We start from the raw sequence: 56712 nt of genomic DNA on the forward strand, positions 1-56712 counted from the left end.
GTACCCGATAAAGCTGGACGCGTAACATATTCATATTTTAATATGTCTGATGAGCAATTAAGTAAAGATCACGACTGGGATCGCAGTAAATATCCAGCGGCAACTACAAGTTACTTTAATGAATTAACAAACAAAATAAAAGCGGGTAGTTCAAAAACTGCTGCGTATGAACAAATGTTAAAAGAAACAAATTTAAAATATTTGTCTGCACAATACGGGGCAGATAATTATAGTGAATTTAAGAAAAAATTACAGCAACAATTCGCTTCTAAGCCAGAAAAGGTAGAAGTACGATATAAGCAATCGATGGATGGAACAATGCAAGATATAAAGAAAGTGTTAAATGAAATAAATTGGCCAAAAGGTGCAAAACGTGTATCTTATGAAGTAGCACCATATAGTGCGATGGCAGATTATTCATTAGCGACAATTACATTTACTTATTAATTAAAAAGAGCATCTGTAAAAGGTGCTCTTTTTATTATGTATCACTTTAAAAAACAGAATTGTGTGATAAAATATAAAAAGGAAAGATGTGGGATTTGAATGAATTTGTTCGAAAGTAATATTTTTACATTGATATATACTTGTTTAGTAATCGGACTTATCGTTTTGTTTTTCCTATCATTTACTTTGTTCCTTAGAAAATTATTGCAAAACAGCGCTGCAAAAAAACAACATGTAATTAATATGAATAATAAGCTAGATCGAATGATTGAATTGCTTGAAAAAGATAAGAAATAATGATAGAAGATGTATGAAAAGGGGAAGAGGATGGCTAATTATATAAAAGAATTACGTGAAAAAGTAGGTCACGACTGTGTTCTCATAAACTTTGCGGGTGGTTGTGTGTTGAATGAGCATGGAGAAGTATTACTGCAAAAAAGAGGTGATTTTAACGCTTGGGGATTTCCTGGCGGTGCAATGGAAATTGGAGAATCTGCCGCAGAAACCGCGATTCGAGAAATAAAAGAAGAAACAGGTTATGACGTGGAAATAAATGAACTTATCGGGGTGTATACAAAATATTTTCAAGCATATCCAAATGGAGATAATGCCCAGTCAATTTTAATATTCTTTTCATGCTCAATTGCCGGTGGAGAGCAAAAAGTAGACGGTGATGAAACGTTGGAATTGAAGTTTTTCCCGCTAAACAAAATGCCACCATTGTTTAATCAACAACATGAGGATTGTTTACAGGACTTACTAGAGAAAAGAGTAGGGGTGTATCGTTAACATAAAAAAGAAGCTAATGAGATTAGCTTCTTTTTTATGTTTTATTTATTTCCACCAATCATCAAACATTGATGCTGGAACTTGTCTTTTATGTTCGCTCACTGTGTAACGTTTTTCAATTTTTTCTGCAACGTCAGTTGGAACTGCTTTACCTTCTAAATAATCATCTAGTTGATCATACGAAATACCTAACTCCGTTTCATCAGCTTGACCTGGTTTTTCATCCAATAAATCAGCAGTTGGCATTTTTAAGTAAAGTCGCTCATCCGCACCTAATTCTTGTAAAAGAGCACGTCCTTGACGTTTCGTTAAACCCGTTAATGGTAATAGGTCTGCACCACCATCTCCGAATTTTGTAAAGAATCCTGTAACAGCTTCTGCCGCGTGATCAGTTCCGATAACAAGTAGACCTTTTTGTCCTCCAATTGCATATTGTGTAACCATACGGATACGTGCTTTCACGTTACCTTTATTGAAATCTGTTAATGATTCACCTAATAAGTTTTCGTATTGGTTTGAGAAAGAGTCAACTGTTGAAGCGATATCAAATGCAACAGATTGATCAGCTTGAATAAATTGTAATGCTAATTGTGCATCATCTTCGTCTTTTTGCACTTTATAAGGAAGACGCACGGCGATAAACGTTGCGTTACCACCTTCATTACGAATTTCCTCCACTGCAAGCTGAGCTAAACGTCCAGCTAATGTAGAGTCTTGTCCGCCACTAATGCCAAGTACAAATCCTTTTGCACCTGTTTTTTTCACATAATCTTTTAAGAAATCAACACGTTTACGGATTTCTGCTTTCGGATCAATTACAGGCTGAACATGTAATGCTTTCATAATCTGTTCTTGTAATGTCATTATGTTTCCTCCTATTCATATTAAAGCGGTAAATAAGTTTATATGTATATTGGTACATACTTCTATCCTTTATTATTTCGCAAAACTAACGAATATACAATAGGATGCGTGTATGAATATGAATGTAGTCATTATAATGAAACTCTTTCGTTTAAGCAATTTTTTTTAAACCTTTCAATAATGTAAGGTTTTTGTCATTTGAATCGATGGAAGGTATTTCCGGACTTTACTAATATAAGAACATAGTTAGTAGAAGGGCGGAGAAGGAATATGAACATTAGAGAACTCGCATATCGAAATGTAACACGAAATAGACGAACATACTCAGCATATTTTTTAAGTAGTGCATTTGCCATTATGGCCTTTTTTGTTTATTCATTTTTTGCGTTTCATCCCGCATTAAGTGCTGGAGAATTGGGACGATACGTATTCGTAAGTATGTCTTTTGCACAGTCCATTATTTACTTATTTACGTTTTTCTTTATTTTATATTCGATGGGAATGTTTTTAAAAACGAGAAAGCGTGAATTAGGAATTTTAATGATGTTAGGTATGACGAAATATCAATTAAAGCGTCTTATCTTCTTTGAAAATATTATGATTGGGATAGGGGCTATTATTTTTGGAATACTTGCAGGAATGCTATTTTCCGGAATGTTAATATTTGTAGCTCCGATGATATTAAAATTAGATATTTCCTTAGCTTATTACATACCAATGAAAGCCATTGTTGTAACGAGCATTATGTTTTTCGTATTATTTATGATCATTTCATTGTTTAGTGCAGGAATGATTCGGAAAAATAAAATTATGAAATTGTTTAGAGGATCAGCAGAAGCGAAGCCGGAACCGAAAGCTTCCATTATTTCTTCTATATTAGCGGTCATATTGCTTAGTGCGGGATATGCGGGAGCGCTTATGTCACACGGTGCAATGGTATTTGTCATGATGATTCCTGTTACAACGGTAGTCATTATTGGTACATATTTGCTGTACAAGCAGTTGAGTGTCTTTATTATTAGACTATGTAAAAAAAGTAAACGTTTCTATTGGACACAGACAAATATTGTTACGTTATCAGATTTAGCTTACCGTATGAGAGACAACGCCAGAATGTTCTTTATTGTAACTATTATTTCAACTGTAGCATTTTCAGCAATAGGTACATTAGTAGGTTTCACGTCCATGACGAAAGGGATTATGGAGAGACCAATTGCGTTTCAGTATCATTCTAAGCAAGGAAATAGTAATGAATCACAGCATTTGAAGATGATTGATGAAGGATTAAAGAAACATAGTATAACAGCTTCTAAAGCTACTATTTCAACGAAAAGGGCGGAGGAGCAGTCGTTAAGAAGTGCTATTTTCATAAAAGAATCAGATTATAAGGAATATGCGAAGTTAACAGGAGAACCATTTCAAACTGTAGCAAATAAAGAAGCTTTATTTTTATCAGTCGATATACCAGGCCCACCGATGAAAGAAAGAAAAGAAATTACTTTACCACATTTGAATGAATCTTTAAAAGTGAAAAAAGTTAATACTTCTTCATTAAGTAAAATACTAAGAGGTAACGTTTATGTAATCTCTAAAAATCAATATGATGCATTACAAGATGGATTTAAAGAGGAAAAAGATTATGTGTACAAAACAGAAGGAACGAAAGATGAAATAGAGGTTGGTAAAGAGCTTACTCATCAAATGAAGACTTATGAAGAACATGCAACGTTTAGTGCGGAAGAGTACGAACAAAACCAAAGTTTACAAATAGCAGGACCAATTTTATTTGTAGGTTTCTTTATTGGTATAGTATTTTTCGTATGTGCAGGAAGCTTCCTTTACTTCCGTTTGTTTTCTGATTTAGAGGATGATACTCGTTTGTTTGAAATGATTAGAAAAGTAGGTTTAACGAGCGGAGAATTATCGAAAGTAGTTACAATTCGATTAGCACTATTATTCTTCGTTCCAATAGGTGTTGCAACATTACACGGGGCAGTAGCGTTAACTGCATTGGGACAGATGTTTGAGTACTCATTATTTAAAGAAAATGCGATTGTATTAAGTGTTTTCGTAGGAATTCAAGTTGTATATTTCTTATTGATACGATCTCGTTATTTAAAACAATTGAAAGAGAGATTACGTATTAGTTAAATGTGTATTTTTAACTTGAGTACAAAATTTTCTAAAAAGATACAAGTATTACCAAAAAGTGATAAAATGGAAAGAGCGAGATGGAAAAATTAATAGAAAGTAAGGGGGGAGTAATATGAAAGCAACAGGAATTATTCGAAAAGTAGACGAATTAGGACGAATTGTTATTCCTAAAGAGTTACGAGAAGTATTAGGAATACAAATCAAATCACCACTTGAAATTTTCGTAGAAGAAGATAAAGTCATTTTACAAAAATATCAACCTTACAATGCTTGTCAAATAACAGGTGATGTTTCAAATCAAAACATATCATTAGCAAATGGAAACATTACTGTTAGTATAGATGGAGCGAAACATTTAATAAAAGAAATAGAGAAGTTTTTAAATAAGAGTGAGGCTTAGTCTTAATTTATTTTATTTTTAAAATTTCATATCATTCTTTAAAAACTATGAAAGGACCATTAAATTGGTCCTTTTATTTTGGTTATTGGTTGTACCAATCGAATTTTTGGTGAATAAAAATTACGAGATAAATAAAAAGAGTAGTATAGAATTAGTAAGCTATATTGAGAAATATTTTTAAGGAAGGAAAACGAAACGAATAAAACGAATGTTACATTTAAACCTTTTCAAAAGTGGTCTGAAATGAAAATAATATATTTTCAGGAGGGATTACGATGAATAGTAGTACAGCGAATAAACAAAAAGGTATACAATTGATTCCTTTTACAGTAGATAAGGTGGTTGAACAAGTAAATGAAATTCCACCAGGTGTACAACTCATTCATGCTCCACAAGTATGGGAGAAGAGTGCGAAAGGAAATGATATTGTTGTTGCCGTATTAGATACAGGTTGTGATGTGAATCATATAGATTTAAAGGATCGCATTATCGGTGGAAGAAATTTCACGAAAGATTACGAAGGGGATCCAAATATTTATCTTGATAATAACGGACACGGTACTCATGTAGCGGGGACAATTGCAGCGACTGAAAATGGTGTCGGTGTTTTAGGAGTTGCACCACTTGCTAAAATGTTAGTGTTAAAGGTTTTAGCGGGAGATGGTTCTGGAAGTTATGAGCAAATTATTGAGGCGATTCATTATGCTGTAAATTGGAGAGGGCCTAATAAAGAAAGAGTTAGAGTTATTTCAATGTCACTTGGTGGCCCGCAGGACGTTCCAGAATTACATGAAGCGATTCAAAATGCAGTAAAGCAAGATGTTCTCGTCGTATGTGCTGCTGGGAATAATGGAGATTGTAATGATAATACAGAGGAACTAGATTTCCCAGGTGCTTATTCCGAAGTAATTGAAGTCGGCGCTGTCAATTTAGAACGGAAAATCGCATGTTTTAGTAATTCGAATCAAGAAATTGATTTAGTGGCGCCAGGTGATGAAATATTATCTACGTATCCTGAAGGGAAATATGCGGTATTAAGTGGAACTTCTATGGCGACACCGCATGTCGCTGGAGCGCTGGCATTGCTCATTAAGCAGTGTGAGAGAGAATATGGTAGAAGGTTATCAGAGCCAGAAATATATGCACAACTTATTAAAAGAACTGTACCTTTAGGGTATGAACGTACATCTGAAGGGAATGGATTAATAGATTTATTAAAAGAATAGCAAATACAAAAAACATCTCATAATTTTATGAGATGTTTTTTGTATGGCTTTGTCGAATATATCGTGGAATCTAGTATTTATTTCTTTTTCATGAAATGTTTATTAGGGTGGTGGTTATCCCATAGATCTGTTCATAAAATGATAAAAGGTACATAGAACTGGCATCGTAACAACGAAAACCGCTATAAGGTTAGAGGAGGTATATACTGATGATATATCAAGCTATCCAGCAGTTAATTGATCGTGCTATTGAAGTTCAATTAACTGAAAAAGAAGATGAAATATATACAAGGAATCAAATCCTTTCCTTACTTCGTTTAGATGACTTTGTAGTGGAAGCGTCAGCGCCCGCACCCGCAAAGAGAGCAATTTCGGAGTTATTGAAAGAGTTAATTGAATATGCTTGTATGCATAAAGTCATTGAGGCAGTAATGGACGAGAAGGAGATTTTAGCAAGTGCAATTATGGATGTTTTTATGTCCAAACCGTCCGTTATCAATTCTCTATTTTATGAAAAATACGAACAAAATCCGAAGGCTGCGACAAATTACTTCTATGAGTTAAGTAAAAACAGCAACTATATCCAAATGAAGCAAATTGCCAAAAATATAAATTATAAAGTAAATACGGAATATGGACCCATTGATATAACGATTAACTTATCAAAACCGGAAAAAGACCCGAAACAAATTGCTAGAGAGAGAGTATTGGAAAGTACAAATTATCCAAAATGTTTACTCTGTATTGAGAATGAAGGATATAGAGGCAGAATTGGACATCCAGCACGCTCGAATCATCGTATGATTCGTATGAATCTTACAGATGAAAGCTGGTTTCTACAGTATTCTCCGTATATATATTTCAATGAACACTGTATTGTATTGTCTTCAGAACACCGTGATATGAAAATTGACCGTCAAACATTTTTACGTTTGTTAAAATTTGTAGAAAAATTCCCGCATTATTTCCTTGGTTCTAATGCTGATTTGCCTATTGTAGGAGGATCTATTCTAACACATGACCATTATCAAGGTGGAAACTATGAATTTGCTATGGCAAATGCATCAAACGACCTAATTTTTGAACTAACTAACTTTCCAGAAATGCAATGTTCTATTATTAAATGGCCTATGTCAGTTATTCGCTTAAGAAGTAAAGACATAGAACAAACAGTAAATGCAGGGGAGTACATATTAGAGAGGTGGAAGGGATATAGTGATCCATCTGTTAATATATTTGCATTTACGAATGATATTCCACATAATACGATAACTCCGATTGCTCGTTACCGGAATAGTATGTACGAATTGGATCTTGTTTTGCGGAACAATCGTACAAGTGAAGAACATTCGTTAGGTATTTTCCACCCTCATGCGGAAATACAGCATATTAAAAAGGAAAATATCGGTCTAATTGAAGTAATGGGGTTAGCAGTACTTCCGGCGCGTTTAAAAACAGAACTTCAGGAAGTGGAAAAATTCTTACTTAACATTCCAAGTGATATTCCAACGCTTCATATACGATGGGCTGAACAATTAAAAATCAAATATTACCATCGGATACATGAACAAAATGTACAGGAGATAGTAAGAGCAGAATTAGGACAGAAATTTATACAGGCGCTTGAAGATGCTGGCGTTTTTAAACGAGATGACGAAGGGATATCGGCATTTAAACGTTTTATTCAGAGGTTAAATAAGGAATGAACTTAGTAGTGATGGTGATTACAAAATGACCTAATTATATGATAAGGGAGGTAATAATATGGAGGAGTGTGAGCATAAGCAACTACAGGAATTGAAACAGATAGGCGGCCCTATATTAATGATGTGTATAAAATGTAATCAAATAATTAAAGTGTCCAAAGGATCCAGTACAAAAATAAAGTGGAAAAGAATGAAGCGTATATATTTCTAGTGTGTGATGAACAAAGTTCCTTCTGATTAAAGTTGCATTTTATTAAAAGAATAGAACCATACTAAAAAACATCTCATATGAATATGAGATGTTTTTAGTATGGTTCTGTCGCATGTAATACGACGTCTAATAAACCAGGGAATCTAGCATGTAAGTCATCTTCACGAATTGAAATGAAACGTTGTGTTCCTTCAATGCGTGTATACATAACACCGGATTCACGTAAAACCTTGAAATGGTGAGATAAAGTTGATTTCGCAATTGGAATGTTTAACGCACCACAAGATTGTTCATTTTTCTCTAATAGCATTGTTACAATTTGTAAACGAATTTGATCGCTAAGTGCGTATAAGACTGAAGAGAATTGAATTTCTTCTTGGTTTGGATGATAAAGAGTACGCATTTTTTTCACCTACTTGTATCAGTTAATATAGTTTGCACTATAACATATAAAGTGGTATATTTCTATTGTTCGAATATGTTCGAACAATAGAAATATAGGGGGAGAAAAAATGAAATATACCAAATTGCAAAAGGCAGGACTACATATTTCGAAGTTAGGGCTAGGAACAAATGCTGTAGGGGGGCATAATTTATATGCTAATGTGAACGAAGAAGAAGGAAAACGATTAATAGAAGAAGCTATCCAGCGAGGGGTTACATTTTTTGATACAGCGGATTCATACGGTCTCGGTAGATCAGAGGAATTGGTAGGAGAAGTATTGAAAGGAAAACGTCAAGAAGTTGTACTTGCTACAAAAGGTGGAATACAGCCGTTATTAAATGGAGAAGTTTATATTAATAATGAACGAAGCTATTTAAGAAATGCTGTGGAAAATAGCTTAAGAAGATTACAAACTGATTATATTGATTTATATTATTTACATTTTACAAATCCAGAAACAAGTTACATAGATTCAATTGGAGAGCTTGCTCGTCTAAAAGAAGAAGGTAAAATTCGTGCAATTGGAATATCTAACGTAAACGTAGAGCAATTAAAAGCAGCGAATCAGCACGAACAAATAGATGTTGTACAATCACCGTATAATATGTTGGATCGTACTGCTGGAGAAGAACTTTTGCCGTATTGTATAGAATCAGGTATTTCATTTATACCATACGGGCCTCTTGCTTTTGGGATACTAGGTGGAAAATATACAGAAGATTTTAAATTAAACGAAGGCGATTGGCGTCAAAGTGTAAATCTATTTGAAGAAAATACATATAAGAGTAACTTTAAAAAAGTTGAGAAGTTAAAAGGTTTAGCTAAAGAAATGAATCTTGAAGTATCACATTTAGCTTTAGCATGGCTATTAAATAAAAAAGGCATTGATACTGTTATTCCTGGTGGGAAACGAGCGGAGCAAATAAGAGAAAGTGTAAGAGCGGTGGAAGTTTCATTGAATGAAAAGGTTATGGAAGAAATTAAATCTATTTTAGAAGATTAGTTGAGAAGAGGGGGACTTCCCTCTTTTATATAAAAGGAGAAGAAATACATAAAGGAGTTTTTGAGTGCAGAGATTAAAGAAAATAGACAAATAGTATAAAGGTATCGTAATAAAGTTATGAGGAATCCAAAAATAAAAAATCCCTATAAAAATAGGGATTTATATATCGGCATATAGTTCCTTGGAAAAGGATATACTTAGTTTAGCATATAGGACTACTTATATTTGTGAAAAAGATGTGAAATAGATGTGAAAAAATCCCGTAATAAAAAGCACTGTTTTAGCTAATGTAACTAAAACAGTGCTTTTCTCTTTGATTGAACTGTTGCTGCATTTTCATCATGTATGCCTGCATCTTTAATAATTCGTTGTTTTGCTTTATTTAATAGATGGTCTACTGCTTCACCAAAATAATTAGCTTCGCTTTTTGTGCGGGCTTCTCGTAAACATTTATAGTTTTCTAGCAGTTCCTCTTTTTCAGTGTTTGTTAAGAAATCTTCTATTTTCTTTTTTGTCATACGAAACACCCTTTCTTCTGACAAACGACGCAATAGAAAATATTTATTGTTTATTATAGCAATAATTTTTAAAGAAAGTATAGACTAACGTCGTAATAATTTGTCAATTTCTTGAATCTTCTCATCAGCTTTCCCAATTTGTTTATTTTTAGCCTGCTCACCACCAAGCGCTTGGTGCAGTAAGAAAGTCTGACCGGAAATAGCAGTCACAATGGATACTTTAATAATTTCTTTTATTAAGGTAACATCGAATAAAACGAGTCCAAGAAGTGCAGCTAGACTACCAGTGAAAATATCAGTCAAAAACCCAAAGTGAAAAAAAGTTTTCAAACGGCGTGGAAGCAATAACTTACCTTGGTTATTGATTAGATGGGAAACGAAACCGGTAATGCCACCAACGAGTATAGCGGTTAGCCATTGATACATTTCCATCGAATCCACTCCTTTTAGTGAATAAGATTCGATTCTTTTATATTGATTCCTTTTAATATTTCATAGAAGCATATTGAGAAAGTTTGTTTGGGTTTATTACGTATTCAATTTAATTATAACAGAAAAATCTGACATATTTCAGTCTATTATATGAAGCGGTTATTCCTTAATATGAATGTAGAAAGGGGTGCGTGAGATGAATATAGATTATCGAATAAGAAGTATGGATGGTTATACAAAAAATATAGGGGAATTAGTAAGCATGCTGGAGCATACGAGGGCTGTAACATTACAGGAAATAAACGATCTATCAGTTGAGCAAGTAGATTTCATTATGACGAGTGGAGGGAATTCCATCGGAGCGTTACTAAAGCATATAGCAGCTATAGAAAAAGCCCATCAACTTATTTCATTTCAAGAGCGCGACTTTACAAAAGAAGAATTAGAAATATGGGAAGACGCACTGTATTTAGGGAAAGCGGGGAGAACAATCCGTGGTAATGAAATACAGTATTATATACAAATTCTACAAAGTGTTCGAGAAGAATCTCTGAAGTATTTGAATGAACAAGATGATGAATGGCTTATGTCAGAAAGAAAGTGGCCTAACGGTGTAGCGTATAACCAGCACTATCTGTGGTTTCATGTGCTAGAAGATGAGATTAGTCATCGTGGACAAATTAGAATGATGAAAAATAAAATGTTTGAAAATTGCGTTAAATAAGGTAGCTTTTTAAATAAATATTCCATATAATGAGAGTAATTAAAATGAGAACGGGGTGATGTATTATGGTGAAAATAACGTATATGAATCATAAACCAAATACAAAGGTGGATGGAAAGGGCGAGACTGTATAAGTGAGCGCACGATCCTTCCGCTTAGCTTAAACTAGGGAGGATATCAATTTGAATCAAAATATTTTAGAATCATTCGGCTGGGATTCTTTTTTTGAAGAACAAGCTGTAGAGAACTTTGAAGTAGGGCGTATTTTACTAGAGCATAAACATATATATCGAATTATTTGTAATGATGGTGAATATATGGCAGAGCTGTCTGGAAAGTTTCGGCATGAAGCAGTAACGAAGGGAGATTATCCAGCGGTTGGTGATTGGGTGTATATAAAGAAAATAGAGAATGAAAAGAAAGCAATTATTCATCGTATTTTTCAAAGAAGAAGCTCTTTTTCTAGACAAGAGGCTGGTAATCGAACGGAAGAACAAGTAATAGCAGCAAATGTAGATTATCTATTTTTAGTAAATGCACTTAACCATGATTTTAACGTAAGAAGAATAGAACGTTATTTACTATTAGCGTATGAAAGTGGTGCAATGCCTGTTATTGTTTTAACAAAGAGTAGCTTATGTGAAGACGTGGAACAGAAAATTGTTGAAACGGAAGCTGTGGCAATTGGTGTTCCGATCTTCGTCGTTGATAGTTTAAAGCATACTGGTATTGAATCGCTGCAGCAATTTGTTTCTTCAGGAAAAACAATTGCTTTAGTCGGGTCATCGGGGGTTGGAAAATCCACTTTGTTAAATGCACTCATAGGACTTGAAGTAGCAAAAACGGGAGATATTCGTGAGGAAGATAGTAAAGGAAGGCATACGACAACTCATCGTGAATTGTTCCGATTACCGAGTGGTGGTTTAGTTATTGATACTCCGGGTATGAGGGAGCTACAGCTTTGGGAAGGAAGCGATGCAATTCAAACAACATTTTCTGATATTGAAGAATTAGCAAAAACGTGCCGTTTTAGGGATTGTAAACATGAAAATGAGCCAGGGTGCGCAGTGCATAGTGCAATTGATAACGGAATTATTACGATAAATCGTTTGCAAAGCTATAAAAAATTACAAAGAGAACTGGCGTATTTTATGAGAAAACAAGATGCTATTCTTGCGAGAGCAGAGCGTGATAAGTGGAAAAAGATTTCTAAACAGCATAAAAAAATATGAAAAGCCAAAGGGTGGTTCCCTTTGGCTTTTTTTGTATTTGTAAATTTTATAATAATATTATTCAAATATATAGACAAAGGGAATTTAATTGTTTAAACTTTACAAAGTATTCATCGTAATAGATTATGAAAATAATAATTTAGGGATGGGAAATGTTTACAACTCGCTAGATTTAACTATTGAAATTGAAAAGCAGGAGGTTTGTAATGGGTAGACTATTAAATTGGTTTCGTGATATGAAAGTAGCAAAAAAACTACTAATTTCGTTTTTTGTCATTTTAATTGCGGCTGTCTCTATTATTGGAGGCATGTCTTATCAAACGGCTAAAAAGAATTTTGAATCACAAATTACGAGCAGTGCTCACGACAATATAAAAATATTAGATAATTTAATCAATCAAATGATTGAGGCGAAATTTAATGATGTAAATAATTTTGCACGGGTGATTCAAGGTAATATGTATCAAGGGGATAATCAAGATGAATTAAGAAAAATGTTATCTCAATATATTAATTTGAATAAAGATGTTGAACAAGTATACGTTGGTGGGAATGATAAGAAATTTGTGCAAGAACCAAATATACAAATGGCAGCAGACTATGATCCAACAGAACGTTCTTGGTATAAAGATGCAGTGGCAAAACAAGGTGGTATTGTCGTTACTGAGCCGTATAAGGCGCAAGGAAATGGACATATTGTCGTAACGATTGCAAAACAAGCAGAAGATAAAAACGGTGTTGTAGCAATAGATTTAAGTTTAGATAATTTATTAAAAACAACAAAGTTAATCAATATCGGTAAAAAGGGATATGCTTTCATTTTAGATGGAAAACAAAAAATAATTGCACATCCTCAAGAAAAATCAGGAGAAAAAGCAGCTGATTCTTGGGCGAAGAAAATTTATGAAGATAACCATGGTGCTTTTTCATATATGTATGATGGCAGCGAAAAACAAATGGTATTTGCTACAAATGTAAAAACAGGTTGGAAAATCGGTGGAACGATGTACTCAAATGAAATAATTGAAGCTGCGCAGCCTGTATTTTATAATATGTTAATTGTTATGTTCATTTCATTAGTTATAGGCGGAGCACTTATTTATTTTGTGACACTTTCTATAACGAAACCATTAAAAAGATTAGTTGCCACTTCTAAAGAAATAAGTGAGGGAGATTTAACGCAAACAATCGAGATTCATTCTAATGATGAAATTGGCCAACTTGCAAAAGGATTCAATGAGATGACAGATGCATTGCGAACGTTAATTGGAAGAATTAATACTTCGGCTGGACATGTTGCAGCAGCATCAGAAGAGCTAACGGCAAGTGTAAGACAAGCGAGTGAAGCAACTGAGCAAATTACAATGGCAATGGATGAAATATCGAGCGGGGCAACAACGCAAACAACGAGCGTAGAAAATGGTGCAATGTTATTATTTGATGTAACAGAAGGAATTCAGCATGTAGCAAAAAGTTCATCATCAATTAATACAGCTTCTGCTCATACTCGTGAAAAGGCAGAAGATGGCGGGAAACTAGTAGGAAAAACAGTAAATCAAATGCAGTCTATTGCAGAATCTGTTTCACAATCAGATGAAGTTATACAGTTGCTAAATAATAAATCAAAACAAATTGGTGACATACTAGAAGTCATTCAAAATATTGCAGATCAAACGAATCTTCTAGCTTTGAATGCGGCAATTGAAGCTGCAAGAGCAGGAGAGCACGGAAGAGGATTTGCGATTGTTGCAGATGAAGTACGTAAATTGGCGGAGAAGTCTAGTGTATCTTCTAGTGAAATTAGTAAATTAATATGTGAAATACAAGATGACATGAGTAAGACGGTAAAATCTATGGGGCATGTAAATGAAGAAGTTCAATCTGGACTTGTTATTGCGAATGAAACGAAGCAAAACTTTACTGAGATTTTACTATCTACAAATGAAATTGCAGATCAAATTAAAACGATGGTTGAAACGGCTAACGGGATGTCAAAAGGTGCAAATGAAGTGTCTATTTCAGTAGGTCAAATTGCAATGACAGCACAGAACAATGCGACGAGTACTCAAAACGTTGCAGCATCAGCAGAAGAACAACTAGCGTCCATTGAGGAGATTAGTTCGGCGGCTGGTACATTATCTCAAATGGCTGAAGAGTTACAAGGGTTAATTGAAAGATTTAAAGTTTAACAGAGGACAGACTATCTCCAAAATAGCAGTATGCTATTGGAGTAGTCTGTTTTTATTATGTAAAATGAAATGAGATTGAGAGTATCTTTATAATATTTAAAGGTATATTTTGTATGATATTTGTCGAAAAATAGAGGTATTTGTTTGCTTTGTGTATAATTATAATCGTATAAAATGCAAATAAAGGAGATTACTATGGGAGTTTATTGGGGTACCAAAAGAAATTCTTGGCTTAGTTATGTCTCATTTTGGTTAAGTATTTCATTTTTTATTGTCTTTCTAATTGAAGTGTTTATTTTAAAAACACTTTCGAATAGTTCGGTGCAAATTGTTAAATATTTTTATTTTATACTTGTACCAGTAAACATCTTTCTTAGTTTAAAGTTACTCTTTAAGAAGAATGAAAAGAAAGCATTACCTATTTTTAGTTTCATCGTATCATTATTATTTACAATTTTAATACTAGTATTAGCGTTAGTAGCTACGGGGAAATTCTTTTAAGGGGAGTGATAAAAGTCACTCTTCTTTTTTGTGATTGTAAGGAAATACTAAGCGGAGGATGGACAAAGAGTGTATTTACTTATGTTTGATATGATTGGAAAGCGTTAGAAGCATATTAAGAAATATAATGAGAGACAATTCATATAATAATGAAGAAAATCAGGTGTTTTACATGCAATTATGAAGCAAATGAATACGGTAAAAACGACGATATATGGTACAATACATATGGATAGTGATAGAGATAAAGGGTATATAAAATACTCATCGTTTTTTAGTAAGAGAGGGGTTATCTTATGCTATACGAGGATTTGATGACATTATTTCAAGCAGCTCCGAAAGAAGAAGGTAGAGGCGGCTGGAAATATATAATCCAGGAACGAAATGATAAATATGAAATTGTTGATGAACTGTTGAAAAATCAAATGAGTGTTGAATTGTATTTTAATGAATATGATGAGGTGAAAATCACTTTATATAAAGATGGAATGCCTATTTCTACTATGCAAAGAATTGCGATTTCAAAAGTTGAATTAGACGAAGAGGAAGAAGGAATTCAATTCGTTTTAGAACGTATGCCTAGTCGGATGATTCGGTTGCAATTAAAGCCATATTTAGCACTCGAAATGGGGCCGTACTGGGAAGTATGCGATGATTGTGAATGAACATAAAAGAAGCATCCAATAACATGGATGCTTCTTTTATGTTTTTTGAAGTTGTTTAAAAGCAATAATTGGCAGTAAAATGATGCTGACCCATCCAATTATAGGATATAGAATGTGGAGTAATTCACTGTAACCAATGTAACTAAAGCAATAACTAATTAGTAAAATGAAGAAAATAATATTGTTACTTTTCCATCTGGTGATGGATTGAATTTGTTTTGTCATTCCGAACACATTACCAACTAAAGTTGTGAACACTTCACCGAAAATGATAAGAACAAAGAAAAAGTGAAAAGTTGCATTGAATTTTCTTATGACTTCAGCCATTGGGATATTATATTGATAAAATTGATCGACTGATAAAATAGCTAAATGGCTACATAATAAAATTAAAGAAAGTCCTGCACCGCCTAAAATACCGCCCCATAAAATGGCCTTTCGATCTTTTACTTCACTGGCTAACGGGACGAGAACGCTTTGGGCGAGAGAAAGATTTAAGGCGACATATGTAATAGGACTAGTAATCCACTTCATATTCCAGCTTTCTGCAGGAATAGTGTCACTAATAGGAGTTGTACCGTGAAAAAAAGTTGTAATAGCAAGTCCGATAATAAAAATCATCATAATAGGTACGACAAGTGTATTAACTTCAAAAACCCCTTGTAATCCGCGACTACCTATAATGAGACAGGCGATCAATATAATGAAAATACCAAGTTGTCTTGGTAAACGAAGTTGCTCTTCAAATACCGCCCCAGCTCCTGATAACATAACGCTCGTTACACCAAATAATACGAGTAATAATAGTGTGTTTACAACATTGCCAACTACATCCCCAAATAAATATTTGTTAAATTCTTGCGCTGAAAATGCACCGATTTGTGATGAAAGTAACATCATCTTTGTGCCAAGCCAAATAAAAAAAAATCCACTTACACATATGCCAATTGTTCCATATAATCCGTTCACTGTAAAAAATTCAACGATTTCTCGTCCAGTAGCAAATCCAGCTCCAACGACTGTTCCAATATAAGTAGCAGCGACCTTCTTTGCTACTTGCCATTGTTGATTGTCCATGTTATCCCTCTTTCTACTACGATGAGCTTGATTTACTATTATGCATATGTATGAGCTTGGACAATTAGACGTATGAAGTGTTTGAAAACATACATGAATTAAAAGATATTAGGGAAGTATTAAAGGTGTTAAAACTTTGTTACATATGAGCCAATCGTTCGAAAGGATAGGAAATGTATGGTAAAATGTAACTAGGTTATTAAAAGATAAACATTATGAAATGATAAGAGGAGTGGATTGTATGAGTACGAAAACAAATGTTGTTGAAGTATTAAACAAGCAGGTAGCAAACTGGAATGTGTTATATGTGAAACTACATAATTATCACTGGTATGTGACAGGACCACACTTCTTTACGTTACATGAGAAATTTGAAGAGTTTTACAATGAAGCTGGAACAAATATTGATGAATTAGCAGAACGTATTTTAGCGTTGGAAGGTAAACCGCTAGCGACAATGAAAGAATATCTTGCAACATCTAGTGTGAGTGAAGGGACAAGCAAGGAATCTGCAGAAGAAATGGTGCAAACATTAGTGAATGATTACTCTGCACTTATTCAAGAATTAAAAGAAGGTATGGAAGTTGCTGGCGAAGCTGGCGATGAAACATCAGCAGACATGTTGTTAGCGATTCATACAACATTAGAACAACATGTATGGATGCTAAGTGCGTTCTTAAAATAAATATAAGTATATAAAGAAAAAAGTCATTGAAAAATTCTTTCAATGGCTTTTTTTGTCATTTTTCAGTTTTCTTTTATGCTATAATATAGTAAAAAGGAGGCGATGCAATGTTTCGCTTTTTCAGAACTGGAAAAGAAGAGCGTGAAATTACGAAAGATGAATTAGAACAAGCGATGGCTAAGTTTCTAGAAACGAATGCTAATATTGTTTATACAGTATTAGTAAATGATGATTATACAGTAAATTATGATTTGTTAAAGCCGTATTTACTTGCATTTCCAACAAATAGTTTTCTTATTACGAAGGAAACGCTTGAGGTATTTGAACATACAGAAGAAAATCTAAACCTAGTTAAAGAAATTGATATCGTACAAAAAGCAGTAGATCAATACGTAACAGAAAAAGAAATGTTTCCAATTGTTGAAGGTAGTGAAGATCGCCTTATATGCGGGATGAAATTAGGGCCGTATTTAAATCGTATATTAAAAAGAGACTTATATATTTCAGAAAAACACTATTTAGTTTCAAGTAAACCAGACAGAAAAAAACAAAAGAGTGGGTAGATGTATTGAAAACAACAATAAATATATTGTTGTCTTTTTTTGTTTAGTAAAATATTGATTTTTCAGTTTATTAAATTTTATACTAAACTTATTGGACGAAGAGAAGTAATGATTAAGTATTGTTAGCGTGAGTTATATACAGTGATTACAGAATGGTATAAAGGTTTGAGAAATAAATATTATAAAAGATTACGGGGGAATGGATGTATGAAAAATAGTATGACTTACATTCAATTATTAAATGAAACGTTACATTGTTACGCAAATAAAGGGAGTTTGGAAGCGTACACTTATATAATGGAGCATGCTAAAGGTGTAGTGGGGAATAAAGCGCAAATATATAATTTTAAATATGCGCTAGCGAGTGCAGCGGGGCTTGAAGAAGAAGCGTTACAGATAATGAAGGAAGCTATTATAGACAATGGATTTTGGTACGGAAATGAGTATTTAATTTCGGACGATGATTTAACGCCACTACATAAATTTGAAGAGTTTCATAAAATGGTTCAATTATGTAAAGAAAGAGAAGAATTAGCAAAGAAAACAGAACGAGCAGACGTGAAATATTTAGACAGCAATAAAGAAGGAAAACTATTTATTGCAATGCACGGGGATCAAGAAAATATAGAAATAATAGAACCATATTGGAAATCTGTTTTGACACAAGATTATACGTTAGCTTTACCACAATCTTCGCAAATTCAGTTTTCAGATGGATTTGTTTGGGATGATAAACATAGAGGGAAAGAGGAATTAAAAGAGCATTACGTTACGTTTATAGAAAATCATACAGTAGAAAGTGTAATAATTGGTGGTTTTTCTGCTGGCGCAAGAGTAGCTTTGTATACAATTTTACAAAAAGATATAGATGTAGATGGTTTTATTTTTGTGGCGCCGTGGCTTCCAGAGATTGAAGAATGGAATGAGTTGGTGGGAGTGTTACAGAATAAAAATATAAAGGGATATATAGTGTGTGGGGATCAAGATGAAGATTGTTTCGAATGTACACAGCAATTTGTACAATTATTAAGAGATAAGAATATAGAACATGAGTTTAAAGTTATACCCAATTTAAATCATGATTATCCTAAGGATTTTGATGAACTATTAAAAGAAGCTATTGAATATATAGACGACAAAAATAATAAGTAGTAAAAAAGGGAGATGCATCATAATTGATGTATCTCCCTTTTGTCATTATAAATGAAAAGCATTTGCTAGTAAGCGATAAGAATTCAATTTATCTTCAAATCGATGAGTAATTGTGACAATCATAAATTCATCAGTATTGTACGCTTTGCTTAAGTTTACGATTTGTTCTTTCACAGAAGATGGATCACCGACGATCATACGTTGACGATTTTCTTTTATACGGAATAAATCATAAGCGCTGTATGGATAATTTTGTGCAGTTTCGATAGAAGGAGTACCAGTTGTACGCTTTCCTTGTTCTAGTAATAAGATTGATAAATCTAAACTAGAAGCAATTTTTTCCGCCTCTTCATTCGTTTCTCCGCAAATAACAAAAATAGAGACGATTGATTTTGGTTTATCTCCTAAATAAGAAGGTTGGAACTGTTCTTGATAAGCATTCATTACTTCAGGGCCACCGTATCCGTTAATGAACTGTGCGAATGCAAAAGAAGCACCTTGTTTTGCGGCAATCATTGCACTCTCTCCGCTAGAACCAAGCATCCACATCTCGGGAGATGTTGGAATGACAGGAGTAGCCTTTAAATTTGCATAATGATGGTTTTCTGGTACTTGATCATGTAAGTACATTGCAACATCTGCAATTTGTTCTGGGTATTGATCAAGTGAGACCATTTTGCCTTCTTGAAGTGCGCGAGTTGCAATTGGCATACCACCAGGTGCTCTGCCGACACCAAGATCAATACGATTTGGATAAAGCGCTTCTAAAACACGGAAATTCTCAGCAACTTTATATGGGCTATAGTGTGGCAACATAACACCACCTGAACCCACTCTCATACGATCTGTTTTTGCTGCAATATGTGAAATAAGTATTTCAGGACTTGAACCAGCAAGGCTGACAGAGTTGTGATGCTCCGATACCCAAAAGCGTGTATATCCGAGTTTTTCAACTTCTTGCGCAAGTGTAACTGTATGTGAAAAAGCTTGGGCTGCTGTACTACCATCTGAAATAGGTGATTGGTCTAATACGCTTAATTTGATCATAGAATATACCTCTCAATCTTAATGTACATCCTATTATATATTTACTTACGAAAAATGCGTAATAAAATGCTCAAAATAAAAAATGGATAAATTCTATATTTACTTTTAACGAGAAAATCCTCGTTCATAATGATTCATTTCGGCTAAATTTAATATATATTCGTAGTTATCAATCTCAAGTTTTAGTTGTTCACGCTCTTTTTTAGATAGATGCTTACAACTAAGTTTGTTGCATAGTTGTTGTTTCTTTTCTTCTAAATACTTCTTTGTAGCGTGGTAGTCGTAAGTTTGTTTCATTTTTAACCACTCCTTCTTTGCTGTTGCTATATTATACGAAGCGTGAAGAGGTGTGAAAGCTAACTCTTATGTACTTTTAGTGAATATTCCTCTTTCTATGTTGTTATGTTTATAGGAATTTATGAATAAAATGCACTAAACCACTAATGCCCATTTTATCCCGCATTAACGGGCAGTAAAACTCCCACCTCAAAATTCGGCTGGAGCAAAGAAGTTAGGTGGGAGATTAACTGCCCATAAAAGCCCGATTGGTTCAACTAATAATCAGTAGGGGAAGACCCCCCACTGATTATAGTTTCACTTTATGAAGTAAGGGGTGGAATTGTGCAGAAAGATATAATGTATAACACTGAGATGGATGAAACGTTAAAAGTTATAAATAAAGGCTTAAAGAAGACGACTCGTCCGAAGCGAATTATAGTAGTAGGGGCCGGTATGGCTGGGTTGGTTTCGGCATCTTTATTAAAAGCTGCAGGACATGATGTAAAGATTTTTGAAGCAAACAACCGGGTAGGTGGCCGCATAGAGACGGTTAGAATGGAAGATACCGGATTATATTTAGATGTTGGGGCAATGAGAATTCCGTATTCGCACACATTAACGATGGCATATATAAGAAAATTCGGGCTACAGGTAAGCCCTTTTATTAATAGGAATGAGACAGATATCGTTTACGTAAATGGCCGAAAAACGACATTAAAACAATACGAAAAAGATCCAAGTATATTAAAGTATCCTGTGGAAATGAATGAAGTTGGGAAAACGTCTGAGGAGCTATTAATGTTAGCGGTGCAGCCCATTATAAATTTTATAAAAAAGAACCCAGAGAAAAATTGGGATATTGTAGTAAAGGATTTTGGGAGATACTCTACAGGACAATTTTTAAAGTATTACCCTTATCAATATAATACTTACTTTTCACCAGTAACAATAGAGATGATTGGTGTTTTATTAGATTTAGAAGGTTTTTTGGAAAGGTCATTTGTTGAGACGTTACGCTTTTTATATATTATGCAAGTGGAGAGTGGATTTTGTGAAATAGTAGGCGGGAATGATAGATTACCAAAGTCCTTTTTACCACAATTAGAAGAAAATATTATATATAATCAAAAATTAATGAAGCTACAACAACATGATAATGGTGTGACAGCTTTCTATCGAAACGAGGAAACTTTTGAATATAGTAGTATTAATGGGGATTTAGTTATTATTACAATCCCATTCTCGACAATGCGTTTTGTGGAAGTAGATCCATTTAATTCTATATCTCATGAAAAATGGAAAGCAATTCGCGAATTGCATTATATGCCAGCGACGAAAATAGGAATTCAATTTAAAAGTCGATTTTGGGAAGAACAAGGACAATTAGGTGGCAGGATTATAACGGATTTGCCAATTCGTTACGCCTATTATCCAAGTCACGGAATTGGAGAAAAAGGACCTGCTATGATGTTAGGAAGCTATACATGGTCTTATGATGCGTTGTTATGGGATGGGTTATCAAAAGGTGATCGTATTTATTACACACTACAAAATTTAGCGACAATATTAGGCGATCAAGTATATGATGAGTTCATGTCTGGCATATCCAAAAGTTGGACATTGGATCCATATGCACTGGGAGGGTTTGCACTATTTCAGGCAGGGCAAGAATCTGAGCTACAACCAGCGATTATAAAACCAGAGGGGAGATTATACTTTGCAGGTGATCATACAACGTTATATCACGGATGGATACAAGGTGCAATTGAATCTGGAGTTCGTGTAGCGGTAGAGGTAAATGATTAAAATGTGTAAAATTCAGAAATTTCTTTACTGTATAGTTTGAGATGGATATTATTATATATAAAAGAATTAAAAGGAGTGTTGAAAGTGAATCCGTTATTATTTGATTTTCCTTCTGAATTTTATACTGATAGGCTATTTATTCGAATGCCGAAACCAGGTGACGGTAAAGCTGTATACGATGCAATTCAAGCTTCTATGAAAGAATTAAAACCATGGATGGTTTTTGCACAAAAAGAGCAAACAGAGGAAGAAGTAGAGGTGAGCATTAGAAAATCACATATTCAATTTTTGCAGCGTGAGGATTTAAGATTACTAGTTTTTTCGAAAGAAACAGGTGAATTTATTGCATCAGCTGGATTGCATCGTATTAATTGGGATATACCTCAATTTGAAATTGGGTATTGGATTGATTCAAGGTTTAGTGGAAAGGGTTATATGGTAGAGGCTGCAAAGGGTATAACGGATTATGCTTTTTCTGAGCTGAAAGCAAACCGCGTAGAAATTCGATGTGATTCTTTAAATAAGAAGAGTAGAGCGATACCTGAGAAATTAGGATTTAAGTTAGAAGGTACATTGGAAAGTGCGAGTGTAGCGGTAGATGGAAATGGATTAAGGGATATGTGTGTATTTGCCATGACTAGAAATACATATGAAAAAGAAGAGCTGTAAAGAAACAGCTCTTCTTTTTGTGTATTATGGTACAGGATGTCCATTAGAGCTTTCGAAAATTGTAAACCATTGTTGACGATCTAAATTAACTTTTGTAGCAAGGGCGGCTGTTTTAACACGATCTAATTTACCAGATCCAACGATTGGCATCATGTTAGCTGGATGAGCAAGCAGCCATGCATACATAACTGTATCGATGCTAGTAACATCTAGTTCAGTAGCAACCTTCTGTAAAGTTTCACGTAAACGTACAGCACGTTCTGATTGACCAGTAAAGATTTCTCCGCCAGCAAGAGGCGACCAAATCATAGGATTGATTCGCTTTTCTTGGCATAAATCAATTGTCCCTTTTTCGAAATGTTCAAGCTGCATCGCAGATACTTCAATTTGATTTGTAATGAGCGGGAAATTTAAATAAGAACTTAACATATTAAACTGTGAAGGTAAAAAGTTAGATACACCGAAGTGACGGACTTTTCCTTCTTGCTTTAAGCGTGAGAACGCTTCTGCTACTTCATTTGGATCCATAAATGGATCAGGGCGATGAATGAGCAGTACATCAATATAATCTGTATGTAAGTTTTGTAATGAGTCTTCCGCGCTTTTTATTATATGTTCAGCACTCGTATTGTAGTGCGCAACATATCTCTCTGGAAATTTTGGTGATGGGGGAGCGATTCCACATTTTGTGATAATTTGCATGTCTTCGCGTAAGGAAGGCTTGAGTTGTAACGCTTCTCCAAATAATCCTTCACACGTATATCCGCCATAAATATCAGCATGATCGAAAGTAGTAATTCCCATATCCATACAAGCTTCCATAAAAGAAAGTAACTCTTGCTTTGGCATATTCCATTCTGCTAAACGCCAAAAACCTTGAATAATACGAGAAAATTCTAGTGTTTCGGCCATTTGAACTCTTTCCATTATAAGTACCTCCTTGATGAATGAATCATTTTTTGAAAAGGCTTTCTTGCTACATATTATTATATAGTTACAGTGTCGTACATACAATAAATATGTTTTGCTACAAAAACGATTTTCTCTATATGCTATAATGTAAAAACATATAGCTATAAGGAGATGTACGAAATGATTCCAGTAACAATATTAACTGGTTTTCTTGGATCAGGGAAAACGACATTATTAAATCGCATTTTATCAGAAAATCACGGTTATAAATTAGCAGTGATTGTAAATGAAATAGGACAAATTGGTATTGATAATCAGCTGATTATGAATGTCGAAGAAGAGATTATGGAGATGACGAATGGATGTTTATGTTGTACTGTACGTGAAGATTTACTAGTCGCTTTAAAACAATTACTGGACGTAAAAGCAGAAGGTAAAATGGAATTTGATGGATTAGTAATTGAAACGACTGGTCTTGCAAATCCAGGTCCGATTATTCAAACATTCTTTTTAGATCCTGTGATTCAATCTGCATACCAAATTAACGGCGTTGTAACAGTAGTAGATAGTTATCATATACATAAACATTTTGAAAAAGGACTAGAAGCAAAGGAACAAATTGCATTTGCTGATGTCGTTTTAGTAAATAAATTAGATTTAGTGGATGAAAGTGAAAAGGAAAATCTATTGCAGGAACTGCAAGGTATTAACCCAACTACAAAGTTAATCGAGGCGACTAACTGTGATGTAGATATTCCATCGTTACTACAAATTCAAACGTTTAAAACGAAAGATACGTTACAAATTTATCCTCATAAAGAGCATAATCATCTAGAAGGGGTAAAGTCGTTTGTACTACGCGAAGAGCGACCGTTAGATTTACAAAAACTAAATGAGTGGATGTCAGCTGTCGTTCAAGAGCTAGGGGAGTATTTATATCGCTACAAAGGAATTTTATCGATTGATGGAGTAGATAAACGTATCGTTTTCCAAGGTGTGCATACACTGTTTGCTGCATCATATGATAGAGAGTGGCAAGAGGGCGAAGAACGAGTAAGTGAAGTTGTGTTTATCGGAAAAGATATTAATAAAGAATGGTTCCAAGAACATTTCGGGGAGTGTGTGAAATAAGTCTGCATATATTGCAGGCTTATTTTTTTTACTTAACTAAGTATTTTGTAGAAAAATGCTAGATTGCAAAAAACGAAGGGTAATAAAAAGCCTGTTTTCACAGGCTTGTATGTTCATCTAATAGTAACTCCATTACAACACCTACAACTGGACCTTCGTCATCAATATCACCATTTAAACGGAAACCAAATGACTCGTATAATCCCATTGCGAGTTTGTTGTCTGGATGTAAACTTAAATAAATTATTTTACATTCAAATTTATCTTGTAAGAATTGAATGAGTATGCGAAGGAAACGTTTTGCGTATCCTTTTCCTTGATATTGCTCGTCAATCATAAAGCGATCTAACCACACACTTTTACGTTTTTCCCAATACCATCCATACATTGCGTATCCTACAAGTGTTTCTCCATCATATAAACCTACTGACGTTCCGTTTCCCTCATATAATGATTCTGCTAGAGAAAACGCATTGCTTTCAATAAATTGCTGCTGGTCTTTTGCGACGTTTAAAGCAGCTACCGAACGCCAATTTTTTGCTGTAACTTCACAAATGTGAAGAGTCATAATTCCAACTCACCTTCTAAATTAATATAGCTTAAAAGCTAATATGGATAATTTTACTTGTTATTTTGGTCAAGTCAAGTAAGAACAAATAAAAAAGAAGCTGAATGACATATTCAGCTTCTTTTAAAAATTTGATTAGTTAGTAGCTTCTTTTAATGTATTTACGTTTTCTTCCATTAAAGTGAAGTAATCTTTATTGCTCTTCGCATCATCTTCAGAAATAGTAGCAAGATGATTTAAGCGTAAAATTTTTGTGCCCGTTTCTTTTTGAATGACAGATGCTACTTTTGGAGTAGAGAATGTTTCAAATAAAATATATTTTAGATTATGTTCTTTTACTGTTTTTGTAATGTCAGCAAGCTGTTTTTGAGATGGTTCATCAGAAGCTGAAATACCAGCGATAGCAATTTGTTTCAGGCCATAGCGTTGTTCCCAGTATCCATAAGCCGCATGAGAAACTAAAATATCTTTCGTTTTTGCATTCGCAATAGCTGCTTTAAATTGATCATCTAAATCAGTAAATTTTGTTTGAAGTGCTGCAAAGTTTTTTTCGAACTCTTGTTTATGGTCAGGTTGTAATTCTACAAGTGCATTTTTAATTTTTTCAGCCTGTTTCATTGCTAGAGTAGGGTCTAACCAAATGTGTGGGTCTTTATCGTGATGATGTTCCTCTTCTTTATGGTCGTCTCCGTGATCATGATGCTCTTCTTCAGTAGAAGTACGCAGTTCAATACCTTTTGAAGCATTTACAATTTTAACATTTTCTTTTTGTAATGCTTTTTCCATTTTTTCAGCAAATGGTTCTAATTCAGCCCCGTTATAAACGAATAAATCGGCTTTTGCAACTTTTACTGTTTGTTTTTGACTTGGTTCAAATGTATGAGAATCTGCACCAGGTGGATAAATTGCTTCAACCGTTACATAGTCGCCACCAATTTTTTTTGCGAAATCTGCAAGAGGAAAAATAGTTGTATAAACAGTTAGCTTTCCATCTTTCTTGGCATTACCTTCTTTTTTATTTGAGCAGCCAGTAAAAATTAAAGTGAAAATAAGTAAGAATGAAAATATAGTCAATCTTTTAGGCATGAAGTTCTCCTCATTTCTTTTTTTACGGATATATTTTCCCCAATTATAGAAGAAAAATATCATTTTAATACAAAACGGAATAATTACGTTTTAGTTTGCGAACTTAGTATAATACATCTTTTATAAAGTTGCAATAAATAATAATCATTCCGATTTGTTTTTGTTATAAAGTTGTCAAATTTGGATGTATTATTTTTAGGAATGCATGCATATGTGACAACGCTACGTTCATATATTTGAAAGGAGGGTGTAGAGGGGGATGAGTGTTTGGGTTACTTAATGGAAGCTATTTTATTGATATTAGCGGTAGTATTACCATTAGCATTAGTCTTAATTTTTTTAAGAAGATTAATAAGTAATTTAGGAGATGCATCAACAGTAACAAAATTGCGAGAGAAAGATGAGAAAAAAGAGTGAGTAAAGCACTATGCGTACGCATAGTGCTTTACTTGTGGTAAAATGAGAGCAGGAAACTCCTAAAAGTTGTATTTTACTGAAGGAGAGAAAAGTAAAATAAGAGGTATATGCATATATGAATAAGCGAACAGCGTTAGTACTTGGTGCAAGTGGTTTAGTTGGACAAGAGATAACGCGTCTATTACTTGAATCAGATTACTACGATTCGGTTACTATTTTTGTAAGGGAACCAATGCAATGGCAACATGAAAAGTTACAGCAAAAGCAAATAGATTTTTCGATGTTAGAGGAATATAAAGAGTTTTTTGCTGTAGATGACGTATTTAGTTGTCTAGGAACAACAATCAAAAAAGCAAAAACAAAGGCAAATTTCAAAAAGGTAGATTATGAATATACGTTACGAGCTGCTTGTTTAGCTGAAAAACAAGGGGTACAAAATTTCCTTGTTGTGTCTTCAATGGGAGCAAAACCTAAATCGTTTTTCTTTTATTCGCAAGTTAAAGGGAGAATGGAAGAGGAATTACAAAAGTTAGTCATTGGTGGTATTCACATTTTTAGGCCATCTTTATTAGTAGGAAATCGACAAGAATTTCGTTTCGGTGAACGAATGGCTGAAAAGTTATCTCGTATCATTCCTTTTATATTTAAAGGGGCTTTCAAAAAGTATAAACCAATTTCAGCGAAAGATGTGGCGAAAGGGATGTATATAACTGCATTGCGAGAAGAAACGGGTATTTATATTTATAACTCAAATGAAATTACAACGATAGAATAAAAAACGAAAAGAATGACATGTATTTAAAAAAAGTTTGATTCTTGAATGAATAGTAAATACATGTAGTTTAGCAATTATAAGAAAGTAAAAAAGGAGTGGGGAGCCCACTCTTTTTTTACGATAATTTATTATGCAAATCGCATTTTTATCCCGCTATTTGTGGACAGCAAAACCCCCGCGGATTAAAGTTTCACTTTATACATCTCCAACACTCTTGATCTTGTACGACAAGTGATCTCGTTTATTGCAATGCTATTTTTAGAGTCGTATTATACTAACTGATGATTTCGTGTTATAAGAATGTTTCACCTCATTTGAAAATATACTACTATCATATATCCATTGCTTGTAATGCCAATAAATCAAATAGAATATACTTTCTATTTGGAAATAATCTGTTTTTATATCTGTTTGAGTAAAATCTGAAGGGAATTGGGTTCCGAAGATATAAAAGTCCCATATGTACTACTCCGTATTTTTTGGAGATTTGCAAAAGGAGGATATAAGAATGAGTAAAAAAGAAATGTTGCAAAATGGAATTAAGCAAGTGTTTTACGAAGAAGAATGGTATCCACCTTTATCAGACGCGTTAAAGGACCTTACTGCTGCACAAGCATGTTGGCAACCAGAAGGAGAGGCTAGTAATACGATTTGGGAAAATGTAAACCATTTACTTATCTTTAAAGAACGCTTACTTGCCCGCTTGCATCAAGATGAAACATTTGTGGCGCCACAAAATAATGATGAAACGTTTGTCCAAGGTGGACGTAATGATGAGGATGCTTGGCAACAAACAGTGTTGCGAACAATTCAAGTGCATGATGCCTTACAATCTGCATTAATATCCCTTCAAGAAGCAGAACTAAATCAATTAACTTCTTCTCTACCAATTTGGCAACAATATATGAACATCCTTTTGCACGATGCTTATCATACCGGGCAAATTGTGCAACTTCGCAAGCTTCAAGGTTCATGGCCAGCGCATCGTTCTTATTGGTAAATGATACTTAAAATTGTTGGAGTTATAAACGAAACAAACGAATTAATATGTAGAATACTACTATATGAAAAAACAATTTCTCACTTAATCTGAGGAATTGTTTTTTTTCGTAATCATGATTGTGGAATTCGATTTTTAACCCTGTCACATATTCAGAAAGGGAGATAAATACATAAAAAAATAGGTGTATCAAGCAAAATGTTGATCCACCTTAAAACGATATTATGAAATAACATACGTTATCTTATAGTATACTTTTTATTCCTCTAGATTCAGTAGTACATATTATTCTCGGTTTTATTTATTTGTATGGAGTTTCCCCGGTGCTCGTTTGTATTGATACGGTTCTTCTAACTCAAAACTAAGTTCATTGGCGGCTATTCTTGGAAAGTAAGGATTGCGAAGTAACTCACGTCCGATAAAAATTAAATCTGCTTCGTTATTATTTAAAATTTGTTCTGCCTGTACTCCATTCGTAATCAAACCAACAGCCCCAGTTGCAATGTTAGCATGTTCTTTAATATGTTTAGCATATTGCACTTGATACCCGGGATATACATCGATGTGTGCCGGAACAACAGCTCCAGAACTACAATCAATTAAATCTACTCCTTGTTCTTTCATCCAGTTTGTATATGGAACGTAATCTTGAACCGTTAAACCGTCAGGATGATAATCGTTTGCTGAAATACGAACAAATAACGGTCCGTTCCAAACTTCATTTATTGAGTCAATGATTTCACGTAAGAAACGATAGCGATTTTCAGGTGAACCTCCATATTCATCGGTCCGTTTATTAGAAAGTGGAGAAAGAAATTCATTAATAAGATAACCGTGAGCGCCGTGTATTTCAATAACGTCAAATCCAGCTTGTTTGGATCGTATTGCAGCCTCTTGAAAAGCTAATATGGTCTTTTTTATTTGCTGTATACTCATTTCTACTGGGATTTTCATAGTTTCATTAAACGGAATTGCGGATGGAGCGAGAGCATCCGTTTCTAATTCAGCTTTTCTTCCGGCGTGAGCAAGTTGAATGGCGGCTTTTGCGCCGTTATCATGTATAAAAGTTGTCGTTTTATGTAAGCCTTCAATTAGGCTATCATCCCATATACCTAGGTCTTTATTAGAAATTCTTCCTTCAGGTAACACGGCTGTTGCTTCGATCATAACTAAACCAACTTGACCAGCAGCTCTTGTTCCGTAATGAACGTGATGGAAATTAGTTACTTGGCCATCCTCGTTTTCTGATGAATACATGCACATAGGTGACATAACGATACGGTTTTTTAATGTAACGTCCTTAATTGTATAAGGTGAAAAAAGTTCAGAATTCATCCAATAGCCTCCTAGATTGAATTTTCTTACATTGTATCATTCTTGTTTTTGTTTCCCTAATAAAACGCTTATACGAAAAATTTTGTCTATTCGTGTTACAATAATTAATATGAATTGAATTGGAGGATGACATATGTACCAGGCTTATTATGAAAGTGAATTAGGCTTGCTGGAAATTACAGCGAACGATAAAGGAATTACGTCTGTTATATTTGTTGATGAGAGACAAGAAGAACATAAAAATGAAATAATAGATCAATGTATAAATGAGCTAGATGAATATTTTAAGGGGAAAAGAAAAGAGTTCACAGTCCCGCTATCTGCTGAGGGAACAGTATTTCAAAAAAATGTATGGGATGCGCTTTATACTATCCCTTATGGCGTAAGTGCTTCATATTTAGATATTGCAGAGAAGGTTGGAAATACGAAAGCTGTACGGGCGATAGGAGGGGCAAATAGTCGGAATCCAATTTCAATAATCGTTCCATGTCACCGTGTAATAGGAAAGAGTGGAAAGCTTGTTGGATATGCTGGTGGTTTATGGAGGAAAGAGTGGTTATTAAAACACGAAGGTATTATGAAATGACGTATGGATGGGAAGAGGGATTGTTTTGAAATGTATAAATTGTGGGCAACCTTGCGAGGAGGAACAGTTAAATTGTGCAAGTTGTCAGCGAAAGTTGGATAATGAACAAGGTGAAAGTAGCTCGTTAATAGATAAAGAACTAGAAGTATATGTAGGGAGACAATATCCGTATTACAAAAGGAAATGGGAGCTTGAGAATAAGCGGATTGCTAGGTGGAGCTGGAATGGTTGGGCAACTATTTTCAATATAGGTTGGCTTGGATATCGTAAGTACTATTTACCGGCAGCATTATTTGTATTGTTATTAGTAGCGTGTGATGCGTTTTCTTATTATATGGGTTTCAATGTAGCACTGCCAATCATTAATATGGGGCCTCTTACGTTTTTATTACTCATTTTTATTCTGTTTGGAATGGGGATTTTTGCAAATGGATTATACTATCAATTTGCGGAAAGACGTATATACCGAATAAAAGCAAGAGAAATAAAAGATAAATCAGTTGAAAACTATCTTATCCATGATAGCGGCGGAACGAGCAAAATGGGAGCGACAATTGTTACTATTTTAGCAGTTGCTAGCATATTTTTTAGTCATTTCTTTTTTCCGACTGATCGAGACGTTATACAAAAGGTTCGTACAAGCTCGCTTTATGAATATCCTTTCTTTTCAATAGGTGAATCTTTCGAAAATTATTTTCAAAATTCAGATTGGATATATTATCGTGGAACGGAAGGGTTAGAATTAGTAGAATTCCAAGGATATAACGCGGGAGCACCAAAACAAAAGGTGACGATTCAATTTGTTGTCGATTATAAATTGGGTGAAGTGGAACCGTACTCGCTTACGGTTAATGGTGAATCTAAAAATGAAGAAGAGTTTTTGAAGATGATGGACGAAATATTTAAGGTTCAAAATCCATTTGATATAGAGGATGGATTACAAGTAAATGCGATTCAAAAAAGCGGCTGGAAAGAAACTTCCGACCGCTTTTTTCTATGTTTGTTAAAATAAATATTTAAAATAATCAGAATCTTTTGTATAATGAAATATATTATACGAGATTTAACTTATACATATAGATTGGGGGAAGGAAGAATGAAGAGAAAGACAACAACAATTGCTGCACTTGCGTTAACGACGAGTGTATTGGTTGCAGGATGTGGGAATGGTGAGAAGGCTTCGACAACGAAGAAAGAATCGAATAAGGAAATGGCAGATAAACAAGTTTTAAATTTGCTAGAAACAGCTGAAATTCCTTCAATGGATACATCTAAATCAACGGATTCTGTATCTTTCCGTGTATTTGTAAATGCAATGGAAGGTTTATATCGTCTAGATAAAGATAATAAACCAACACCAGGCATGGCAAAAGATGTGAAGATTAGTGAAGATAAAAAGACATATACATTTGAATTACGTGATGCGAAATGGTCAAATGGTGATCCAGTTCGAGCACAAGATTTTGTATATGCATGGCAACGTACATTAGATAAAGCAATAGCGGCAGAATATGCATTCATTTTATTTGATGTGAAAAATGCACAGAAAGTAAATAAAGGAGAATTACCATCAGATCAATTGGGTGTTAAAGCGAAGGATGATAAAACGTTGGTAGTAGAATTAGAGCAACCAGCACCTTATTTTCTTGAGCTTACGTCGTTCCCTACATTTTTCCCATTAAATGAAAAATATGTGAAAGAGCAAGGAGATAAATACGGATTAGAAGCAGATAAATTATTATATAATGGACCATTTACAATGAGTCAATGGAAACATGAACAAAATTATCAGTTAAAGAAAAATCCTAATTATTGGGATAAAGATACTGTAAAGTTAGACGAAATTAATGTAAGTATTGTGAAGGAAACAAGCACTGGAGTAAATTTATATGATAGTGATCAAGCAGATCGAGTTATTTTAACTTCTGAATTTGTTGATAAATATAAAAAGAATAAGCCAGATGAATTTAAAACGAAGTTAGATCCACGTATGTATTTCTTGCGTTTTAACCAAAAAAATGCAACATTTAAAAACCAAAAAGTACGTGAAGCGATTGATTTAGCATACGATAAAAAAGGAATTGCTGATGTCATTTTAAATGACGGTTCTTTGCCAGCATATTTCTTAGTACCTGAAAAATTCACGACAGGTCCGGATGGAAAAGACTTCCGCTCTGTAAATAAAAACTTCCGTGATAGTAAAGATAACGCAGCGAAAGCAAAAAAATTATGGGAAGAAGCGAAGAAAGAGCTTGGTCAAGATACAATTACGGTTGAATTACTAAATGATGATAATGGTAGCCGTAAAAAAGTAGGCGACTTTATTAAAGAAGAATTAGAGAAAAACTTACCTGGTATTAAAGTGAATTTGAAACAGCAACCATACAAGCAGAAGCTAGATTTAGAAAAGAAATTCGAATATGAATTCTCATTATCTGCATGGAGCCCTGACTATCCAGATCCAATGACTTATATTGATATGTTTGTTACTGGAAGCTCATTTAATGAAATGGATTATTCTAATCCGAAGTATGATGATTTAGTAGCGAAATCAAAAGGAGAGCTATTAAAAGATGATAAAGCACGCTGGAATGCACTTGCGGAAGCTGAAAAAATCTTAATTGGTCAAGATGCAGCAATTTCTCCTACGTATCAACAAAGCACAGCTTATTTAGAGAAGCCGTTTGTAAAAGGTATTGCTAATCATACGTTTGGCGGGGACTTCAGTTATAAATGGGCATATATTACAAAAAAATAGTACAATAAAAGGTGAGTGAATTTTCGCTCATCTTTTTTGTATAAGGAGGAATTATAGTTGTTAAGGGGAATCAATCATCTTTGTTTTTCAGTGTCTAATTTAGAAAACTCTATTATGTTTTATGAAAAAGTATTAGGGGGAGAATTATTAGTTAAAGGGAGAAAATTGGCGTATTTTAACATATGTGGAGTATGGATAGCACTTAATGAAGAGAAACATATTCCGAGAAATGAGATTCATCAATCTTATACGCACATTGCATTTTCTGTTGAACAAGAAGACTTTGAACGTCTAATACAGCGATTAGAAGAAAATGATGTTCATATTTTACAAGGAAGAGAACGGGATGTAAGAGATTGTGAGTCTATATATTTTGTTGATCCTGATGGACATAAGTTTGAGTTTCATTCAGGGACATTGCAAGACCGAATTAATTATTATAGGGAAGATAAACCTCATATGACATTTTACTAAGGGGGGAAGAAGTTGCATGCGTTAGTAATTGGTGGAACGGGAATGCTAAAGAGGGTGTCTATGTGGCTTTGTGAGCAAGGGTTTCATGTTTCTATTATTGGAAGAGATGAAGTGAAATTAGAAAATGTTAAACGGGAGAGCACCACACTTGAAAGTATCACATGCCTTCCGTTAGATTATCATCATGATGACGATGTAAAGTTAGCTATTAAAAACACAATTGAGAGGAATGGCCCAATAACATTGGTTGTCGCATGGATACACGCAAGTGCAAAGGATGCATTATCACTCATTTGTAGAGAATTAGACTTGTCGTCTGAAACATACAACGTTTTTCATATTTTAGGCAGTAAAGCGTCGAGAATAGCCTCACAAAAAATAGGCGGTACGCGATATAGCTATCATAGAATAATATTAGGTTTTATATTAGAAGATACATACGGAAGATGGCTTACTCATGAAGAAATATCGGATGGAGTAATAAAAGGAATTGAAAGTAAATGTGATGAATGGATTGTAGGACGAGTAGAACCGTGGGAATTGCGGCTGACATGGTAAGGGGGAATTGAAGTGAAGACAACAGTATATGTAACAAGGCATGGTGAAACGGAATGGAATGTAGAGAAACGAATGCAAGGCAGGAAAAATTCTGCTTTAACTGAAAATGGTATGTTACAAGCTAAGCAATTAGGAGATCGAATGAAAGATTTATCTATCGATGCGATCTATAGTAGTCCGAGTGAAAGAACCCTTCATACTGCAGAGTTAATAAAGGGCGAACGTGATATACCGATAATCGCGGATGAGCATTTCTATGAAATTAACATGGGTATATGGGAAGGACAGACAGTCGATGATATAGAAAGGCAGTACCCAGACGAAATACAGTTGTTTTGGTATGAGCCACATCTTTTCCAGTCAACATCGGGAGAAAATTTTGCGGCTGTTCATAAAAGGGTAATGGATGGGATACAGCTTCTTTTAGAAAAGCATAAAGGAGAAAGTATATTAATTGTTTCCCATGCGGCAGCGGCAAAACTACTTGTAGGACATTTTGCGGGTATTGAAATAGAAAATGTATGGGATGATCCATTTATGCATAGTGCTAGTCTAAGTATAATAGAATTTGAAGAAGGGAAAGGTGAAGTGAAGCAATTTGCAGATATAAGTCACTTTCAATAAACGTAAAAAAGGCCGCAAAACGGCCTTTTTTTGTAGGCATAAAAACTAGCAATTACGTTTTTTATACCAGAAGTGATCGAATTTCTTGTTTTTGCAAGATGGGAATTTATGTCCGCTATCTTTGCAATCGTTCCATTTCTTTCCGTCATCACACGAATCGTCGCAAGAGTGACCGTGTCTGTTAGGGAAGAATTCGCATTTTTTACAGAAACTTCGTTTTGTCCAGAAAAATTTCTTTTCAAAGCGTATACATTTTGTAACAAAAGTACAATGTTTTCTGCGAGTACGTTTTGTAACTAAAACGCATTCTTTTCTACGCGTTACTTTCGTAACAAATGTCCATTTTTGAACACGTACACGAGTACATTTCGTAACAAATGTCCATTTTTTTACATGCGTACATTTTGTAACGAAAGTACAATGTTTCACGCGAGTACATCTTGTTCTTGGACATTTACCCCCAGTTGTACATTTACATCCAGTTGTACAATTATGATGAGTGAATTTATCATCATCGCATTCAAAAGTACTTGGATCTTGGTGTAAGAAATCCTCCATCCCAGCACTTTTGATTTCTTCAACCGCTTTTCTAATATCACGTTTCATAGAAATCCTCCTTATCATGTATTAAGTTGAAAAGGTATTCTTTTTCCTTAACATGATATGAGATATGACGTCTTTCTGAACAGGACAAGAGTGTAATTTTATATAAATAGATGATAGCGGATGTATGGACAAGGCAAGGTGCATACATTGAATGAAGAGAACTGAGAAGGGATGGGGAAATATGCTACCTTCATATGATTTTTTTATTCATCCAATGAACTTAGTGGAATTGAAAAAAGACATTTGGTCAGATAGTCCAGTGCCAGCAAAATTAACTTATGGAAAAAAGAAGTATGACATTGATATCGTATACCGAGGCGCTCATATTCGTGAATTTGAGAAAAAGTCTTATCATGTTATGTTTTATAAACCGAAAAAATTTCAAGGTGCGAAAGAGATTCATTTAAATTCTGAGTTTATGGATCCGTCTCTCATACGAAATAAATTATCTTTAGACTTTTTTCATGATATTGGTGTACTTTCACCAAAATCACAACATGTATTTATAAAAATTAATGGTCAAATTCAAGGTGTATATTTACAGTTAGAATCAGTTGATGAAAACTTTTTGAAAAATAGAGGATTACCGAGTGGTTCTATTTATTATGCGATAGATGATGATGCGAATTTTTCTTTAATGAGTGAGAGAGATAAAGATGTTAAGACTGAGCTCTTTGCGGGTTATGAATTTAAATATTCGAATAAAAATAGTGAAGAACAGCTGAGTGAATTTGTATTTCAAGCGAATGCTTTGTCGAGGGAAGCTTATGAAAAAGAAATTGGAAAGTTTTTGCATGTTGATAAATATTTACGATGGTTAGCTGGCGTTATTTTTACACAAAACTTTGATGGTTTCGTTCATAACTATGCACTATATCATAACGATGAAACAAATTTATTTGAAGTGATACCGTGGGATTATGATGCGACTTGGGGGAGAGATGTACAAGGGAGACCACTTAATCATGAGTATATTCGTATCCAAGGTTATAACACGTTAAGTGCAAGATTGTTAGATATACCTGTATTTAGAAAACAATACCGAAGCATTTTGGAAGAAATATTAGAAGAACAATTTACCGTTTCATTTATGATGCCGAAAGTAGAAGGTTTGTGTGAATCGATTCGCCCATATTTACTACAAGATCCATATATGAAAGAAAAATTAGAAACATTTGATCAAGAAGCTGATATGATTGATGAATATATAAATAAAAGAAGAAAGTATATACAAGACCACTTACATGAATTGGATTAATTTTGAAAGAGATTGGAACATTATCAATCTCTTTTTTTGTATAATAAAGATGTATCAATTGAATTGAAGTAATATTTACTTAATAAAGAATGGAGATGTGGAAACATGACAGTTAAGTGGGTTGATTGGGTAAAACAAATACAATCTATAGCTCAAGCGGGTTTAACGTATTCTAAAGATGTGTATGATATAGAGCGTTTCCAACAATTACGGGATATTTCCATTTCAATGATGTCACATTATACAAAGACAGATTGGGAAATAGTAGAGAAGTTATTTGCAAGTGAGACAGGCTATCAAACACCTAAAGTTGATATAAGAGCAGTCATTTTTCAAAATGAAAAACTATTATTTGTGAAAGAAAAAAGTGATGGGAAATGGGCATTGCCAGGTGGATGGGCTGATATCGGTTATACGCCGACAGAAGTAGCAGCAAAAGAAGTTTTAGAGGAGACGGGTTATGAAGTAGATGATTTTAAGCTACTCGCTATATTTGATAAAGAAAAACATCAACCATCGCCTTCAGCAACACATGTATATAAAATTTTTATTGGCTGTAAGATTGTTGGTGGTGAAAAGAAAATTAGTATTGAAACAGAAGATGTGGAGTTTTTTGGTGAGAATGAATTGCCTAATTTATCGATTGCTAGAAATACAGAAGAGCAAATTAAAGAAATGTTTGCCTACATGAAAGAACCTCAAAAAGAAACATTAATAGATTAATAATGCTTATGCCGATGATATTGTTGAAATGAAGATATTGGCAGAATGCAACCTTTATGTAATAATGGGATGGTATGTGAAGAAAAAAGGAGATAGAAAATAAAATGTTAGCAAGCATAATAGATCAGTTATTGCAATTTTTTGCAAGCTTAGGTTACTTTGGAGTAGCACTAGCTTTAATGATTGAAATTATCCCGAGTGAAATTGTACTTTCGTATGCTGGATTTTTAGTAGCGGATGGTAAAATTAGTTTTGTCGGTGCAGTTATCGCCGGAACTATTGGTGGTACTTTAGCCCAAATCTTTTTATACTGGCTTGGATATTACGGAGGGCGTCCGGTTGTAGAGAAATATGGGAAATATCTACTTATAAATAAACACCATTTAGACATAGCGGAAGGTTGGTTTAAGCGTTACGGAGCAGGAGTAATCTTTTCTGCACGCTTTATCCCAGTCGTACGTCATGCAATCTCTATTCCAGCAGGATTAGCTAAAATGCCGTTAAAACTATTTACACTATATACAGTAGTTGCGATTATTCCATGGTCAATACTATTTATATACTTAGGTGAAAAGCTTGGTGGAAATTGGCGACACATTAAAGAGTATGCATCTGATTACACACATTACATAATTATAGGAGCTGTTCTCTTTGTTGCTCTATACTTCGGTTTAAAGTATTTAAAAAAGAAAAAAGTAGCGCGTTAAAGTCAATGATTTTTCATTGGCTTTTTTATTTGTTTCGGTTCTAAACAAAAGGAGTTGTCCATAATGTGTAATAATAAAGCGTAGCGGAGGAATGTGATGAAAGGGTCACCGTTTATACGTGGAACGATATTTTTAACGATGGCAACGATGATATCTAAAATGTTAGGATTTATATATGTTATACCGTTTACAGCAATGGTCGGTACGAGTGGGTACGTTTTATACACGTATGCTTATCGCCCATATACAATTATGCTCAGCATTGCAACGATGGGACTACCACTTGCCGTTTCAAAAATGGTATCAAAATATGATCAACTGAATGATTATCATACGGTTAAGAGAGTGCTAAAGAGCGGTATCTTTTTTATGTTAATAATGGGGGTAATCTCATGTTTTACGCTATATATATTAGCTCCACATTTAGCTAAACTTGTAATCGATGGAAATGATCAAACAGGGAATAGTGTAGCAGCGGTCACTACTAATATCCAAATTGTAAGTTTTGCGTTAATACTTGTACCGGTAATGAGTTTATTAAGGGGATTCTTTCAAGGGTTTCAATCGATGGGGCCTTCTGCTTTAAGTGTAGTTGTTGAGCAGTTTTTTCGGGTCTTAACCATTTTAATAGGAAGCTTTGTCGTTTTATATATTTTAAAAGCTTCTGTCTCGCTAGCTGTTGGTATTTCAACGTTCGGTGCTTTTATGGGAGCGATAGGTGGACTGACTGTTTTAAGTGCGTATTACATAAGGAGGAGAAAGCACTTAAAGAAAAAAGAGATGGCAAGTATACCGCAAACAACGAAATCTTTCTTCTCACTGTATAAGGAGCTCTTTACATATTCAATACCGTTTGTTGTGGTTGGTTTAGCAATTCCGTTGTATCAGACGATTGATACATTTACAATTAATAAACTACTTATACAAATAGGGTATATGCAAGGAGAAGCGGAGAAGATAAATGCAATAATTGGTCTTGTTCAGATGGTTGTACTCATCCCAGTTTCCGTTGCGACTGCTTTTAGTATGTCTCTCGTACCTGAGATGACAAAAGCCTATACAGCAGGGAATGTGAAGTTACTGTACAAACATTTTACGAGAACGAATGTATTAGTAGTAGGTATTACGGTACCAGCGGCGATTGGAATGATGTTGTTAGCAAAACCAGTATATACTCTTTTATTTGGTGCCGGAAATGATCCGGAGATGGGGAGAGTTATTTTACAGTATTATGCTCCTGCCTGTATACTATTTTCGCTTTTTACAGTAACAGCTGCGATGTTACAAGGAATTAACCAACAACAGAAAACAGTGCTAGGATTAGTAATTGGTATTATTGTAAAGATAGTTTTAAATATCGTATTGCTTCCGTATTTCGATTATGTAAGTTTTATTATTTCAACATACGCTGGTTATACGATTTCAGTTGGCTTTAACTTGTGGATGCTTTCTAAATATGTTATAAAGGCAACATAAGCTTTTTAAGGCAGAGAGCACTCTGTCTTTTTCTTTGTTTAGAATATTTTTCTTATAAAAACGTTTTCAAAATAATTTTTCTATTGAAATTTAAACGTATGTTTCATATGCTGAGAATGGCGGTTCAAAAACTGTTATGTAAGAGAGGTAGATTCCTACATGTAAAAAGAATCGGGGTGATAGTATGTTAAATATTTATTTAACAGACCGAAACGGAAAACTACAAGAGGTTGAGGAAATGCAAAAGGGTTGCTGGATTAATGTACTTCATCCAACGGAAGAAGAAATTCAATATCTAGTACAAACTTTAAATGTAGACTTAGATTTCATTAAAGACCCTTTAGATGATGAAGAACGCTCTCGTATTGAAAAGGAAGACAATAATACCTTAATAATCGTGGATATTCCAACAGTTAGACATGATGAAGAAGGAAATTCGATTTATGACACGATTCCAATAGGTATGATTGTAATGCCAGATTGCTTTGTGACAATTTGTTTAGAAGAAAACCCAATTTTCGAACGCTTTATTAACCAACGTATTAAAGAATTTTATACGTTTAAAAAGACACGCTTTGCACTTCAGCTCTTATATACGATTTCTACTTATTATTTAAGATACTTAAAGCAAATTAACAGAAAAACAATCGATTTAGAGCATCAATTAAATAAGTCGATGAAAAATAAAGAGATTTTCACATTGCTAGGCCTTGAAAAAAGTTTAGTTTACTTTACAACATCATTAAAGGCGAATAAAATTGTAATTCAAAAATTAATGCGTAACAGTACATTTTTAAAAATGTATGAAGACGATCAAGATTTATTAGAAGATGTATTAATTGAAAATAAACAGGCTATTGAAATGGCGGAAATATATAGTCACATTTTAAGTGGAATGATGAATACTTTTAGCTCCGTTATATCAAATAATTTAAATAGTGTTATGAAACTGTTAACGTCTATTACAATCATTTTATCGTTACCAACGATGGTTTCTAGTTTCTTTGGAATGAACGTAAAGGTTCCGTTTGAAGGGGAAGCACATGGTTTTGTAATTGTACTCATAATATGTGTAACACTATCTTTCACATTAGCGTTTGTTTTTTGGAAGAAACGTTACTTTTAACGAGAAGAAAGCTGCTCTAGCATAGTTATATAACTGCGCTAGAGCAGCTTTTTTGCTATGAAATCGAAAGTTTTGAATAGAATATAACTTATAAAATGTAATGTATATGAAGGAAGTGAATTCCGTATAAGCCTTGTCCAATTCATAAAATGGAGTTAAAATTACATATTGTTAATGAAAAGTTGGAGGAAATACATCATGGAATTGTTTCAATTACCGAAAGCATTCCTGCAAATGAATACAATCTTTATTTCCATATTGATCGAAGCACTTCCTTTTGTGCTCATTGGTGTATTTATTTCAGGATTCATTCAAATGTTTGTGACAGAGGATATGGTAGCAAAATGGATGCCGAAAAACCGTTTTCTGTCTGTTTTAATGGCTACTTTTTTAGGTATGATGTTTCCAGGTTGTGAATGTGGAATCGTTCCGATTGTAAGACGGTTAATCGGAAAAGGGGTTCCACCATATGCCGGGATTGCATTTATGTTAACTGGGCCAATTATTAATCCGGTCGTATTATTTGCAACATACGTTGCCTTTGGAAGTAGTATGCACATGGTATGGTATCGTTCTATCGTAGCGATTATCGTAGCAATTATCGTTGGAATTATATTATCATTTATGTTTAAAGAACATCAATTACGAGATGATCACTTTCCAGAAGTGAATCATAAGCCTCCATTACGTAAGAAAATGTGGGATGTTTGTACACATGCTGTTGAGGAATTTTTCTCGATGGGAAAATACTTAGTATTAGGTGCGTTAATTGCAGCGGCAGTTCAAACGTTCGTACAAACTTCAACACTTCTTGCTATAGGACAAGGACCGTTCTCTTCACCAGCTGTTATGATGGGACTAGCTTACATTTTATCACTTTGTTCAGAAGCGGATGCGTTTATTGCTTCGTCATTCCAAAGTACATTTTCAACAGCGTCACTTGTCGCGTTCCTCGTATATGGACCGATGGTGGATATTAAAAATATGTTTATGATGCTTGCGACATTTAAAACGAAATTTGTAATTGTCGTTACAGTTACAGTTACACTTGTTGTTTATGCAAGCTCACTACTCATTTATGCGATGGGGTGGTAGGTTATGTTTCGAGCATATATATTATTAGGTTTTACAATCTTAATCGCGCAGCTTCATATTTCCGGTAATATTACGAAGTATATCAATATGAAGTATGCTTATTTATCAACAACAGCGGCTATTATTTTAGGGTTTTTAACGGTCGTTCAAATTATTATCGTATTCCAAAAAGAACATCAGAAAGAACAAGAAAAACAAGATTGTAGTTGTGATCATAGCCATTGCGGGCATGATCATTCAAAAGATGAGAATACAAGGTGGAAAAAAGCATTTTCGTACTCATTGTTTTGTTTTCCGATTGTCTCAGGGCTGTTTTTCCCGATTGCAACGTTAGATTCAGATATCGTTAAGGCGAAAGGATTTCATTTTCCTGTTGCACAAGCAGAAAGTACAGATCCATTTATGACAAGGCAATTTCTAAGACCTGATACGAGCATTTATTACGGGAAAGAAGGATACCGTGGTGTAATGGAAAAGGGGAAAAAAGAGTTTGTTACGAAAGATAGTATTACTTTAAAAGATGAAGATTTTCTAAAAGGGATGGAAACAATTTATAATTATCCTGGTGAGTTTACTGGGAAAAAATTATCTTTTAAAGGGTTTGTTTTCAAAGATGACTCTTCTCAAAAAGAACAATATTTCTTATTCCGTTTCGGGATTATACATTGTGTAGCGGATTCTGGTGTATATGGTATGTTAGTGAAAAAACCAGAAGGTGTAGAATGGAAAAATGATGATTGGATTCAAGTTGAAGGAGAAATATCAACGGAATTTTATCAGCCATTCCATGCGAATATCCCTGTATTAGAAGTAACGAAATGGAATAAGGTTGAACCGCCAAAAGAACAATATGTATTTAGAGGAGCCGATTGATAACATCGGTTCTTTTTTGTGGACTAAGAGTTCTGAATGTTGTTAATATTAAACGTGTAGTGATAGTAAGCTCATACCGTTCTAGTGTTAATGGGAAATGGAACTCTTACCGAACTTCTTTGCTCCAGCCGAATTTTGTGGTGGGAGTCTTAATGTCTGCAAATAGCGGGTTAAATAATCAAAGAGGTGATAACAATGACTGAAGTAAAAGGGAAAACAGCTAATGAGTCTAGAGTGTTTAAAACGAGCCGAGTATTTCCAACAGATTTAAACGATCATAATACGCTATTTGGTGGGAAGATATTAGCCGAGATGGATATGGTTGCTTCTATTTCAGCAACGAGGCATGCAAGAAAAGAATGTGTCACAGCATCTATGGATTGGGTAGATTTCTTACATCCTGTTCGCTCTTCAGATTGTGTTAGTTATGAATCTTTTGTAATTTGGACGGGTAGAACTTCTATGGAAGTATTTGTGAAGGTAGTAGCAGAAGATTTAATTTCGGGTGAGAAACGTATAGCAGCAACGTCATTTGTTACTTTTGTTGCGCTTAGTAAGGAAAATAATCCGGTTCCTGTGCCGCGAGTTATCCCTGAAACAGAAGAAGAGAAAGAATTACATCGCATTGCAGTGTTACGCGCAGAACAACGCCATATACGTAAGGCGGAGAGTAAGAAAGTAGCTACATTATTAACTTTTTGAGTTGAATATGTAGTCGTTAAAGGTACAATAACAAACGGAAATGTTTTTCATATGAAAAGCGGACACCTAAAAATAGGTGTCCGCTTTTATAGTTTTTTCATCCACATATCATATGACGATAACTACTTAGCAGAAGCAAGCAGCACCGACGATGATTAAGAGGATAAATAATACGACTAATAGCGCGAATCCATTACCATGTGCAAAGCCCATTGTTATTTCCTCCTTTTATTTTAAGATACAACATACAATATGCAAATGAGCTATCGTTTGATATGGACATATATCATGTAATGACATATTTTCTTGAATGATATTGTATTAAAAAAGGGAAGATATAGAAATAACGGTAAGTGGAGGAAGGAAAATATCCATGAAACACTTTTTCGTTGTAATCCTTTGTTTAATAGGTATATTCATTTGGATGAACATCGATGTGGAAATGGGGAAAAAAATGGCTAGTGAATATGAATTAGGGCAAGTTCGATTAGGTGAATTTCAACTATATACGAACGGTGAAGAGTTATATACGAAATTATTTGAGGATATACGTAATGCAGAAAAGTACATATATATCCATTTTTATATTGTAGGTAAAGATGAAATAAGCAAAGAGTTTTTGCAGTTACTCGAGAAAAAGGCATCGAGTGGAGTAGAAGTAAAATTGTCAGTTGATCGAATAGGTGGATATAAGCTGAAGAAAAAGATAATTCGTCAACTAAAAAGCAAAGGTGTCCAGTTTACGTTTAGTAAAAAACCTAAATTGAAACATTTATTCTATTCGTTGCATCAACGAAACCATAGACGCATTGTTACGATTGACGGAAAAGTATCATATATCGGCGGCTTTAACATTGGAAAGGAGTACCTTGGACAAGATCCGAAATTTGGCCCGTGGCGTGATTATCATGTACGAGTTAAGGGGAATGGTGCCACGGATATGGAAAGAAAGTTTGCTGCTGACTGGAAAGAAGATACGGGAGAAAAAATGCCTATACATAAAAGTCTACCTGCAATTGGGCATGTAAAATATCAATATTTATTTTCAGATGGAAAAGGGTTATGGGAAAAATATGGAGCGCTTTTAAAGCAGGCTAAAAAGTCTTTAATTATTGCTACGCCATATTTTGTATCAAGTAAAGAAATGATGAAAGAGTTAAAAGGTGCATTAAACCGAGGTGTCAATGTGAAAATTCTCGTACCATTTAAAAGCGACGCAGTATTGTTAAAACAAGCTGCCTATCCGTATTTGAGAGAGATGAACCATGCTGGAGCGGAGATCTATCAATATCGGAATGGTTTTTTTCACGGGAAAGTAACAATCATTGATGGAGAAATTGTTGATATAGGTACAGCGAATTTTGATAATAGAAGTTTTTATTTAAATTGTGAATCTAACTGTATCATATATGATACAACAGTTGTTGCTGACGTATGGAACCGATTAAAAGAAGACTTTCATAAATCAAAAAGATTTTCAGAAGAAGACTTTGAGAAAATTAGTAAGTGGGATTGGTTTTTAGCAAGAATAGCAAATGTTATAGCATCATATTTATAACATATAGACAAAAGAGAAGGGAGGTATTTTCATGGATTGTATGAAAGAATTAATGAGGTATAGTTATATGCTTATTTATAAGGTTGGGGAGTATACAGGAGAGGTAAGAGACGAAGAATTAAAAGAGCTATTACAGCATCATTTACCATATATGTTGCAAGCGTATAATGAACAAGTGAATTTTCAAGAAGGAGAGAATGTACAGCATATAACTTGTGAACCAATTTCATCTTATTTTCATGAAATGGAAAAGGAAACTGATAGTAAATATACAGGGGATATCCATATTGCAACTTGTTATATTTCGCATTTAAAACGGTTAGCACTAAAGTTCGCTCAAGTGGCAGTTGAAGTTGCGAATCCAGAATTCCGCTCGTTCTTAGAAAATTGCTTCCTAAAAATGAATCGTTATGCCTATAGTGTATGGCAATATGTTGTGAAGAAAGAGTATAAGATTAAACATGTATATGAAAATGAGAAGTTTGCATAAGAAACTAAGGCGGAAAGATAGGCGCCTTAGTTTTTTACTTTTCATGGAGAAAAAAGACTAGGTGTACATATCTATTATTAGAAAATTTACAAATATTTACCGTTTATTTACTATTTTTCAATCTTTCCTTTAAAAATAGAGAGTAATATGGGGGTTGTACATATTCTATCTAAAGGAGGAAACGCAAATGAACAAATGGGTTAAATCATTAACTGCTATGGCACTTGCAAGTTCTTTATTAATGGTAGGTTGTAGTAAAGGTGAGGACAAGAAGAAAGAAGACGATACAACAACACAACAAGAGGACAAAAAGGATAAAGAAACAAGTGGAACTGAGAAGTCTACAGATTCTAAAGAAAAGAAATAAAGTGAAACTTTAATCAGTGGGGCATCCCCACTGATTATTAGTTGAACCAATCGGGATTTTACGGGCAGTTGATCCCCATCTAACTTCTTTGTTTTTACTGAATTTTGAGGTGGGGTCTTACTGCCCGTTAAAGCGGGGTAAAATAATAATAGAGCTTCCTCTTATATATGAGGAAGCTTTTTTGTTGTAAATTGATTGAGATTATTGAAAAATAGAGGGAGAATGAAATAGGGGGAAAACAAATGAAAGTATGTATATTAGGAGCAACAGGTCGAGTAGGTTCAAATATAATAAAATTAGCATTAAAGGATGCAGCTGAAGTAACTGCATTAGCACGTGATTTAAATAGAATAGAAATACAACATGAAAGGTTACGAGTAATAGAAGGTAATGTACTAAATGAAAATGATATAAAGAAAGCGATAGAAGGAAGCGATATAGTAATAAGTGCACTTGGTACGGATCGAAATGGAACGTTAGCGAAGAGTATGCCACAAATTATAAAGCAAATGGAAGAAGAAGGGGTACATAAAATTATTACAATAGGAACAGCAGGTATTTTACAAGCAAGAACAAATCTAAATTTATATCGTTTTCAATCAGCTGAATCAAAAAGGAAAATGACAACAGCAGCAGAAGATCATTTAGCTGCATATAAGATACTTAGTAGTAGTAATTTATGTTGGACGGTCGTTTGTCCGACGCATTTAATAGACGGTGATGTGACAGGAGTGTATCGAACTGAAAAAGATGTATTACCAGAAGGGGGAGCGAAAATAACAGTTGGTGATACAGCGCAATTTACGTGGAATCTGTGTAGTGAAAACAAATATGAGAATAGTCGAGTAGGTATTTCATATTAAAAAAACCATCCCGAAATTGGGATGGTTAAAAGATGATATAACATACAAATATAAGAATCATAATGATTTGGAGAATAGCTTTCGCTACTGTGCTGCTTAAAAAACCAACTACAGTAGCAACTCCTACTAGAAAGGCGTCTTTTGGCGCTTTTTTATGCATGAGTTCCGTAATAAATACCGATAAGAACGGTATGATAATTAAACCGAATGGTGGGAAGAAGAAAGATCCGACAATGATAGAAATCATACCGACACGTTCTCCCCATTTAGAACTTCCGTATTTCTTTAAGAAATATCCATTTGCAATAAAATCAGCCACGAAAATAAATAGTGTGAAAATGACTTGAATAATCCAAAAGGAAGTTGTTAGTTCTCCGCCATTTATACCAAAATGGTAAATGAAATATCCAGCCCAAACAGCAAGGATGCCTGGAATGATAGGATAAATAAAGGCGAGAAATGAAACAATGAAACAGGCAATGATACAGATTGTTAATAATACTGTCACTTTATAACTCCTTCTTCGTGTCTAATTTATGTACCGCAATTTTTTTCACTTGATGTCCATCAAGTTCTAGTGCTTTAAATTGAAAACCGGCAAATTCAATGGAATAACCAGCTTCAATATTTAAATCAACTGCTTGAGAGAGGAGCCAGCCTCCAATTGTATCTAAATCGCTATCATCAATATGTAGGCCAAACATATCATTTACTTCAGAAATGAGCACCTTCCCATCTAAAACAGTAAGCTTCGGCGTACGTTTTTCAATCATAGGTGATTCATCCGCATCAAACTCATCTTGAATTTCTCCAATGATTTCTTCAAGAATATCTTCCATTGTTAAAAGTCCAGCAGTACCACCATATTCATCCATAATGATTGCCATCTGAACGCGATTCTTTTGTAGATGTACTAATGTTTTGCGAATTGGAACAGTTTCAAATACAGTTAGTACTGGATGTATGTAAGATTCAAGTGGTTTATGAATGCCTTTCGTTTGATCGTGAAATACTTCTTTCGTATTGATCATACCGATAATATCATCTTTATCTTTTTCGATGATAGGATAGCGTGTATACTTTTCAGTTGCGACGATATCCATATTCTCTTCTAACGTATTTTCAGTAGATAAGCAAATCATTTCTGTACGAGGGACCATAATTTCTTTCGCGACCCGGTCGTCAAATTCAAAAATATTATTTACATATTTATATTCGGTTTGGTTTATTTCGCCGCTTTTGAAACTTTCACCTAAAATGAGTCGTAGTTCCTCTTCAGAATGGGCAAGTTCATTTTCTTTCGCAGGCTCTAAACCGAGTAGTTTTGTGAAAAAGATTGCCGTACTATTAAGTAGCCAAATGAATGGATACATAATTTTATCAAATAAAATAAGTGGTCGTGCAAACTTAAGTGTGATTGCTTCAGCTTTTTGAATGGCGAAAGACTTTGGAACTAATTCACCTAATACAACATGGAAAAATGTAATAACACTAAAAGCAATAATAAAGGATAAAGTATTCGCCATTGTTCCAGTAATATTAATCTTTTCAAAGAGCGGTCGTAGTAAATGTTCCACAGTCGGTTCACCAAGCCAACCAAGCCCTAAAGAAGTAATCGTAATCCCGAGCTGACAAGCTGATAAATAAACATCTAAATTAGATAGGACACTTCTTGCAGCTAAAGCTTGTTTATTGCCTTCATTTGCAAGTTGGTCAATGCGACTTTTTCGTACTTTTACAACAGCGAATTCTGATGCAACGAAAAAGCCGGAAATAAGGATGAGCACAAAGATGAGAAAAATATTTAATATGTCCAAGTGTGTTCTCTATTCCGTAGTTTGGAATAAAGATGTCACCTCCTGCGATTATGTTATGCTTTTATAATAAATCCAAACGAAAAGAATAGTCAAAGAAAAAGGGTAAATATTGGCATGTTTCTGCAATAGTTTTTGAATTTGCTGTTATTTTGTCCGCTATACAAAAGGAATAACCCCCTACTTTCAGATTATAGAGGGTTATTTCAAATTAAGGTTTTGGAATACTTCTCGTTAAAGCGTATGATTGTTGTTTAACGTGATTTGTCGTCCATAGTGTTTGAAGGAAAGAGAGTATGCAATACGGGATATACAAAAGTAATAAGCTAATTGTAACAATAACAGGTGCATTTCCACCGAATTGAACGACAAATTGCAATAGTCCGCTTGCATGAAAAACGCATTCCATAATAACGAATGAAAGAATAATGGAACCTAGAATAGATTTATGATTCGAAGTAAGCGCTAAAAACAATGTATCTACAAGGAAAGAAGATTGTTTTATTTCATATTCATTGGTGTTACTTAAGAAAGGAACCCACTTTTTTATTGCTTGCATAACGATAATCATGGAAGTACTACAAACGATGATAAAAGATGAGTAGTAAGAAAGCTTTATCAATTTTGCGATGTATAGGAGTAGTAATAAGACCGAACATTGTAATAATACAGTACAAAAAGAGTACGGTATCCATTTTAATAAATAAGTGAACTTCTTAACCGATTGAGGTGCTTTAAAAAATAAATGGCCGATCCCTAAGCTGATAAAGAATCCAATCGCAAGAGTAAAGGTAAAACGAACAATCGATAAAAAATATATTTCCCATATGTAAGGGAATAACGGTGTTGAATGATTAGAAGTATGAACCATTTGATTTGCTGAGAAAAAGATAGATTCGTGCATCCAATCAATCTTTGGAATTGTCATAGAAGAAAGTTGTGCGAAGTTATGAAAAATGCTTATAAAGCCAGTTATGTATGAGTATTTATGTGTAATGAATAATGCAGGAATAGGACTAATGATAAATATAATGAGAACACCAACGATAAATTTACATATATGTGAGCGCAATAAAGACATGTAACCACCTACTATTAGAGTATTCAGAAAATTCTTATTCTTATTTTAGCTTTTTTCGGCGTAAGTTACAATATATTTTTCTTAAAGAAATTTAGTATTGTAGGGGATATAAGTGAATGAAACGTGAATAAATTATGACAAGAAAATGAATAATTTTCAGAAAAGTAAAATAAATTATTTATTTTTTTCTGAAAATATAATATAGTTATGGCACAGAAAGTATTTTAACATAAGGAGGCTGTTTATGAGGATTAAAGGGAATTATGTGCCGAAAAGGGAAGTTTTATTTTGCTCAAGTTCAATTACGATAGGGGAAGCACTGGAGCATTTAAATAAAACTGGGTATCGTTGTGTACCGGTTTTAGATGAAAAAAAAGAGAAATATTTAGGGAATGTATACAAAGTAGATATTTTAGAATATAAAGGTTCGCTGGAAGAGAGTGTAGTACAATTATTAAATGATAAAGAAGGTTATGTTAGAGAAGATTCTTCGTTCTTTAAAGTGTTTTTTACAATAAAAAAATTACCTTATTTATCAGTAGTTGATGAAAATGGAGTCTTTCTTGGAATTTTAACGCATAAAAAGGTTTTCGAGTTATTAGAAGATGCTTGGGGCGTTCATTCTAGTAAATATTCTGTCATGATTGGGACACAAGATTATAATGGGGCCATTCAAAAATTATCGACAGTATTAAAGAAATATACAGGTATCCAAAGTTTAATGACTTTTGATAATGACGCCTTATTAGTTCGGAGAATTATGTTTACATTAGGAGAAGAGTTTAACGACGGTGAATTAGAGACGTTACTGAAAGATTTAGAAGATCACGGATTTAGAGTTGTGTATGTGGAAGAGATGAAAAATCCACGCGAAGTTGAAACGATAGAGTAACATGCAAAAGCCATCTAATTATGTTGGATGGTTTTTGTTATGTTACTTGAATAAAGTTATTTAAAAATAATGATAGGATAAAAGTCGAGATTGTAACAATATTTGTGTAAAAGAATAAAAAATGTAGATAATTTTGATTTTCAAAAAGATCAATTTGAAAATATGTTTTTATTTTTCAACTAAATATGTTACTATATGTGTGATAAAAACAAAGAGGTCTGACAACTATACTCCACGCAATACCACTCTAATGAGTTAAATATTCAAAAAAATCAAAAATTAATAATTAGAGTAAAAATAAGGGGAATGGAGAAATTATGGAGAAAGACACTGCTTTGTAAGGGGCATATTTTATCAGCTTGAGCAGAGAGGAGGATGCATAGCATATTGTGAAAATAGAGATAAACAATGAAAAAGTGCTATGCAAATGAAAAGTATGAAGGGACGTTTAAGGCCAGGTGATACGGTAGCAATCGGTTTAATGTTATTTGCACTATTTTTAGGAGCAGGAAATTTAATTTTCCCACCAGTTTTAGGGCAACAAGCTGGAGAGAATGTTTGGATTGCTACAATTGGATTCCTTGTGACGGGAGTCGGATTACCCCTATTAGCTGTAACAGCTGTCGCGTTTGTAGAGGGGGACTTGAAAGCGCTATCTTCTAGAGTTCACCCAATATTCGCGTTTATTTTCCCATTGATTAGTTATTTAGCAATTGGACCATTTTTCGCGATTCCGCGTACTGGAGCCGTTTCATTTGAAATGGGTATGAAGCCATTTTTATCAGAGGCATTGGTTTCCGAATGGTACATGCTATTTCTTTTCACGATAGTTTTCTTCGGAATAACTTGGTATTTATCATTAAATCCATCTAAATTAGTGGATTGGTTCGGAAAATTTCTTACACCATTGTTAGTATTGATTGTTGCTGTTATTGTTGGAAAGGCAATTATTGATCCAATTGGAGAACCAGCTGCGCCACTAGCAGCATACAAAGAAAATGCTTTCTTTGGTGGATTTATACAAGGATATTTAACGATGGATGCAATTAGTGCGCTTGTATTTGGAATTGTCGTTGTACAAGTTATCCGTTCTAAAGGAATAAAAGAAAGTAGTCAAGTTGCAAAAATAACAGTAGTATCAGGTATTATTGCAGTACTTGGTTTAACGTTAATTTATTTATCACTTGCTTATCTTGGTTCAACAAGTACATCACTTGGTGTATCAGAGAATGGTGGACTTATTTTAACGAATGTTGTAAATGAGTTATATGGAACAAGTGGTAAAATTTTATTAGGGCTCGTTATTATACTTGCTTGTTTAACAACTTCTGTTGGATTAACATCAGCTTGTGCTGGCTTCTTTACAAACTTATTCCCTAAACTTTCGCATAAAGCGATTGTAACGATGGTATGTGTGTTTAGTTTAATTGTATCTAACCTAGGTTTAACACAATTAATCACAGTTACTTTACCAGTGTTAATGATCATTTATCCAGTTGCAATCGTATTAATCGTACTTTCTTACTTCCATAAATGGATTGGGAAGCGTAATACCATTTATATTGGAGCCATTTTAGGCGCATTGTTAATTAGTTTCTTTAACGGTTTAGAAAGTGCGAACATTAAAATTGACGCGATTTCTAACGTACTACAAATGTTACCATTATATAATGAAGGAATAGGATGGTTAATCCCATCATGTATTGGCGGGATTCTTGGTTTCTTCTTCTATAAATCAAATGAATCAAGTGAACTACAAAAGAAAGGTGCTTAGGCGCCTTTCTTTTTTTAAAGGGGATTTTATTGTTTTGTCTAAGTAATAAATGGGAGGAATGATAAAATGGCTAATTTTGAAGATTTTTTAGCTTTGGAATTACGAATTGGAACTGTAACACATGCAGAGGAATTTAAAGAAGCAAGAGTTCCAGCGATTAAACTAGAAATTGATTTTGGAGAGCCTGGAATTAAGCAGTCAAGTGCTCAAATTACGAAGAGATATACCCCAGAAGATTTAATCGGTCAGCAAATCGTTGCTGTTGTAAATTTTCCGCCAAAATGTGTAGCTGGATTTAAATCAGAAGTGCTTGTTTTAGGGGGAGTACCTGAAGCCGGTGATGTCGTATTACTTCAGCCCAATATGGAATTACCAAATGGAACGAAAATTAGTTAGTGTAAAGGCGGGGGAACATGGATATTGGACGAGAATATTTACAATGTGCCATTTCGAATTTTGAAGCAACAAAGAAACAAGGGGAACGGGTGCTTTCTCAATTATCATATGAACAGATTGAATGGTCTTCTCATGAAGCAACAAATAGTATAGCAGTTATTATAAAGCATCTGCAAGGTAATATGCGTTCTAGATGGACGGATTTTTTAACAGCTGATGGTGAAAAAATAGATCGTAACCGAGACGCCGAATTTGAAGATGGTTATCATTCTAAGGAAGAGGTTCTCGCAGCATGGAATGAAGGATGGGAATATGTTTTGAAAACGATGCATGTGCTAACGCCAGAAGATTTATTACAGACGGTATATATTCGCGGTGAAGCACATACTGTCATGCAAGCAATTGAAAGACAAATTTCTCATTATGCTTTGCATATTGGACAGATTATTTACATTGGGAAGATGTTAAAAGAAAATGAGTGGGAATGTCTAAGTATTCCTAGAGGACAGTCTGCACGTTATGTAGAGAAAAAACGTTCAATATAATAATAGGAAAGAAACCGATATAAAATGGGAAATAAGAAAATCACCCAAATAATAGATGGTTCTGTAATCATAAGCATGCTGCCAAAAATAAGTCCGTATATAATAAGAAAGAAATTAAAAAGCGTATTTACAGGGATAAATCGTGAGATGAACACTTGCTGTCGTTTAAAGCAATCACTGTGAAATAAATAAAAGCGGAAGTACGATGTGGCAATAATAAGATCTTTCTTTCGCACAATTCTTTTTTTGCATGTATGACAGATGAATGGTGGTTGCATTTTATTACGCTCCATTTTTTATTTTCGTAATAACGTAAGACAAGATTAAGTGCAAGGTGTATATCCCTATATATGCTCCTGATATAAGAAAAAATGGATTTAGTAAAATTCCATGAATGCTTGTCATGAAAACTAAATCTTGTATTAAAACATCATATATATTAATAGAAATAATTGTACCGAGTACATAAAGTGCTAAGTACGCTGAAATATGTAAAGCAACACGGATTGTAGGATGCTTAGCAAGCCAATAAAAAATAAATGATAGTACAATGGGTAATGTTCCTATTAGTAGCTTCAATTCATTTCACCTCATTAACAATATAGCCGGAATTTAGACGGTCTATTCTCTAGAGCTTGTACATAACTTGAAATAGAGAGGGTGATAGTATGAATCGAGGCTTTTTTTATGTGAAGTTCACAAGTGTACGTAAGTTAGTTTTATTTATTATTACTACAGTACTAGCGACTTTTTTTCTTATTAGTATGATGGTAACCTCTATGAAAGAGACAAAGTCAACGTATTTATATAATTGGTTAAATGAGTTATCGATGAATGGTTACATGTACGTTCTTGGGAAAGAGAATCATTATTTTACACAGGAGTATCGAAATTTAAATCAAGAATTTTCAATTTCTTCGTTTCTCTTTTCTATGGCTACGAATATTCGTTTTAATGATGTACGCAGTTTTGTCGGAAAAGAGCTACCTGGTTTTGGAAAGTACGATACAGAAATTGTTATTGCGGGTGAAGGGACAAATTACTCTAACTTACCGATAGAGTCGAGCGTTCCGCTTGAAGAAGTGGTAAAAGAACGAACTGGTGAAGGTGGGCAGGCTCAAAAGCCGAATACGAACAAAGAGAAAAAGCAACCGGCTCAAACAACAGGAAAAAGACAAGTTGCGCTTATTTATCATTCGCATAGTTGGGAATCTTATTTGCCGTTACTAAATTTAGCAAACGATCCAAATCCGAATAAAGCAACAAGTTCCGTCACTAATATTTCAATAGTGGGCGATCGATTTCGTGAACAATTAGAAAGTGAAGGGATAGGAGCTACTAACGACAAGACTGATGTCGGCCAAAAGTTGATTAGTAAAGGGTTAAATAGTAATAGTTCTTACAAAGTGTCACGGGAAATTGTACAAGAAGCAATGACAGGTAATAAAGAACTGCAGTACTTCTTTGACTTGCATCGTGATAGTGCTCGGAAAAATGTCACGACAAAAGCAATTGGAGATAAATCATATGCAAAGCTTGCTTTCGTAATAGGGAAAGGCAATAAAAATTATGAAAAGAACTTACAATTAGCAACAGCTCTTCATGAGGAAATTAATAAGAAATATCCAGGAGTCAGTCGTGGTGTCATTCAAAAAGGATTCCAAACAGGAAATGGTGTCTACAATCAAGACTTATCAGGACAAGCGATATTAATTGAAGTTGGTGGCGTAGATAATACGGAGGAAGAACTAAATCGATCAATTGATGTACTTGCAAAAGCGTTTGGTGAATATTTCTGGCAGGCGGAAAAGGTGAATGGATAAAATGAAACATAAATTAGTGGGAGAGTCTGAAAAAACGTGAGTGTAAAGCTTGCGTTTTTTCTTTGTAATGATGAGGTGTCACAGAATAGACATAATTTGCCGTTGTTATGATAATATCGAAATTTGTCAAATTATACTGGGAGATTTACAAAGGGATTTTCGGAAAAGTAGAGAAAATCTTTTTACAAGGAAAACTTTTTATTATAAAACTGGTAGGGTGATAAAAGTGATTAGGGAGATCAAAATAGAAGATGCAGCACCATTTTTGCAATTAAGTAAGCAACTAGATGAAGAAACGAAATTTATGCTATATGAACCAGGAGAAAGAAAATTTACAGCCGAGCAACAAGAACAAATGATTCATCGCTTTATAGAAAATGAATATGCAACAATATTCGTAGCAGTTGAAGAAGAAAGTATAGTAGGGTTTATTTTAGTGAATGGAAATAATATTCAAAGAAAGAGACATGTAGCAAGTATTGTAATTGGTATTTTGCAAGAGTATAGCGGGCGAGGTATTGGGACGAGATTGTTTAAAGAGGCTGAGAAGTGGGCAAGATTACATGATGTATGGCGTTTAGAATTAACGGTAATGGCCCACAATACAAGAGCTCAGGCACTATATAAAAAAGTTGGATTTGAGAAAGAAGGTGTCAAAAGAGCAGCTCTTATTATCGGTGGAGAGAACATCGATGAGTATGAAATGGCCAAATTATTAAAATAAGAGGTCGTTATATGAAAAAAAGATGGATACTACTTGGTATCGTAGCGATGATACTCATTGTTGGAGTAGCAGGAATCAATTATAAAATGTATAAGGATAAGCAGGCGCGCGAGGTAAATGTGAATAACATATTTCCGAAAGCGAAAGAAACGATTGCCAATATGGATGGTGATATTGCGGTAATTAGTAATCCGAATTCGATGCTTGTGCTTGTGAATAAAAGTAGACGTTTACCAGATGGATACAGACCGCCAGATTTAGTTATTCCGAAAGTGCGCTACTCAAGTGAAGGTGATCAAGAAAAGAAAAAAATGAGGAAAGAAGCAGCAGGGGCGCTAGAGGAAATGTTTCAGCAAGCTGATAAGGAGCATATTTTCTTATTTGCAGTATCGGGATTTAGATCTTTCGATCGACAAAAAGCATTAAATACGATGTATAAAAAGCAAGATGGAGAAGTAAAAACAGCGATGTCGAGTGCGGTTCCTGGTACGAGTGAACATCAAACAGGGCTTGCTATGGATATTACATCTCAAGCTGCTAAGTTTCAGCTAGAGACAATTTTTGGTGAAACGAAAGAAGGGCAGTGGCTGTCTGAAAATGCCCATAAATTTGGGTTTGTAATTCGATATACAAAAGAGAAAGAATCGCTTACGGGCTATCGATATGAACCATGGCACGTAAGGTATGTGGGTAACCCACAAGCTACATATTTATATGAAAATCAGCTGACGCTTGAAGAAGTAACGCAGTGAGTAATTGAGGGGAGAGAAGGATTATGACGGTGTTATATAAGAAAAAAGTACACGCATAT

66 protein-coding genes and 2 pseudogenes (2 of these 68 cut by a window edge) are annotated in these 56712 nt (G+C 34.2%); 50 read left to right on the forward strand and 18 right to left on the reverse strand.

Annotated features, from left to right (window positions below):
* From ACSG5Z_RS02365 to ACSG5Z_RS02375, 3 genes are all read left to right on the forward strand, one after another.
* Positions 1 to 447: the 3' portion of a transglutaminase domain-containing protein gene (locus ACSG5Z_RS02365; RefSeq protein ID WP_435710597.1), read on the forward strand. It extends 714 nt beyond the left edge of the window; the window shows 447 of its 1161 coding nt (coding positions 715-1161); its start codon lies beyond the left edge, outside the window; its stop codon occupies positions 445 to 447.
* 99 nt (positions 448 to 546) lie between these two features.
* Positions 547 to 744 carry a DUF4083 domain-containing protein gene (locus ACSG5Z_RS02370; RefSeq protein ID WP_087982841.1) on the forward strand — a complete coding sequence of 66 codons (198 nt, stop codon included), beginning with the start codon at positions 547 to 549 and terminating at the stop codon, positions 742 to 744.
* Between the two features lie 30 nt (positions 745 to 774).
* Complete coding sequence (locus tag ACSG5Z_RS02375; protein ID WP_046954986.1) at positions 775 to 1236, forward strand: NUDIX hydrolase; 462 nt, start codon at positions 775 to 777, stop codon at positions 1234 to 1236.
* Positions 1237 to 1281: 45 nt separating this feature from the next.
* Here ACSG5Z_RS02375 and nadE read toward each other — a convergent pair whose 3' ends face one another.
* Positions 1282 to 2100 carry an NAD(+) synthase gene (gene nadE / locus ACSG5Z_RS02380; protein ID WP_087982839.1) on the reverse strand — a complete coding sequence of 273 codons (819 nt, stop codon included), beginning with the start codon at positions 2098 to 2100 and terminating at the stop codon, positions 1282 to 1284.
* Between the two features lie 270 nt (positions 2101 to 2370).
* Here nadE and ACSG5Z_RS02385 point away from each other — a divergent pair, with 270 nt between their 5' ends.
* From ACSG5Z_RS02385 to galT, 4 genes are all read left to right on the forward strand, one after another.
* Positions 2371 to 4251 carry an ABC transporter permease gene (locus tag ACSG5Z_RS02385; RefSeq protein WP_435710598.1) on the forward strand — a complete coding sequence of 627 codons (1881 nt, stop codon included), beginning with the start codon at positions 2371 to 2373 and terminating at the stop codon, positions 4249 to 4251.
* Between the two features lie 115 nt (positions 4252 to 4366).
* Positions 4367 to 4654, forward strand: a complete 288-nt coding sequence (locus ACSG5Z_RS02390; protein WP_048543174.1) for an AbrB/MazE/SpoVT family DNA-binding domain-containing protein — start codon at positions 4367 to 4369, stop codon at positions 4652 to 4654.
* A gap of 275 nt (positions 4655 to 4929) precedes the next feature.
* Entirely contained in the window at positions 4930 to 5880 is a 951-nt protein-coding gene (locus tag ACSG5Z_RS02395) for a serine protease (protein WP_435710599.1), read from the forward strand.
* 209 nt (positions 5881 to 6089) lie between these two features.
* Complete coding sequence (gene galT, locus ACSG5Z_RS02400; RefSeq protein ID WP_435710600.1) at positions 6090 to 7586, forward strand: UDP-glucose--hexose-1-phosphate uridylyltransferase; 1497 nt, start codon at positions 6090 to 6092, stop codon at positions 7584 to 7586.
* Between the two features lie 305 nt (positions 7587 to 7891).
* Here the strand turns inward: galT and ACSG5Z_RS02405 are convergent, their stop codons facing one another.
* On the reverse strand, positions 7892 to 8200 hold the full coding sequence (locus tag ACSG5Z_RS02405) for an ArsR/SmtB family transcription factor (protein ID WP_435710601.1): 309 nt from the start codon (positions 8198 to 8200) through the stop codon (positions 7892 to 7894).
* Positions 8201 to 8309: 109 nt separating this feature from the next.
* Between ACSG5Z_RS02405 and ACSG5Z_RS02410 the strand changes: the two genes are divergently transcribed.
* Positions 8310 to 9245, forward strand: a complete 936-nt coding sequence (locus tag ACSG5Z_RS02410; protein WP_088609004.1) for an aldo/keto reductase — start codon at positions 8310 to 8312, stop codon at positions 9243 to 9245.
* Between the two features lie 60 nt (positions 9246 to 9305).
* Positions 9306 to 9492: pseudogene (locus ACSG5Z_RS02415) on the forward strand (hypothetical protein).
* Between the two features lie 46 nt (positions 9493 to 9538).
* On the opposite strand, the gene ACSG5Z_RS02420 reads toward ACSG5Z_RS02415, so the two are convergent.
* Positions 9539 to 9763 (reverse strand): hypothetical protein, encoded by a 225-nt coding sequence (locus tag ACSG5Z_RS02420; protein WP_000162604.1) that lies wholly within the window; start codon positions 9761 to 9763, stop codon positions 9539 to 9541.
* Between the two features lie 84 nt (positions 9764 to 9847).
* Entirely contained in the window at positions 9848 to 10195 is a 348-nt protein-coding gene (locus tag ACSG5Z_RS02425) for a DUF4257 domain-containing protein (protein ID WP_060490074.1), read from the reverse strand.
* Positions 10196 to 10391: 196 nt separating this feature from the next.
* Here ACSG5Z_RS02425 and ACSG5Z_RS02430 point away from each other — a divergent pair, with 196 nt between their 5' ends.
* The 6 genes and pseudogenes from ACSG5Z_RS02430 to ACSG5Z_RS02455 all read left to right on the forward strand — a co-directional run bounded on the left by ACSG5Z_RS02430 (position 10392) and on the right by ACSG5Z_RS02455 (position 15506).
* Positions 10392 to 10919, forward strand: coding sequence for a DinB family protein (locus tag ACSG5Z_RS02430; protein WP_088121923.1), 528 nt, complete (start codon positions 10392 to 10394; stop codon positions 10917 to 10919).
* Between the two features lie 182 nt (positions 10920 to 11101).
* Positions 11102 to 12151: a ribosome small subunit-dependent GTPase A gene (gene rsgA / locus ACSG5Z_RS02435; protein ID WP_088063100.1), complete on the forward strand. Its 1050-nt coding sequence runs from the start codon at positions 11102 to 11104 to the stop codon at positions 12149 to 12151.
* A 308-nt stretch (positions 12152 to 12459) separates the two neighbouring features.
* Positions 12460 to 13398 (forward strand): annotated as a pseudogene (locus ACSG5Z_RS02440) (HAMP domain-containing protein); the annotation flags it as partial.
* Positions 13399 to 13521: 123 nt separating this feature from the next.
* Entirely contained in the window at positions 13522 to 14340 is an 819-nt protein-coding gene (locus ACSG5Z_RS02445; protein WP_426706994.1) for a methyl-accepting chemotaxis protein, read from the forward strand.
* 195 nt (positions 14341 to 14535) lie between these two features.
* Positions 14536 to 14841 (forward strand): hypothetical protein, encoded by a 306-nt coding sequence (locus tag ACSG5Z_RS02450; protein WP_435710602.1) that lies wholly within the window; start codon positions 14536 to 14538, stop codon positions 14839 to 14841.
* Positions 14842 to 15137: 296 nt separating this feature from the next.
* Positions 15138 to 15506, forward strand: a complete 369-nt coding sequence (locus ACSG5Z_RS02455; RefSeq protein ID WP_000965083.1) for a DUF3979 family protein — start codon at positions 15138 to 15140, stop codon at positions 15504 to 15506.
* Positions 15507 to 15542: 36 nt separating this feature from the next.
* On the opposite strand, the gene ACSG5Z_RS02460 is transcribed toward ACSG5Z_RS02455, so the two are convergent.
* Positions 15543 to 16583: a YkvI family membrane protein gene (locus ACSG5Z_RS02460; RefSeq protein ID WP_087982788.1), complete on the reverse strand. Its 1041-nt coding sequence runs from the start codon at positions 16581 to 16583 to the stop codon at positions 15543 to 15545.
* A 241-nt stretch (positions 16584 to 16824) separates the two neighbouring features.
* Between ACSG5Z_RS02460 and ACSG5Z_RS02465 the strand changes: the two genes are divergently transcribed.
* The 3 genes from ACSG5Z_RS02465 to ACSG5Z_RS02475 all read left to right on the forward strand — a co-directional run bounded on the left by ACSG5Z_RS02465 (position 16825) and on the right by ACSG5Z_RS02475 (position 18983).
* On the forward strand, positions 16825 to 17268 hold the full coding sequence (locus ACSG5Z_RS02465; protein WP_000105195.1) for a Dps family protein: 444 nt from the start codon (positions 16825 to 16827) through the stop codon (positions 17266 to 17268).
* Between the two features lie 107 nt (positions 17269 to 17375).
* Complete coding sequence (locus tag ACSG5Z_RS02470; RefSeq protein WP_060490081.1) at positions 17376 to 17831, forward strand: DUF3939 domain-containing protein; 456 nt, start codon at positions 17376 to 17378, stop codon at positions 17829 to 17831.
* Positions 17832 to 18038: 207 nt separating this feature from the next.
* A complete protein-coding gene (locus ACSG5Z_RS02475; RefSeq protein WP_087982786.1) occupies positions 18039 to 18983 on the forward strand; it encodes an alpha/beta hydrolase in 945 nt (314 codons plus the stop codon).
* A 45-nt stretch (positions 18984 to 19028) separates the two neighbouring features.
* On the opposite strand, the gene ACSG5Z_RS02480 is transcribed toward ACSG5Z_RS02475, so the two are convergent.
* Both ACSG5Z_RS02480 and ACSG5Z_RS02485 read right to left on the reverse strand, forming a co-directional pair.
* Complete coding sequence (locus ACSG5Z_RS02480) at positions 19029 to 20030, reverse strand: LLM class flavin-dependent oxidoreductase (RefSeq protein WP_435710603.1); 1002 nt, start codon at positions 20028 to 20030, stop codon at positions 19029 to 19031.
* A gap of 105 nt (positions 20031 to 20135) precedes the next feature.
* Positions 20136 to 20327: a DUF3896 family protein gene (locus tag ACSG5Z_RS02485; RefSeq protein WP_048543153.1), complete on the reverse strand. Its 192-nt coding sequence runs from the start codon at positions 20325 to 20327 to the stop codon at positions 20136 to 20138.
* Between the two features lie 324 nt (positions 20328 to 20651).
* Here ACSG5Z_RS02485 and ACSG5Z_RS02490 point away from each other — a divergent pair, with 324 nt between their 5' ends.
* Both ACSG5Z_RS02490 and ACSG5Z_RS02495 read left to right on the forward strand, forming a co-directional pair.
* Positions 20652 to 22115: a flavin monoamine oxidase family protein gene (locus ACSG5Z_RS02490; RefSeq protein ID WP_098088371.1), complete on the forward strand. Its 1464-nt coding sequence runs from the start codon at positions 20652 to 20654 to the stop codon at positions 22113 to 22115.
* 84 nt (positions 22116 to 22199) lie between these two features.
* A complete protein-coding gene (locus ACSG5Z_RS02495) occupies positions 22200 to 22784 on the forward strand; it encodes a GNAT family N-acetyltransferase (RefSeq protein WP_001068733.1) in 585 nt (194 codons plus the stop codon).
* A gap of 24 nt (positions 22785 to 22808) precedes the next feature.
* On the opposite strand, the gene ACSG5Z_RS02500 is transcribed toward ACSG5Z_RS02495, so the two are convergent.
* Complete coding sequence (locus ACSG5Z_RS02500) at positions 22809 to 23711, reverse strand: aldo/keto reductase (RefSeq protein ID WP_087982782.1); 903 nt, start codon at positions 23709 to 23711, stop codon at positions 22809 to 22811.
* Positions 23712 to 23876: 165 nt separating this feature from the next.
* On the opposite strand from ACSG5Z_RS02500, the gene ACSG5Z_RS02505 reads away from it, so the two are divergent.
* Complete coding sequence (locus tag ACSG5Z_RS02505) at positions 23877 to 24827, forward strand: CobW family GTP-binding protein (RefSeq protein WP_435710604.1); 951 nt, start codon at positions 23877 to 23879, stop codon at positions 24825 to 24827.
* Positions 24828 to 24924: 97 nt separating this feature from the next.
* Here ACSG5Z_RS02505 and ACSG5Z_RS02510 read toward each other — a convergent pair whose 3' ends face one another.
* A complete protein-coding gene (locus tag ACSG5Z_RS02510; protein WP_088063105.1) occupies positions 24925 to 25395 on the reverse strand; it encodes a GNAT family N-acetyltransferase in 471 nt (156 codons plus the stop codon).
* 135 nt (positions 25396 to 25530) lie between these two features.
* Positions 25531 to 26481, reverse strand: coding sequence for a metal ABC transporter substrate-binding protein (locus ACSG5Z_RS02515; RefSeq protein WP_137014385.1), 951 nt, complete (start codon positions 26479 to 26481; stop codon positions 25531 to 25533).
* 267 nt (positions 26482 to 26748) lie between these two features.
* On the opposite strand from ACSG5Z_RS02515, the gene ACSG5Z_RS02520 reads away from it, so the two are divergent.
* The 3 genes from ACSG5Z_RS02520 to ACSG5Z_RS02530 all read left to right on the forward strand — a co-directional run bounded on the left by ACSG5Z_RS02520 (position 26749) and on the right by ACSG5Z_RS02530 (position 28673).
* Positions 26749 to 26898, forward strand: a complete 150-nt coding sequence (locus tag ACSG5Z_RS02520) for a hypothetical protein (protein WP_000540925.1) — start codon at positions 26749 to 26751, stop codon at positions 26896 to 26898.
* Positions 26899 to 27013: 115 nt separating this feature from the next.
* Complete coding sequence (locus ACSG5Z_RS02525) at positions 27014 to 27673, forward strand: oxidoreductase (protein WP_048559679.1); 660 nt, start codon at positions 27014 to 27016, stop codon at positions 27671 to 27673.
* Between the two features lie 508 nt (positions 27674 to 28181).
* Positions 28182 to 28673 carry a DinB family protein gene (locus ACSG5Z_RS02530; RefSeq protein WP_435710605.1) on the forward strand — a complete coding sequence of 164 codons (492 nt, stop codon included), beginning with the start codon at positions 28182 to 28184 and terminating at the stop codon, positions 28671 to 28673.
* Between the two features lie 297 nt (positions 28674 to 28970).
* Here ACSG5Z_RS02530 and namA read toward each other — a convergent pair whose 3' ends face one another.
* Positions 28971 to 30008 (reverse strand): NADPH dehydrogenase NamA, encoded by a 1038-nt coding sequence (namA, locus tag ACSG5Z_RS02535; RefSeq protein ID WP_087982772.1) that lies wholly within the window; start codon positions 30006 to 30008, stop codon positions 28971 to 28973.
* A gap of 133 nt (positions 30009 to 30141) precedes the next feature.
* Between namA and ACSG5Z_RS02540 the strand changes: the two genes are divergently transcribed.
* From ACSG5Z_RS02540 to ACSG5Z_RS02565, 6 genes are all read left to right on the forward strand, one after another.
* The gene (locus tag ACSG5Z_RS02540; protein WP_087982770.1) at positions 30142 to 30594 is read left to right on the forward strand and encodes a methylated-DNA--[protein]-cysteine S-methyltransferase; all 453 of its coding nucleotides are present in this window, start codon (positions 30142 to 30144) and stop codon (positions 30592 to 30594) included.
* 7 nt (positions 30595 to 30601) lie between these two features.
* Positions 30602 to 31606: a DUF2628 domain-containing protein gene (locus ACSG5Z_RS02545; protein WP_423060148.1), complete on the forward strand. Its 1005-nt coding sequence runs from the start codon at positions 30602 to 30604 to the stop codon at positions 31604 to 31606.
* A gap of 84 nt (positions 31607 to 31690) precedes the next feature.
* Positions 31691 to 33352, forward strand: a complete 1662-nt coding sequence (locus ACSG5Z_RS02550; RefSeq protein ID WP_098155261.1) for a peptide ABC transporter substrate-binding protein — start codon at positions 31691 to 31693, stop codon at positions 33350 to 33352.
* A gap of 57 nt (positions 33353 to 33409) precedes the next feature.
* On the forward strand, positions 33410 to 33826 hold the full coding sequence (gene fosB, locus ACSG5Z_RS02555) for a FosBx1 family fosfomycin resistance bacillithiol transferase (RefSeq protein ID WP_088063110.1): 417 nt from the start codon (positions 33410 to 33412) through the stop codon (positions 33824 to 33826).
* 12 nt (positions 33827 to 33838) lie between these two features.
* Positions 33839 to 34384: a short-chain dehydrogenase gene (locus ACSG5Z_RS02560; protein WP_435710606.1), complete on the forward strand. Its 546-nt coding sequence runs from the start codon at positions 33839 to 33841 to the stop codon at positions 34382 to 34384.
* Between the two features lie 12 nt (positions 34385 to 34396).
* Positions 34397 to 35008 carry a phosphoserine phosphatase 1 gene (locus ACSG5Z_RS02565; protein ID WP_088609009.1) on the forward strand — a complete coding sequence of 204 codons (612 nt, stop codon included), beginning with the start codon at positions 34397 to 34399 and terminating at the stop codon, positions 35006 to 35008.
* Between the two features lie 45 nt (positions 35009 to 35053).
* On the opposite strand, the gene exsB is transcribed toward ACSG5Z_RS02565, so the two are convergent.
* Positions 35054 to 35614, reverse strand: a complete 561-nt coding sequence (gene exsB / locus ACSG5Z_RS02570) for an exosporium protein ExsB (RefSeq protein ID WP_262748177.1) — start codon at positions 35612 to 35614, stop codon at positions 35054 to 35056.
* A 181-nt stretch (positions 35615 to 35795) separates the two neighbouring features.
* Here exsB and cotH point away from each other — a divergent pair, with 181 nt between their 5' ends.
* The 8 genes from cotH (at position 35796) to ACSG5Z_RS02610 (ending at position 43574) form a co-directional block, all read left to right on the forward strand.
* Positions 35796 to 36872 carry a spore coat protein CotH gene (gene cotH / locus ACSG5Z_RS02575; RefSeq protein WP_435711247.1) on the forward strand — a complete coding sequence of 359 codons (1077 nt, stop codon included), beginning with the start codon at positions 35796 to 35798 and terminating at the stop codon, positions 36870 to 36872.
* Positions 36873 to 36977: 105 nt separating this feature from the next.
* Positions 36978 to 37595: an NUDIX hydrolase N-terminal domain-containing protein gene (locus tag ACSG5Z_RS02580; protein ID WP_088063114.1), complete on the forward strand. Its 618-nt coding sequence runs from the start codon at positions 36978 to 36980 to the stop codon at positions 37593 to 37595.
* A gap of 104 nt (positions 37596 to 37699) precedes the next feature.
* A complete protein-coding gene (uptA, locus tag ACSG5Z_RS02585; protein ID WP_137015484.1) occupies positions 37700 to 38302 on the forward strand; it encodes an undecaprenyl phosphate transporter UptA in 603 nt (200 codons plus the stop codon).
* A 96-nt stretch (positions 38303 to 38398) separates the two neighbouring features.
* On the forward strand, positions 38399 to 39778 hold the full coding sequence (locus ACSG5Z_RS02590) for a putative polysaccharide biosynthesis protein (protein ID WP_046954954.1): 1380 nt from the start codon (positions 38399 to 38401) through the stop codon (positions 39776 to 39778).
* A gap of 184 nt (positions 39779 to 39962) precedes the next feature.
* Positions 39963 to 40904 (forward strand): magnesium transporter CorA family protein, encoded by a 942-nt coding sequence (locus ACSG5Z_RS02595; protein ID WP_000932392.1) that lies wholly within the window; start codon positions 39963 to 39965, stop codon positions 40902 to 40904.
* 198 nt (positions 40905 to 41102) lie between these two features.
* Positions 41103 to 41999, forward strand: coding sequence for a permease (locus tag ACSG5Z_RS02600; protein WP_435710607.1), 897 nt, complete (start codon positions 41103 to 41105; stop codon positions 41997 to 41999).
* A gap of 3 nt (positions 42000 to 42002) precedes the next feature.
* Complete coding sequence (locus ACSG5Z_RS02605) at positions 42003 to 42872, forward strand: TIGR03943 family putative permease subunit (RefSeq protein ID WP_075310992.1); 870 nt, start codon at positions 42003 to 42005, stop codon at positions 42870 to 42872.
* Positions 42873 to 43067: 195 nt separating this feature from the next.
* On the forward strand, positions 43068 to 43574 hold the full coding sequence (locus ACSG5Z_RS02610) for an acyl-CoA thioesterase (protein WP_000141167.1): 507 nt from the start codon (positions 43068 to 43070) through the stop codon (positions 43572 to 43574).
* A gap of 126 nt (positions 43575 to 43700) precedes the next feature.
* Here the strand turns inward: ACSG5Z_RS02610 and ACSG5Z_RS02615 are convergent, their stop codons facing one another.
* On the reverse strand, positions 43701 to 43787 hold the full coding sequence (locus ACSG5Z_RS02615; protein ID WP_000505094.1) for a YjcZ family sporulation protein: 87 nt from the start codon (positions 43785 to 43787) through the stop codon (positions 43701 to 43703).
* Between the two features lie 160 nt (positions 43788 to 43947).
* On the opposite strand from ACSG5Z_RS02615, the gene cls reads away from it, so the two are divergent.
* The 4 genes from cls (at position 43948) to ACSG5Z_RS02635 (ending at position 46852) form a co-directional block, all read left to right on the forward strand.
* Complete coding sequence (cls, locus tag ACSG5Z_RS02620) at positions 43948 to 45132, forward strand: cardiolipin synthase (protein ID WP_435710608.1); 1185 nt, start codon at positions 43948 to 43950, stop codon at positions 45130 to 45132.
* Positions 45133 to 45163: 31 nt separating this feature from the next.
* On the forward strand, positions 45164 to 45622 hold the full coding sequence (locus ACSG5Z_RS02625; RefSeq protein WP_087982761.1) for a spore coat protein: 459 nt from the start codon (positions 45164 to 45166) through the stop codon (positions 45620 to 45622).
* A 187-nt stretch (positions 45623 to 45809) separates the two neighbouring features.
* Positions 45810 to 45989 (forward strand): hypothetical protein, encoded by a 180-nt coding sequence (locus ACSG5Z_RS02630; protein WP_001045960.1) that lies wholly within the window; start codon positions 45810 to 45812, stop codon positions 45987 to 45989.
* Between the two features lie 242 nt (positions 45990 to 46231).
* Positions 46232 to 46852, forward strand: coding sequence for an NAD(P)-dependent oxidoreductase (locus ACSG5Z_RS02635; protein ID WP_000861616.1), 621 nt, complete (start codon positions 46232 to 46234; stop codon positions 46850 to 46852).
* Between the two features lie 25 nt (positions 46853 to 46877).
* Here ACSG5Z_RS02635 and ACSG5Z_RS02640 read toward each other — a convergent pair whose 3' ends face one another.
* The 3 genes from ACSG5Z_RS02640 to ACSG5Z_RS02650 all read right to left on the reverse strand — a co-directional run bounded on the left by ACSG5Z_RS02640 (position 46878) and on the right by ACSG5Z_RS02650 (position 49747).
* On the reverse strand, positions 46878 to 47360 hold the full coding sequence (locus ACSG5Z_RS02640; protein WP_046959211.1) for a DUF456 domain-containing protein: 483 nt from the start codon (positions 47358 to 47360) through the stop codon (positions 46878 to 46880).
* 1 nt (position 47361) lies between these two features.
* Positions 47362 to 48669: a hemolysin family protein gene (locus ACSG5Z_RS02645; protein WP_000353742.1), complete on the reverse strand. Its 1308-nt coding sequence runs from the start codon at positions 48667 to 48669 to the stop codon at positions 47362 to 47364.
* Positions 48670 to 48877: 208 nt separating this feature from the next.
* A complete protein-coding gene (locus ACSG5Z_RS02650; RefSeq protein ID WP_435710609.1) occupies positions 48878 to 49747 on the reverse strand; it encodes a hypothetical protein in 870 nt (289 codons plus the stop codon).
* Between the two features lie 244 nt (positions 49748 to 49991).
* Here ACSG5Z_RS02650 and cbpA point away from each other — a divergent pair, with 244 nt between their 5' ends.
* The 4 genes from cbpA to ACSG5Z_RS02670 all read left to right on the forward strand — a co-directional run bounded on the left by cbpA (position 49992) and on the right by ACSG5Z_RS02670 (position 53354).
* Positions 49992 to 50639 carry a cyclic di-AMP binding protein CbpA gene (cbpA, locus tag ACSG5Z_RS02655; protein ID WP_001220512.1) on the forward strand — a complete coding sequence of 216 codons (648 nt, stop codon included), beginning with the start codon at positions 49992 to 49994 and terminating at the stop codon, positions 50637 to 50639.
* Between the two features lie 436 nt (positions 50640 to 51075).
* Complete coding sequence (gene brnQ4, locus ACSG5Z_RS02660) at positions 51076 to 52413, forward strand: branched-chain amino acid transport system II carrier protein BrnQ4 (RefSeq protein WP_395940407.1); 1338 nt, start codon at positions 51076 to 51078, stop codon at positions 52411 to 52413.
* A gap of 66 nt (positions 52414 to 52479) precedes the next feature.
* Positions 52480 to 52809, forward strand: coding sequence for a chaperone CsaA (csaA, locus tag ACSG5Z_RS02665; RefSeq protein ID WP_262748170.1), 330 nt, complete (start codon positions 52480 to 52482; stop codon positions 52807 to 52809).
* A gap of 17 nt (positions 52810 to 52826) precedes the next feature.
* Complete coding sequence (locus ACSG5Z_RS02670) at positions 52827 to 53354, forward strand: DUF1572 domain-containing protein (protein WP_137013400.1); 528 nt, start codon at positions 52827 to 52829, stop codon at positions 53352 to 53354.
* On the opposite strand, the gene ACSG5Z_RS02675 is transcribed toward ACSG5Z_RS02670, so the two are convergent.
* Together ACSG5Z_RS02675 and ACSG5Z_RS02680 are read right to left on the reverse strand one after the other, a co-directional pair.
* Positions 53327 to 53632: a permease gene (locus ACSG5Z_RS02675; protein ID WP_137013402.1), complete on the reverse strand. Its 306-nt coding sequence runs from the start codon at positions 53630 to 53632 to the stop codon at positions 53327 to 53329. The two genes, ACSG5Z_RS02670 and ACSG5Z_RS02675, sit on opposite strands and share 28 nt — an antisense overlap.
* Before the next feature lie 4 nt (positions 53633 to 53636).
* Entirely contained in the window at positions 53637 to 53933 is a 297-nt protein-coding gene (locus ACSG5Z_RS02680; protein ID WP_048543102.1) for a hypothetical protein, read from the reverse strand.
* Positions 53934 to 54022: 89 nt separating this feature from the next.
* On the opposite strand from ACSG5Z_RS02680, the gene spoIIP reads away from it, so the two are divergent.
* The 4 genes from spoIIP to ACSG5Z_RS02700 form a co-directional block, all read left to right on the forward strand.
* On the forward strand, positions 54023 to 55177 hold the full coding sequence (gene spoIIP / locus ACSG5Z_RS02685; RefSeq protein WP_262748166.1) for a stage II sporulation protein SpoIIP: 1155 nt from the start codon (positions 54023 to 54025) through the stop codon (positions 55175 to 55177).
* A gap of 226 nt (positions 55178 to 55403) precedes the next feature.
* Complete coding sequence (locus ACSG5Z_RS02690) at positions 55404 to 55901, forward strand: GNAT family N-acetyltransferase (RefSeq protein WP_048543098.1); 498 nt, start codon at positions 55404 to 55406, stop codon at positions 55899 to 55901.
* A gap of 11 nt (positions 55902 to 55912) precedes the next feature.
* Entirely contained in the window at positions 55913 to 56653 is a 741-nt protein-coding gene (locus ACSG5Z_RS02695) for a M15 family metallopeptidase (RefSeq protein ID WP_088063125.1), read from the forward strand.
* A gap of 23 nt (positions 56654 to 56676) precedes the next feature.
* Positions 56677 to 56712: the 5' portion of an NUDIX hydrolase gene (locus ACSG5Z_RS02700; RefSeq protein ID WP_048543093.1), read on the forward strand. Its footprint extends 411 nt past the window's final position; the window shows 36 of its 447 coding nt (coding positions 1-36); it begins with the start codon at positions 56677 to 56679; the stop codon falls past the right edge of the window.

Source organism: Bacillus pretiosus (genome assembly GCF_051294775.1).
Classification (GTDB): Bacteria; Bacillota; Bacilli; order Bacillales; family Bacillaceae_G; genus Bacillus_A; species Bacillus_A wiedmannii.

Coding starts and splice junctions, on each gene's coding strand:
- ACSG5Z_RS02650 (WP_435710609.1), bottom strand. CDS start 49,747: ATGTCTTTATTGCGCTCACATATATGTAAATTTATCGTTGGTGTTCTC.
- uptA (WP_137015484.1), top strand. CDS start 37,700: ATGTTAGCAAGCATAATAGATCAGTTATTGCAATTTTTTGCAAGCTTA.
- ACSG5Z_RS02605 (WP_075310992.1), top strand. CDS start 42,003: ATGTTTCGAGCATATATATTATTAGGTTTTACAATCTTAATCGCGCAG.
- ACSG5Z_RS02370 (WP_087982841.1), top strand. CDS start 547: ATGAATTTGTTCGAAAGTAATATTTTTACATTGATATATACTTGTTTA.
- ACSG5Z_RS02610 (WP_000141167.1), top strand. CDS start 43,068: ATGACTGAAGTAAAAGGGAAAACAGCTAATGAGTCTAGAGTGTTTAAA.
- csaA (WP_262748170.1), top strand. CDS start 52,480: ATGGCTAATTTTGAAGATTTTTTAGCTTTGGAATTACGAATTGGAACT.
- cbpA (WP_001220512.1), top strand. CDS start 49,992: ATGAGGATTAAAGGGAATTATGTGCCGAAAAGGGAAGTTTTATTTTGC.
- ACSG5Z_RS02405 (WP_435710601.1), bottom strand. CDS start 8,200: ATGCGTACTCTTTATCATCCAAACCAAGAAGAAATTCAATTCTCTTCA.
- ACSG5Z_RS02530 (WP_435710605.1), top strand. CDS start 28,182: ATGAGTAAAAAAGAAATGTTGCAAAATGGAATTAAGCAAGTGTTTTAC.
- ACSG5Z_RS02480 (WP_435710603.1), bottom strand. CDS start 20,030: ATGATCAAATTAAGCGTATTAGACCAATCACCTATTTCAGATGGTAGT.
- ACSG5Z_RS02550 (WP_098155261.1), top strand. CDS start 31,691: ATGAAGAGAAAGACAACAACAATTGCTGCACTTGCGTTAACGACGAGT.
- ACSG5Z_RS02545 (WP_423060148.1), top strand. CDS start 30,602: ATGGGAAGAGGGATTGTTTTGAAATGTATAAATTGTGGGCAACCTTGC.
- brnQ4 (WP_395940407.1), top strand. CDS start 51,076: ATGAAGGGACGTTTAAGGCCAGGTGATACGGTAGCAATCGGTTTAATG.
- ACSG5Z_RS02485 (WP_048543153.1), bottom strand. CDS start 20,327: ATGAAACAAACTTACGACTACCACGCTACAAAGAAGTATTTAGAAGAA.
- spoIIP (WP_262748166.1), top strand. CDS start 54,023: ATGAATCGAGGCTTTTTTTATGTGAAGTTCACAAGTGTACGTAAGTTA.
- ACSG5Z_RS02420 (WP_000162604.1), bottom strand. CDS start 9,763: ATGACAAAAAAGAAAATAGAAGATTTCTTAACAAACACTGAAAAAGAG.
- exsB (WP_262748177.1), bottom strand. CDS start 35,614: ATGAAACGTGATATTAGAAAAGCGGTTGAAGAAATCAAAAGTGCTGGG.
- ACSG5Z_RS02455 (WP_000965083.1), top strand. CDS start 15,138: ATGCTATACGAGGATTTGATGACATTATTTCAAGCAGCTCCGAAAGAA.
- ACSG5Z_RS02540 (WP_087982770.1), top strand. CDS start 30,142: ATGTACCAGGCTTATTATGAAAGTGAATTAGGCTTGCTGGAAATTACA.
- ACSG5Z_RS02675 (WP_137013402.1), bottom strand. CDS start 53,632: ATGCAACCACCATTCATCTGTCATACATGCAAAAAAAGAATTGTGCGA.
- ACSG5Z_RS02465 (WP_000105195.1), top strand. CDS start 16,825: ATGAGTACGAAAACAAATGTTGTTGAAGTATTAAACAAGCAGGTAGCA.
- ACSG5Z_RS02595 (WP_000932392.1), top strand. CDS start 39,963: ATGTTAAATATTTATTTAACAGACCGAAACGGAAAACTACAAGAGGTT.
- nadE (WP_087982839.1), bottom strand. CDS start 2,100: ATGACATTACAAGAACAGATTATGAAAGCATTACATGTTCAGCCTGTA.
- ACSG5Z_RS02505 (WP_435710604.1), top strand. CDS start 23,877: ATGATTCCAGTAACAATATTAACTGGTTTTCTTGGATCAGGGAAAACG.
- ACSG5Z_RS02525 (WP_048559679.1), top strand. CDS start 27,014: ATGAATAAGCGAACAGCGTTAGTACTTGGTGCAAGTGGTTTAGTTGGA.
- ACSG5Z_RS02450 (WP_435710602.1), top strand. CDS start 14,536: ATGGGAGTTTATTGGGGTACCAAAAGAAATTCTTGGCTTAGTTATGTC.
- ACSG5Z_RS02475 (WP_087982786.1), top strand. CDS start 18,039: ATGAAAAATAGTATGACTTACATTCAATTATTAAATGAAACGTTACAT.
- ACSG5Z_RS02515 (WP_137014385.1), bottom strand. CDS start 26,481: ATGCCTAAAAGATTGACTATATTTTCATTCTTACTTATTTTCACTTTA.
- namA (WP_087982772.1), bottom strand. CDS start 30,008: ATGAATTCTGAACTTTTTTCACCTTATACAATTAAGGACGTTACATTA.
- ACSG5Z_RS02670 (WP_137013400.1), top strand. CDS start 52,827: ATGGATATTGGACGAGAATATTTACAATGTGCCATTTCGAATTTTGAA.
- ACSG5Z_RS02590 (WP_046954954.1), top strand. CDS start 38,399: ATGAAAGGGTCACCGTTTATACGTGGAACGATATTTTTAACGATGGCA.
- ACSG5Z_RS02630 (WP_001045960.1), top strand. CDS start 45,810: ATGAACAAATGGGTTAAATCATTAACTGCTATGGCACTTGCAAGTTCT.
- ACSG5Z_RS02425 (WP_060490074.1), bottom strand. CDS start 10,195: ATGGAAATGTATCAATGGCTAACCGCTATACTCGTTGGTGGCATTACC.
- ACSG5Z_RS02625 (WP_087982761.1), top strand. CDS start 45,164: ATGGATTGTATGAAAGAATTAATGAGGTATAGTTATATGCTTATTTAT.
- ACSG5Z_RS02410 (WP_088609004.1), top strand. CDS start 8,310: ATGAAATATACCAAATTGCAAAAGGCAGGACTACATATTTCGAAGTTA.
- ACSG5Z_RS02510 (WP_088063105.1), bottom strand. CDS start 25,395: ATGACTCTTCACATTTGTGAAGTTACAGCAAAAAATTGGCGTTCGGTA.
- galT (WP_435710600.1), top strand. CDS start 6,090: ATGATATATCAAGCTATCCAGCAGTTAATTGATCGTGCTATTGAAGTT.
- ACSG5Z_RS02390 (WP_048543174.1), top strand. CDS start 4,367: ATGAAAGCAACAGGAATTATTCGAAAAGTAGACGAATTAGGACGAATT.
- ACSG5Z_RS02600 (WP_435710607.1), top strand. CDS start 41,103: ATGGAATTGTTTCAATTACCGAAAGCATTCCTGCAAATGAATACAATC.
- cls (WP_435710608.1), top strand. CDS start 43,948: ATGAAACACTTTTTCGTTGTAATCCTTTGTTTAATAGGTATATTCATT.
- ACSG5Z_RS02635 (WP_000861616.1), top strand. CDS start 46,232: ATGAAAGTATGTATATTAGGAGCAACAGGTCGAGTAGGTTCAAATATA.
- ACSG5Z_RS02375 (WP_046954986.1), top strand. CDS start 775: ATGGCTAATTATATAAAAGAATTACGTGAAAAAGTAGGTCACGACTGT.
- ACSG5Z_RS02430 (WP_088121923.1), top strand. CDS start 10,392: ATGAATATAGATTATCGAATAAGAAGTATGGATGGTTATACAAAAAAT.
- cotH (WP_435711247.1), top strand. CDS start 35,796: ATGCTACCTTCATATGATTTTTTTATTCATCCAATGAACTTAGTGGAA.
- ACSG5Z_RS02385 (WP_435710598.1), top strand. CDS start 2,371: ATGAACATTAGAGAACTCGCATATCGAAATGTAACACGAAATAGACGA.
- ACSG5Z_RS02395 (WP_435710599.1), top strand. CDS start 4,930: ATGAATAGTAGTACAGCGAATAAACAAAAAGGTATACAATTGATTCCT.
- ACSG5Z_RS02500 (WP_087982782.1), bottom strand. CDS start 23,711: ATGGAAAGAGTTCAAATGGCCGAAACACTAGAATTTTCTCGTATTATT.
- ACSG5Z_RS02615 (WP_000505094.1), bottom strand. CDS start 43,787: ATGGGCTTTGCACATGGTAATGGATTCGCGCTATTAGTCGTATTATTT.
- ACSG5Z_RS02445 (WP_426706994.1), top strand. CDS start 13,522: ATGGATGAAATATCGAGCGGGGCAACAACGCAAACAACGAGCGTAGAA.
- ACSG5Z_RS02470 (WP_060490081.1), top strand. CDS start 17,376: ATGTTTCGCTTTTTCAGAACTGGAAAAGAAGAGCGTGAAATTACGAAA.
- ACSG5Z_RS02695 (WP_088063125.1), top strand. CDS start 55,913: ATGAAAAAAAGATGGATACTACTTGGTATCGTAGCGATGATACTCATT.
- ACSG5Z_RS02580 (WP_088063114.1), top strand. CDS start 36,978: ATGACAGTTAAGTGGGTTGATTGGGTAAAACAAATACAATCTATAGCT.
- ACSG5Z_RS02460 (WP_087982788.1), bottom strand. CDS start 16,583: ATGGACAATCAACAATGGCAAGTAGCAAAGAAGGTCGCTGCTACTTAT.